Genomic DNA, 57,671 nt, shown 5'->3' on the forward strand with positions numbered 1-57,671 from the left:
ACAAAGTTAATTATATTCTCGATAAATTATATAACTTATACTAACTATTTTACTATGACTACAGCATTATGTATTAGCTTATAGACTATATCATATTTTACTAACAAATTTATTGGATACTTTCAACTGTTTCATTGTCTTGAACCTGTTCATCTGTTTCGTCATCTTGAATTTGCTCATCCGCATCACTATCTTGAACCTGTTCATCTGATTCGTCATCTTGAATCTGCTCATCTGTATCGCTATCTTGAACTTGTTCATCTGATTCGTCATCTTGAATTTGCTCATCTGCATCACTATCTTGAACCTGTTCATCTGTTTCATCATCTTGAATTTGCTCATCTGTATCGCTATCTTGATTTTCTTCATCTGCTTCATTTTCTTCTTCATCTATTTCAATAGTTTCATTTTCTTCATCCCAGTCAATTTTTAAACCCAAATTTTCTAGGATAAATCTTAATGGAACGTACATTCTATTATTAAGCATACCTGATTTAACATCTAATTCTATTTCTTCTCCATTTACTATTGCTATATTAGAATCTAATTGGAGAACTATTTCTGTTTCACCTTTTGTAACCACTGCTTCTTTAGTATCTGGTTTCCATTCAACGTTTGCTTTGAAACCTTCTGTTATAGCTCTAACTGGTATTAGAGTTCGTCCATATTTGATTACAGGAGGAGTGTCGAATTTAAATTTAGCTGATTTTGAAAATATACTATCTACAGGTAATATTTTCGCTTCTGGTTGATCTTCTATTATTTTTTCTTCAGCTTCTTTTAACTTTTGCATTTCTTCTTCAGTGTATTTTGACTTAATCATAGCTTTTCTTTCTAAAATTACTGAGTGCATATCATTTTTTAAACTTTTAAACTGTTCCTTAGATGCATCTAATTCAGATTTTAATTGAGTCGCTAATTCTAGATCTCCACTTTCCTTAGCTACTTCATATTTAGCTTCAAGTTCATCTTTTAATTTTTCTGCTTCATCTTTTTGAATTTCTAATTCATTTTTTGTTTTTTCCCATTCTTGTACATTGTTATTTTCATCAATTTCTTTTTCTTCTTCATTTTTCATGACTTTCTCTTTTTTTATATTTTTAACTTTACCTAGCTGTGAATCTTTAATTTTTTTTGTTTCTCGTACAACTTGCTTTCCATCTGCAGCAAATGAACATACTGCACTAGTTAATACAATTATTAAAATTAATGTAATGGAAAATATTTTTTTTGACATAACATGTCCTCCTTTTTTGTAATAAAATTTATTCTATTTAACCTTAATTATTCATATATCTGAATAATTTGGCTTTCTTATATAGTTTACGTATAATCTATATTTTTTAAGGACCTAAATTAATTTTTTTAAATAAAATTTTTTAACTGACCAATGTTATTTATTAATTATATTTAAAAATAAAAATAGAAGGTGTTAAATTGACAATATTAATTTTAGTGATAAAATCATTATCGATGATGATTTGAACACAATTTGAATGCATAAACGCAAAATAATATAAATTTATAAACTAAATATGAGCAGATAGCTGATATGATTATCATAGTTAAAAGGTAATTAATGTGGTTATTATAATTTAGAAGTAATTAGAATAGAAAGTTTTTAGAAAGGGGGCAATTTAATGCATAATTTGATACAAAAAAAAGTAGATAAAATTAAAGAGGAAATAATAATTGATAGAAGAGATTTTCATAAATATCCTGAAATTGGTTGGACAGAATTTAGAACTGCATCACTAGTTGCAAGACGATTAGAAGAACTTGGCTTTCAAGTTTTAGTAGGAAAGGAAGTAATGAATTCAGACAAGCGAATGGGTCTAATAGATAAAGAAATCTTAAAAGAACATTATATTAGAGCAAAAAAACAAGGTGCAGATACTTATTATTTAGAAAAAGTGAAATATGGGTTTACAGGAGTTGTAGGTATTCTTAAATGTGGTGATGGACCAGTTATAGGGCTTAGATTTGATATAGATGCACTAGAGGTACTCGAAAGTAAAGACACAGAACATTTTCCTAAAAAAGAGGGTTTTAGATCATTAAATGAAGGTATTATGCATGCTTGCGCACATGACGGTCATATTGCTATAGGAATAGGCATAGCGAAAATTTTGTCTGAAATGAAACAGTTTTTTAATGGAACAATAAAACTTATTTTTCAACCTGCTGAAGAAGGTGTTAGAGGTGCTAAATCAATGGCAGTCTCTGGGATATTAGATGATTTGGATTTTATATTATCTAGTCATATTGGTATGGTTAAAGATGGAAGTAATAAGATATATTCTAATGTACAAGAATTATTGGCTACATCAAAGTTTGATGCACATTTTACAGGGATTTCAACTCATGCTGGTGCTAGTCCTGAAAAAGGAAAGAATGTTATGTTAGCTGTAGCAACGGCTATTTTAAATTTAAATTCGATACCAAGGCATAGTAAAGGTCAAACACGAATTAATGTAGGTAAATTAACAGCAGGAAGTGGGAGAAATGTTATACCTTCAGATGCTGTTATGATGGTAGAGACAAGAGGTAGCACATCAGAGCTAAACAATTATATGAAAGAACATGCTATTAGGATTATTAAGAGCAGTGCTGATATGTATGATTTAAAGTTAAGTATTAAAGAAATGGGTGGAGCAGAAAGTGCTGTTAGTGATGAGTATTTAATAAACAAATTAAAAGATGCTGTTAATAAAATCAATAACGTAGAAGTAGATGATACTAACATTAATTTTGGAGGAAGTGAAGATTTTACTTATATGATGAAAAGAGTTCAAAATAATGGAGGAAAAGCTATCTATTTTATTATAGGCAGTGATATAAAAGCTGATCATCACAATGGTAAATTTGATTTTATTGAAGATGATTTAATAACAGCAGTAAAGGTTTATAGTATGCTAATAGCTGAGTTATTACATAAAAAATAGTTTAAGAAAAATAAGAATCTAAAAGGGATTCTTATTTTTTAGTTTTACATTTTTATTTGCAAACCATGTAATTAATAAAATCGTAAATGAATAATGATATTATATTCAACGGTAAAATATGACAATAGAAATGCCCCTTTGACAACTAGAAAAATAAAACGCAGCATAATTATAGGTGTTTGGGTTACTATATAACTAATATAGAATAAAATTTGGGACATAATAGATTATTTAGACAATCAATTTTTTAAAATTTTAAGGAGGTCAAAAGCATGGATGGTATTGAATTAATGGTTGAAGAGCAAAAATGTATCAAAAGAATATTATTAGTAATTAGAGAGGAATGTTATGGTATTTTAAAAGGTGATGATATAAATTATGATGATATTACTATGATGATAAGCTTTGTAAAACATTATGGAATGATATCTGAACTTGATTTTGGAAGACTGTACCTTAAAGAGCTTGAGAAAGCAGTAGTAAGAGTAAAAGCAGGTGATGATGAAAGTAAATTAGATGTTATTGCTAATGCTATATCTTATACTCATTTATTATACAGACATATAGGAAAAGAAGACAAAAATGGCTATACATTTGCTAAAAGAGAGTTTCCTAATCATATTATTGATATAATAAATTAATAAAAGAAAATACAACAATTCCACCTATTATGGAATTAGGTATTTCTGCCTGTAACGCCTTCGATGTTTACGCTTACATATACTTTCATTGTAAAGCCTTCTTTATAACAAGGCACAAGATGTCTACCATCTCTATAGGGTGGTGGAGACCGATTAAATTTAACAGGCGGTATGCAATCTTGCACCTCGTTGAAACGGTGTGTTGCAATTACTACGTAATTGCTTCCGTTGTTATAATGTTTTGATTAATACAGCAATTCTTCATCTGTTATGACGCCCTTACATACAATATTGGTATTTCCAATTAGATAAACCTTTTGCACATCAAGTTTATTTCTTTCTATATTTACAAATAACTCTCCACCAGGGACTATAATTTTTACATTATTGCTTTTTAATATGTTTTTTAAAATTAATGCAATTGCAACGGAGGCTGATCCCGTACCACATGCAAGGGTAAAATCTTCAACGCCTCTTTCATAAGTCTTTACGATTGCAGTTGTATCATCCACTATGTCATAAAAGTTAATATTTGCTCCTTTAGGGAACACATTATCGTATCTTAAAGCTTTACCTAAATCAAATATTTCATTCGTAGCAGTATTATTTAATCCAGTCATTTTAACTACTGCATGGGGAACACCAGGATTGCCCAGTTCTATATATGAACAGTTATATATATTATCATCAATAGTAACCGTCCTATCTAGGTCAAGTATATCTGGGTTATTAAGCTGTACTTTGACTAACCTACCTTCTTGTATCTGAGCGTGCACAATTCCTGCTGTAGTTTCAAAAGACATGTTATTACTTGTTATATTATTTACAAATGCATATCTTGCAATACATCTTGCCCCATTTCCGCACATCTCACCAATACTACCATCAGAGTTGTAGAATCTCATCTTGAAATCTGCATTACTAGTAGTAGCAGTATCTACAGCCATAAGACCATCTGCTCCTATTGATAATTTTCTGGTGCATAATCTTGATGCGAAAGTAGATAGTTTTTGAGTTGAAAAATTATATATTCTATTATCAATTACAATAAAATCATTGCCAAGTCCTTGCAGTTTAGTGAATTCAATATTCAAAATATTTCTCCTTTCTATTTAAGTATTTCGGAGCTATTTATATCCGTACTATATTATATGATATAGGCTTGATTATTTATAGCTATAAAATTCAAAATTATCTTAATCTTTCTGGCACAAGGTCATTTCGTAACATATCTTGATAAGACTGTCTTTTAACTATTAGTTCATCATTTCCATCATTAACTAAAACCACTGCTGGGATAACATTTCTATTATAATTATTTGACATAGAGTATCCATAGGCACCAGTGCTAAATACAGCTAATATATCATCCGCTTCAACATTAGGTGTATTAATGTCTTTGATTAATATATCTCCTGATTCACAACATTTGCCACAAATAGTTACTGTTTCAGTTTTTGGTTTGCTAGCTTTGTTAGCTATAACAGCATCATACTGTGCTTGGTATAGTGCAGGTCTAATATTATCTGTCATTCCTCCGTCTACAGCTACATATTTTCTTATATTTGGTATGTCTTTGATTGAGCCTATAGTATATAAAGTTATTCCTGCTTCGCCAATTACCCATCTACCAGGCTCAATTATTACTTGCATCATATCTAAATTTTTTTCAGTACAAAATCTTTCAATCCTATCCATAATAGGATCAATAAAATATGATAATGGTTTTGGATTATCATTTTCAGTATATTTAATACCAAAGCCACCTCCGATATTTAACTCTGATGGTGTGTAGCCGTATTTGTCTATAGTAAAATTAACAAGTGCTAAAGAAGTTTCAAGTGCTGCTAAATGTGATCTGTTATCATGAAGTTGAGAACCAACATGATAATGAAAACCTATGAATTCAATATGCTCTGATTTTATAGCTTTTTCTATAGCAGGATAAATAATATTCTCATTTAAAGGAATACCAAATTTAGAATCTTTATTCCCTGTAGTGATATATTTATGAGTATTTATTTTAACACCAGGTGTTATTCTAAATAATATTTTTGCAGTTTTATTTTCACTTTTACATATTTCTTCTAATAAGTCTAGTTCAAAAGTATTATCAACAATAATTCTACCTACTCCATAGCTTACAGCCATTCTTAATTCGCTTGCTGATTTATTATTTCCGTTAAACTCTAGTTTTTCAGCTGGGAACCCTGCTTCTATAGCTGTATACAATTCGCCGCCCGATACTACATCAAGTCCTAAACCTTCTCTTTCTATGATTTTACACATAGCAAGAGATAAAAATGCTTTAGAAGCATATACAGCTTTTGTGTTTGGATATTTATTCAAAAAAGATTCTCTAATTTCCTTACATCTATTAATTATTTCATTTTCCGAAATTACATAAAGGGGTGTATTGTATTTTTTAGCTAATTCTAATGTATTGCATCCATCAAAGTATAGTATTCCATTCTCAATTTTTTTAACCATATTCATCCTCCCTTGAAGTTACACTTCATATTTATGACAACAATCTTATTATTGCATTTTTTATCAAGTTTAATAAATATACAAAAATCATTTACTTTTAAACATAATTTTAAATTAAAAAAACTGAAATGTAAACAAGGTAAGAAAAATAAGTTTAATAAAGTAAAGAAATCTTTTGTTAAAGTTGTATAATTTAAATTATGAAGATACCAAATTTAATTTAGTTATTACTTAATGTTTTATTTAAAGTCCTAATTTTGTAATAAGAGTTCAAAAAATTGTTAAAATAGCTAGGGTAAACCTTTGAGGGAAGTGTTACTCAATGTTTTTGTGTTGAAGCCATACAAGACATTTTTTTTACTCGGAGATGCCTACATTTTTCTAGTTATATAAAGATGAAAAAATATAGGCATCAATGTCGTGGTCAAAAAATGTCATGTAGCTTCTATAAGATATAATGTTTAATTTCTTTAGGGACAGGCGTTGTGAGTACGAAGTTATTACATAATAGTGATTCATTACTAAATGGAGAGGGGCACGAATCTGAGAATCTTTGCTGTTCCTGTAAAGAAGTAATTTTTTTCATTAAATAAAAGCGTTGAAAAAATTACTTCTTAAAAGTCACCTACAAAGAAACCTCAGATTGAGCCCTAGAGGATTTAGTGGTTAGACTAGTTGTTATAGCAGTTATTTGCGGTTTGATTAGTTATTGTTTTGTAAGTTTTAAATATTGATATGTTTGAAACTTAACCCTAACTGATAGCTAAAAAAGATTATAACAAGGCACAAATTATTATAACCGATATGTAACTAGGAAATCTCTAAGGTTTCTTCGGAAGGTGACTTTCAAAAGCTTGTTTCTTCAACGCTTTTACTAATCATAAGAAACAAGTTTTTGTCGGAACCGTAGAAGATTCTTAGAGAGTTTCTATGTCAGTGAGTTGTGAAATATAACTATTTAGTTACATTGAAATTCCCACAACGCTTGACAATAAAGAAAATACCAAAAACTAAATAGAAGCGGGTAAGAGATTTTTTGTAAACGACATTGAAGGGTGTATTTTAACCTTATAAACAATTGAAAAAATACGCCCTTCTCCGAGTTAGAAAAATCTCTTATATCGCTGAACCAAAAAATAATAAGCCAAGTGACTCACAAAGCATGTCAATAGAAAATATATATGAGTAACCAGCATTAACGTGGCGTAAACCGCTTATTGTTCTATATCCTTTATTAATTCAAAGCTTGTTTCAATATGACCTACAATTTCCCCCTTATGGTTTTTGTATTGAATATTATAGTATTTATCGAGTTCTTTTAATTCTTCATTTGTAATGATATCTAATTGTCTAAGAGTTTCAAGTATGACTGCACTGATAATTTTGCTGTTACCATCTTCCATTTTAAAGGTTAAACCTATTCCTTTATCCTTTAAACCTATAGCATAATAAGCAGATGCTCCAGTTTTTGCAAACAGCTTTTTACCACATACTCTCATCAAGTCAGAGCATAGTCTGTCAGTGCCTCCTATCATTTCAGGATAGGAAGTCATAGCATTAGTAATTCTTTTAATGGCATTTTTTCGTTTTTCATTAAATAATTCAGGCTTTGAAAGTCTAGCATATCCTTGAGCAAATTTATAAAGAGGTAAAGCATGAACGGGTACGCCACATCCATCAATAGCAGTTATAATATCATTTTTATTATAGTCACAAATATCCGAAATTATTTCCATAATTCTTTTTTGTACAGGATGTTCTTCTTTAAAGTATGTATTTAGATCTTCGTTTAAAAATTTTGCTGTTATTAGCATACCAGAATGCTTGCCAGAACAATTACAATGTACACTTTGTGGTTCTTGATTATTAGCTATTAATTTGTCTGCTGCATATTTTGCTAAAGGGTAGTGCGTACCACACTGTAAATATTCTTCATTCAAGCCTGCTTTAGATAAAATACTTTTAACATAGTTTGTATGGAAGTATTCTCCACTATGAGAAGCACAAAACAGTGCTAATTCCTTATCGTTAATATTATAAGCATCTACAGCTCCACTTTCTATACAAGGTATTGCTTGTATAGGTTTAGCTGAAGAACGGGCAAAAGTTACCCTTTCAGGATTACCATAGTGATAAAGTATCTTTCCAGTATAGTCAACAACAGCGATGTGACCTATATGAGTTACATCAACTAAATTTCCTCTGTAGATTTTAGCAACAATTGACATAGTTTCTCCCTCCTGATTTAGTAATATAAATGATTATACCACATAAATATGGGAAAAAATAAAATATTTAGAAAAGTAATAAAATGTGCTTAAGTGACCAGTTACTGTTATAGTGAAAAAATACTATAACTTGTTGGTAAAACTATATATAAAAAGATATCAAAAGTGGAATTTATAAAGCTTAAGAGGAATAATACAATATAATAACATGAAAACGATTTCGACAAAAAAATTCAAAATATACAGAAAAATTCATTGAAATCTATTTTCATATATGATAACATTATAAAAACTTTATAACATTATTTTAATATCAATATTAAGAAGTTGTAATAATATTTTTTTCGTTTTATTAATTTAGCGCATTAAAAATTTAAATCGATAATTCTTAGTATTAATATTGATAATAAGGACAAAATTAATAAAATACAAAGGAGGATTATTTATGAAAAAAAGAATTTTAGCATTGATTATATCAATGGTTATGCTAAGTACTTTAATGCTTGCAGGTTGTGGCTCTGAAACAACTGGTAGTAAGGACAGTAGTGAAAAACCTAAAACATTAATATATGCAAGAGGTGCTGATTCTACAGCTCTTGACCCAGCATATGTATCAGATGGAGAATCTGCAAAGGTTATAGTAAATATATATGAAGGTTTGGTAAGATACAAAGATGGATCTACTGAAATCGAACCAGCATTAGCTACAGATTGGAAAGTTAGTGATGATGGTAAAGAATATGTATTTAATTTAAGAAAAGATGTTAAATTCCATGATGGAACTCCATTCAATGCTGATGCAGTAGTTTTTAGTGTTGAAAGACAGTTACCACCAAACAGAACAAGTGATATGCCTTATGCGTCATTTACATATGGTGAAGTGGAAAAGGTAGAAAAAGTTGATGAATATACAGTTAAATTTACTTTAAAAGATAAGTATACTCCATTCTTAGCTAATATGGCTATGGCTTTAGCAGCTCCGATAGCATGCCCTAACGGAAAAGATTTATCTTCAAATCCTATAGGAACAGGACCATTCAAATTTGTTAAATGGGATAAGGGACAAGCTATAACTTTAGAAAAAAATGAAGATTATTGGGGAGAAAAAGCAAAAGTAGATAAGGTTATATTTAAAATAACAAAAGAAAACTCTGTTAGAGCAAGTGAATTAATTGCAGGTTCAGTTGACATAATAGATGGAGTTGCTCCTAATGATGTTAAACAGCTAGAAGATAATAAATTGAATGTGTTAAAGCAGAATGGTATGAATATTAACTACATGGCGTTTAACTGTTCAAGAGAGCCCTTCAATGATCCAAAGTTAAGAGAAGCTTTATCTCATGCAATTGATCGTGAAGAATTAGTTAAATATTTGTATCAAGGATACTCTGAACTAGCAAGCAGTTATATGCCAAGCTTTATACCGGGCTATAATGATGCTGTAAAACCATATGAGTATGATACAGAAAAAGCTAAACAAATGTTAAAAGAATTAGGCAAAGAAGATTTAGAAGTCAAAATGATTTGTTATTCTAATCCAAGACCATATAATCCTGTTGGCCAAAAACTAGCAGAAGCTGTGCAAAACTATCTATCACAAGTAGGTGTTAAAGCTACTATAGATGTTTATCCTTGGAAAGAGTACAAGCAAAAAGCCACTCAAGGAGAAGGAGATATACTATTCTTTGGTTGGATAGGAGATAATGGAGATGCAGATAACTTCTTATCACTATTAGACTCAAAAGAAATTTCTTCATCACTAAATTCAGCAATGTATTCAAGTGAAGAAATAGATGAATTGTTAGCTGAGGCTAAGACAATGACAAATGGTGAAGAAAGAAATAAAGTATATGAAAAAGTGCAAGAAATTTTGACAAAAGACGCACCTTGGCTTCCTATTTCACATGCTACAGATATGGCAGCATATACAAATGACATAAAAGGTTTTAAACTTCATCCTACAGGAGTAGTTTTCCTAAATACAATAGACAAGGAATAATCATAGAAAATTCCGTCAAAATGGCGGAATTTTCTTACTTCAAAATCACATCATATGAAAGGAGAATCGTATGTTAAAGTATATTATTAAAAGGCTAATATTGCTTTTACCTGTGCTACTTGGAATATCAATCATGGTATTTGTAGTTATGCATGTTTTTACAACTGATCCAGCTAGTATAATACTAGGTCAACATGCTACTACTGAGCAGGTAGAAGAGTTAAGGGAAGAATTGGGATTTGATCAACCATTATATGTTCAATACTGGGATTTTCTAAAAGGAATACTGCATGGAGATTTTGGTAAATCATTAATAACAAAAACAGCTGTTACAGATGAGTTTTTTGCAAGATTTCCTGCTACAGTAGAATTAGCATTAGCAGCAATAATAATAGCTTCGATATTTGGTATAGGGATAGGAATTATTTCTGCTGTAAAACAAAATTCCATTATTGACTATATAAGTATGATAGCTGCGTTACTTGGTGTGTCTATGCCAATATTTTGGTTAGGATTAATGCTTATAGTAGTATTTGCAGTTAATTTACATTGGTTTCCTGTTGCGGGAAGAATCCAATTAGGATTAGAGCCTGTAAGAATAACAGGTTTGTATATTATTGACAGTATAGCCACGGGAGATATGGAGGCTCTTGTTAGTACTTTAAAACATCTTGTTTTACCTGCTATAGCACTTGGATCTTACTCAACAGCAATAATTGCTCGTATGACAAGGTCTACAATGCTTGAAATTATTAGAAATGACTACATAAGAACAGCTAGAGCAAAGGGGCTATTTGAAAGAATAGTAGTTTTATCACACGCTTTGAGAAATGCTTTGATTCCAATAGTAACAGTTATAGGATTACAGCTTGGTAGATTGTTAGGTGGAGCTGTACTTACAGAAACAGTTTTTGGCTGGCCAGGTGTGGGTAGTTATACAGTTGATGCGATTCTAAAATCGGATTTTCCTGTTGTTCAAGGTAGTGTAATTATGATGGCAGTAATATTTGTTGGCATGAATTTATTAGTAGACATACTATATGGATATTTAGATCCAAGGATAAAATATATGTAAAGAGAGGTGAATATGATGGGAAATACTAAAAAATCATCACAGTGGATTGAATTGTGGGAATCATTAAGGAGTAACAAGCTGGCAATGGTAGGACTTGTAATAATAATAATTTTAGTTTTAGTAGCTATATTTGGTAAATTTATAATGCAATACGATCCATGTGTAGGTGAATTGTCTGAAAGCTTACAACGTCCATCATCATCTCATCTGTTGGGAACTGATGAACAAGGTAGAGATATATTAAGTAGGATTATAGCTGGAACGAGGATTTCGCTAAAAGTAGGTGTTATAGCAGTAGCTATATCACTATCTATAGGAATATTAATAGGAGCACTATCAGGATATTATGGCGGTAAAGTAGATATGATATTAATGCGATTTATGGATATAATACTTGCATTTCCATCTTTGCTTCTTGCAATAGCATTTATGAGTGCTTTAGGAAAGGGTATTGAAAAAGCTATTATAGCAATAAGTATTGTTACTATACCTGAATATGCAAGAATAGTAAGAGGGTCAATACTTTCTATAAAAGAAAGTGAATTTGTACAAGCTGCAAAAGTCATTGGAAATAATGATTTTGCAATAATTTTTAGACATATATTACCCAATATCATGTCTCCAATAATTGTGCGTGCTACACTGGGAGTATCGACTGCTATACTAGAAACTGCAGCGTTAGGGTTCTTGGGTCTTGGAGTTCAGCCTCCTAATGCAGAATGGGGAACAATGCTTGGAGCAGGTAGAGGCTATTTCTATAATGCACCTCATCTGGTTTTCTTTCCGGGTATTGCCATAACTATTACAGTACTTGCATTTAATTTATTGGGAGATGGGCTTCGAGATGCTTTAGATCCTAAACTTCGAAAATAAGGTGGGATGAAATATGCTTTTACAAGTTAAAAATTTAAAAACACAATTCAAATTAAAAAAAGGATTAGTAAATGCAGTTGATGGAGTAGATTTTGATATAGATAAGGGAGAAGTGGTTGCTCTTGTAGGAGAATCGGGGAGCGGTAAGAGTGTTACTTCTTTGTCAGTGATGGGACTAGTGCCAAATCCACCAGGTAAAATAATAGATGGAGAGATTCTATTCAATGGTGAAAATTTATTAAAAAAATCTAAAAGACAGATGCAGGATATTAGAGGAAATAGGATATCTATGATTTTTCAAGAGCCTATGACGTCACTAAATCCTGTATTTTCAGTAGGAAAACAAATATCAGAAGCCTTGATAAGGCATAAAAATATGAAGAAAAAAGAAGCGCTAAAAAAATCTATAGAAATGCTAAAGCTGGTGGGTATACCATCACCAGAAGAAAGAGTTAATTCATACCCGCATCAACTTAGTGGTGGTATGCGTCAAAGAGTTATGATAGCAATAGCTCTTTCTTGTAGTCCTGAGCTGCTTATTGCAGATGAACCAACTACTGCATTAGACGTTACAATACAAGCACAAATATTAGATTTGATGGTGAAGTTAAAAAATGAATTAAATACTTCAATACTTTTAATAACACATGATCTAGGAGTTGTCGCGGAAACAGCTGATAGAGTTGTTGTTATGTATTGCGGTAAAGTAGTGGAGAAAGGTACTGTAAACGAAATATTTGAAAATCCGCTTCACCCATATACACAAGGATTGCTTTCTTCTATTCCAAAAATAGATGAAAAAGTAGATAAGTTATTTATTATCCCTGGAATGGTTCCAAATCCTTTAGAAATGCCTAAAGGGTGTGCGTTTAGTACAAGATGTAGTAAGTGTATGGATATTTGTAAGGAGAAAAGACCTCCTTTAAAAGAAGTTGATAACAGACAAGTAAGATGTTTTCTTTAAACTTAGGGAGTTAATTAGTAAAGGTAGGTGAAAAGCTTGGAAGCTTTATTAGAGATAAATAATTTAAAAAAATATTTTCCTATTAAATCAGGTTTATTTGGAAAAACTTCTGATTATGTAAAAGCAGTTGATGATATTTCTTTTAAAATATATAAAGGAGAAACTCTTGGCTTAGTAGGTGAATCAGGATGTGGTAAATCTACTACAGGTAAAATGATAGTAAATTTACTTGATCCAACTTCGGGAGAAATACTATTTGAAGGTAGAAATATATCAAATTTAAATAAAAAGGAAAAAAGGTCTCTTGCAAAAGAAATACAGATAATTTTTCAAGATCCTTATGCATCTCTTAACCCAAGGATGAATATAGGTGATATAATTGCAGAACCAATGAGAGTCAATAACATAGTAGGCAGGAGTGAGATTGATAAAGAGGTTTTGAAGCTGTTAAATTATGTAGGTCTTGCAAGTTTTCATAAAGATAGATTTCCTCATGAATTTAGTGGAGGACAGAGACAAAGAGTGGGTATTGCAAGAGCATTATCATTAAGACCTAAACTAATTGTTTGTGATGAACCTGTTTCGGCATTGGATGTATCAATCCAAGCGCAGGTATTAAATCTATTAAAGGAGTTACAAAAAGAATTTGATTTGACATATCTTTTTATAGCACATGGATTAAATGTAGTCAAACATATAAGTGACAGGGTGGGAGTAATGTATTTAGGTAAATTAGCTGAGGTAGCTAAAGGTGATGAGCTTTATTCCAACCCAAAACATCCGTATTCGGAGGCACTTCTTTCAGCTATACCAGTACCTGATCCAAATAAGAAAAAAGATAGAATACTTTTAACAGGAGATGTACCAAGTCCTATTAATCCTCCATCAGGATGTAGATTCCATACTCGCTGTAGATATGTAAAAGATGTTTGTCGTGAGAAAATACCGTCTTTAATAGATATCGGTGAAGATCATAAGGTAGCATGTCATTTGTGCAGAGAAGCTAAATGATTCATTTAATTTAAATTGTTTACGCAGAAGAAAAATGAGTTTCGTTTAATATTTTTATGAAGAAGAAGGATAAATTCTATGTGAATTTCCTTCTTTTTTTGTGTTGAAATTTGAATAAAGTTGGACAATAATATAAACTAAAAATGGGGTGTATATAATGAAAGATAAAATAAATATTAATATAATATTAGTTAGTATTATAATTGGTATTTCAATAGTAACATCAGCTTACATTATCTCTAATAATATATTGGGGCAAGATAATCAAGAAAGTAATGTTAACAACAGCTTAATGAATATTGATGAGCTTTCTGAGTATCTACGAGTACCTAAAGAAGATATATGTGACATCATGGATATGGAACGTATATATACTAAAAACAAACTATACGATGCTATACCACTTAAGTATTATGTTATTAACAGTAGAAGATATTTTGTTAGGGAATATGTTGATCAATGGATAATAGATAAAATATACAGAATGGAATCTTATAATACTCAGAATAAAAGAATAGAACGAATTAAAGGATATGACATTGGAACTGTTGATATAGAAAAATGGGTTGACTATTATTTGCAAAAATAAATACATGAATGATAGCCATTAATCTATCGAAGAATATCATATAATATATATATATTAGAGGTGATTTAATGAAAGTGCTAGTTTTAATTGGAAGTGCAAGAAAAGGAAATACATATAAACTAACTCAACTTGTATGTGATAGAATGAAACAATTAGGTGAAGTAGAATTTGAAGAAATCTTTTTGAATAATATTGATTTAAATTACTGTATTTCTTGTCATTCATGTATTATTAAAGGAGAACAATATTGTCCTGATAGGCATGTAGTAGACAATTTTGAAGAGAAAATGTTAAATGCAGATGCTATAATAATAGCTACGCCTGTTTATATGCTTAATGTACCTGCATCAGTAAAAAATTTTATAGACCATTATTCATATCTTCTTCACAGACCAAAGCTATTTAATAAGAATGTTTTAGTTATTGTTAATACAGCAGGTGGCGGAGATAAGAAAGTTACAAATTATTTAAAGTCGGTGTTTGAATACTGGGGAGTAAATAAAGTATTTACATTTAGATATAAAGTATTTGCATTACAATTAGAGGTTACTGATAAATTAAACAAAAAGCTAGATAATATTTCAAATAAATTTTACTCGGCAATAAAAAGTGAAAAAGTATATGGGCCTTCTTTAAAAAGAGTAGCATTTTTCAATTTATGGAGAGCAATAAATTCATTAGATAAAACAGGGGAAACAGCTGATTATAAATATTGGAAAAAAGAAGGATGGCTAGATAAAGTTTACCCGATAGATTCAATAAAAAACCCATTTAAGAACCTTGTAGGTAAATTCATTTACTTTTTTATGAAGAGAAATGCTCCTAAAAATAAATAAGTTTTAACTAAGACAGGAGAATCTCACGGATAGTAAAAGCCGTGAGATTTTTAATAATGCTGAATAAGTGTTTATAATCAGATTAATAAAATATTAGTAAATTTCTTGTAATAACAGTGTAAGATTTATTTACATTTTTAATAAAATCAACTATTATGCTATAGTATTAAGTAACATAGTTTTATAAATATTGAAGAACATAGATAAATATTTTTGGAGGTAATATTAAATGAATAAAAAGATTTTAATTGTTGAGGATGATGTTGAAATCAGTAACATGGTTAAAAAGTATCTTACAAAAGAAGGGTTTGATGTTAAAACTGCATTTGACGGAGAATCAGCACTTAAAGTTTTTTCTGAAGATAGTTTTGATATCATTCTCTTGGATTTAATGCTACCTAAAATTAATGGTATGGATTTTATGAGAGTGATAAGAGAGAAAAGCTTAATACCCATTTTAATTATGTCAGCTAAAGATTCTGATGTGGACAAAGCTTTGGGTTTAGGACTTGGAGCTGATGATTATATAGCTAAGCCATTTTCTATGATAGAGCTTTTAGCAAGGATTAAAGCTACTATAAGAAGAGCTACAGTTTATTCTAAAGAAAAATCAAAAGGTGATAATGATAAAATCATTATTGGTGACTTAGAAGTTGATATAGATAATTTTTCTGTAAATAAACATGGCAAAAAAGTAGAACTAACATTTAAAGAATTTGAAATTTTAAAGCTATTTATAAAAAATCCGAACAGAGTTTTTACTAAAGCACTAATTTATAATACTATTTGGCAGGACAATTATTATGGAGATGATAATATTATTAATGTTCATATGAGAAGATTAAGAGAAAAGATTGAAGACAATCCTTCAAAACCCAAATATATTAAAACCTTATGGGGTATTGGGTATAAGTTAGGAGAAGTGTAAGATGACTATAGTACTAGTTATTATAATTGTTATTTTATTAGTATTTGTATATATACAGCATTTAAGAATAAAAAATAGAAATAATAATCTAGCTTATATACATGAAAAATTAGAGGATATAATTTCAAAAGGAAGTAGTGAGAGAATCTACATAACAACACAAAATACTTATATTAGAAATGTGCTAGTTAGTATAAATGAGCTTATAAATTACAATCAAAAAACAACTGCAAATTATAAAAGAAATCAAATTTATATGAAAAAAATGCTTTCAAATATTTCACATGATTTAAAAACACCTCTTACAGTTATATTGGGTTATATAGAGACGCTGAATATTGATAATCAACTTGAGAATGATGAAATGAAGGAAGCACTATTAAAAGTTCAAAATAAAACAGAAGAATTAATTATATTAATCAATAAATTTTTCAATTTAGCAAAGCTTGAATCCGGAGACAAAGATATACCTATAACAAGAGTGAACATGAATGATATTTGCAGTCAAAATATTTTAGAATTTTATGATGTGTTAAATAACAAAGGAATTGATGTTAAAATTAATATGCCGGATAATAATGTCTATGCATTTGGAAATGAGGAGGCAATGGGGAGAGTTCTAAATAATTTGATATCAAATGCAATTAGGTATGGTTATGAAGGAAAGGTAGTAGGATTAGATGTAAGAGCTGACGATGAATTTGTATATGTAGATGTTTGGGATAAGGGCAGAGGAATTGATGAAATTCATCAAGATAAAGTATTTGAAAGGTTATATACAGTTGAAGACTCGAGAAATAAATCATTCCAAGGCAGCGGCTTAGGTTTAACTATTACAAAAAGGCTTATTGAAAGAATGGATGCAGAGATACACTTGTACAGTAAACCGTATGATAAAACAATTTTTACAATTAAATTGAAAAGGATTTTATATTAACGTGAAAACTGTATTAATTATGATGATATAATTAATACAGTTTTTACGTTATTTTTTCAACTTAAGAAATTTGTAAGAATTACTTAATGAAAAAGAGAGTTTCAAAAAATAAAATAAAACCATAGGATTTAAGTAGTATCAATTTAAGCTTAAAGAAGTTTGCTTTTCTAGAAGAGGGATGTTTGAATATATTAAGAGGAGAGTTGATAATATGGAGTATATTTTAAGAACTTATAATTTAACCAAGGCATATAAACAACAAGAAGTTGTATCAAATGTCAGTATGAATATAAAAAAAGGTGAGATATATGGTTTTTTAGGACCAAATGGAGCTGGTAAAACAACAGTAATGAAGATGATTACAAATTTAGTTATTCCAACAGCAGGTGATATAGAGATTTTTGGCGAAAAAAAATCTGCTAATCCTTATGAATGCATGAAAAGGATTGGAAGTCTTATAGAATATCCAATTTTTTATGAAAAATTAAATGGAAGAGAAAATATTGAATTACATTTAGAATACATGGGATGTTATGACAAAAAGGCTATAGATGATGCATTAAAGCTTGTAAATTTAAGAGGAATAGACAAAAAACCTGTAAAGAACTTTTCTATGGGAATGAAACAGAGATTAGGTATTGCAAGAGCAATTATTACAAAACCAGAATTATTGATTTTAGATGAACCTATTAATGGGCTTGATCCATCAGGTATAAAGGAGATAAGAGATATACTTAAAATGTTATCTAGAGAATATGGCATAACAATATTAATATCAAGTCATATATTAAGTGAAATAGAACAAATAGCTGATACTATTGGTGTTATAAGCAAAGGTAGATTAATAAAAGAAGTATCAATGAATTCAATACGTCAGAAAAGTATGGAATATATTGAGGTAGAAGTTGAGGATTGTAAGAGAGCAGGTTATATTTTAGATAATAAGTTACATGTTAATAACTTTAAAATAATGGATGAAAAAACAATTAGAATATATGATACAGAACTGTCATTAAATGAAGTTTCAAAAGCATTGGTTTTAAATGATATTATTATTAACACTATAAGTAAAAAACAAAGTTCTTTAGAAAATTATTTCTTGAAATTGGTAGATGGGGGTGTTGAAATTGATTAATTTGATAAGATTAGAAATAAAGAAATTTAAATTTAAAGGTTATATTAGATCTGCATTTATAACGGATTTAATAATATTAGCTTTTATGTTTTTTGTTATGATTATTTCAAAGGTTGAGAATACTTCAGATTTTAACAATTATAATAATCTTATTGCTTTTATTACAACTATAATAAATTCTACATATACTGTATTTGCTGGTGTACTGATATCAAAACTTATAATTGGTGAATACAAAAACAAGACTGTTAATGTGTTATTCAGCTATCCTGTAGATAGAAAAAAAATTATTTTGGCAAAGGTTGTTCTTATAACAGTATTCATTTTTATATCAATAGTATTTGCTTTTCTATTTGTTTTTTCTATTGTGTATATATCAGATGTGTTCACTCCTATAATATCAGATAGTCTAGAGATATCTATGTTATGTGATATTTTCTTAAATATTGTCATTTTAGCAGCTTTTAGTTCTATATTAAGTTTAATTCCATTATATTTTGGATTTAGAAAAAAATCTGTTTCAACAACAATTTTAACATCTTTATTAGTTATGGCTATTTTAAATTCAAGTAGTAATGGACAATCATTATCAGCAAACAATTATATAAATCTAGTATTTGCAGTTATAAGTATAATATTAACGTATATTACTATCAAAAAAATAGATTGTAGAGATGCAGCTGCATAAAAATAGATAAAATTATTATTGAAATATTAATGAAGTAGGTTTGATTTTTTTTAAAGTCTATATATAATATATATAGGCTTTAATAGTTTTGTTTAAAAAAGCATTATGCTTTAGATGAAAGGAATAAAATACAATGAAAGACATAAATAGTTGGTATAGACTCGATAATGCTGCAAAAATCTTTCCTGCTGCATCGTCTTCTAGTAATACATCTACATTTAGAGTAGCAATAACACTAAAAGAAAAGATAAAACCTGAATTTTTACAAAGAGCACTTGATATTGTTATTTTAAGGTTTCCTACATTAGGGGTTAGAATACGCAAAGGATTATTTTGGTATTTCTTTGAACCAAATGAGAAGAAACTTTTAATACAAAGGGAAATAGATTACCCGTGTCATAAAATAGACCTAAGAACAAATAATGGATATCTTTTAAAGGTTTTATATTTTAATTGCCGTATTTCTGTAGAAATTTTTCATTCCCTTACTGATGGTAATGGTGCTTTAGAGTTTTTAAAATCACTTACATATGAGTATTTGCGTATGCAAGATATTGATATACAACATGAAAATATGATATTAACTTCTGATGAAATACCTAGTAAATATGAAATAGAAGATAGTTTTCAAAAATACTATCAACCATGTGATTTGTCGAGTATTAAAGAGAAGAAAGCTTATCAAATTGAAGGTTCTTTTTTTGATCCTTTTGGTAACAATGTGATACATGGAGTAGTTAGTGCATCAAAAATTAATACTAAAGCCAAAGAATATGGAGTAACTATAACTGAATATATAATTGGTCTATTCATTTATTCAATATATAATGAAACAATGAGATATGGTATATATAACGAGCCAGTTAATATAGCTGTACCTGTAAATCTCAGAAAAATTTTTCCATCAAAAACATTAAGAAATTTTTTTTCTGTAGTTAATGTAGGTTTATCATTAGGTAAAGATGCAGCTTTAGACGAGATTTTAAAAGAAGTAAAAAGACAACTAAGAGATAAAATTAAAAGGGAAAACCTTTATCCCAAAATAGCTGAAAATATAAGATTCGAAAAGCTACTTATAGCAAGATTCATTCCTTTATGGATTAAGAATATTATAATGCGTTTAGCATTTTATAATTCAAATATAAGAAAGACAAGCACAGTGACAAATATGGGTAGAATAAAATTACCTGAATCTATGAGTAAACAAGTAGAGCGCGTTGATGCTATTTTATATTCTTCCAAAAAAAGTCCTATTAATTGTGGAGTATGTTCAGTGGATGATAAATTGACAATAACATTTTCAAGATCAATAGTAAAAACTGAAATAATAAGACACTTTTTTTCTTATATATCAAAACAAGAGGGAATCAGTGTTGATATATATTCAAATGAATGGGGGATCAAAACTAATGAAAAAATGTAATTATTGCAATGCTTATGTAGATGAATATTTAGCCATATGTCCACTTTGTTTGAAATCTTTAAAAGAATCTGAAGCTAAAAAAAATCCTGAATATCCTAAATATGATATTAATCAAATGAGACAAAATTTGAAGTTGAGATTTTTATTGTTTTTATCTATAATCATAATAAGTATTTGTACGCTTATCAATGTACTTAATTACAATGGTGTACCGTGGGTTTTATACATAATTTCTCCTATATTATACTTATGGTTATTAATTAGAAATACATTAATGTCTAAGACGCATTACGGGGTAAGAATTTTGCTGCAATTAATTGGTATATCATTTTTTTTATTTGTTATTGATACAACACAAGGTGGTTATAGTTGGTCTGTCAATATAGTTATACCATTTTTAATAATCGTAGCAATAATTTTGATAACAATAATAGTATATACAAAACAAATGTTGTGGAAAGATTATATAGGGTATTTATTTGTTATGACATTCATTGGATTCATTCCCATATTATTCTTTGCTATTGGTATAGTAGACACATTATGGCCAAGTGCAGTTTCAGCATTATATGCTATATTAACATTAGTTGGTATGTTTATTTTATCAAATAAAAAGTTTAAAACCGAATTTATAAGAAGATTTCATATATAAATGTAGCAGTATAAGGGGGCTTATAATGAAAAAAATTATCAAGATAAATAAAAATAATGATTATAGAATAGTAGTTATTAGTGATATCCACGGAGGATTAGATTTATTAAAAAGATTAATAAGCAAAGTTAGTTTAAAAAAAGAAGACTACCTTATTATACTAGGTGATACTTTACAAAGAGGTTCACAAAACATAGAAACATTAGAGTATATGAAAAAGTTATCTAATAGACAAAATACAATTATCTTATCTGGTAATCATGAAAGATACATATTGTCACTATTAGACGAAAAGAGATGTGAAAAACTTGATTATCATTTAAAGAATATCAAGTATCCATGTATTATAAAAGAATGGATGAAAGAACTGGCAGTTGAGTATAAAAGCATTGATGATGCTATAGAAATACAGAATAAAATAAAACATAGATATAAAGATGAATTAGATTTTATGAGGAGTTTACCAGTAGCATTGGAATTTGATGAGTTTATTTTTGTACATGCAGGCGTAGAAAATATAGATAACTGGAAAGAATCAAAGGTAGAATCGTTACTTGCAATTAAGAGATTTTTAGATTTAGAGCATAAATCAAGCAAATATGTTGTAGTTGGTCATTGGCCAACACAGAACTACAGACATAGAAGTCTCAGCGGAAATGTAATAATTGATAATAATAAAAAAATAATTTCAATAGATGGTGGATATGGAGTTAAATATGTTGGCCAGATGAATGCTTTAATAATTGAAAAGAAAGATAATCAAATAGCTTTTAAAAGTTTAGCAGAAGATAACTTTAAAACTGCCAAAATATCCAAAGACTTTCATATTAAAAATGATAATATAGTAAAACTTGATTGGCAGGATAATGAATTTGAGTTCATCAAGAAAGAAGAAGAATTTTCAATATGTAAAAAGGTAAGTACACAGGAAATATTTTTATTAAAGAATGAATTCATTAAAGATATATCGGGGAAATTAAGCATTAGTTATGATGTTGTATCATTATTTCTTGATGTTAAAAAAGGTGAGGATATTAAAGTTATAGGTTGTTTTGGTAAATATGTTTTTGGTAAATGTAAAAATGAAATAGGATGGGTAAAAGCGGATTGCGTGAATTTATAAAATGACAACAATATTTTGGTTGTCATTTTTAATATGCTTAAAGATTATGCTATAATGCAAAAACACTATAAAAATTAATTGGGATGAGTCTATGTTTGCTATTTTTCTATATAAATAATTAATTTAAATTCGTTTAATTCTATAGTATGTGGCGAAGGAGCCATGCAGGAATCTTTTTTTTACGCGGTGGTGTACATGTTTTGAATAGAGAACAGAAATCTATGATTTTTCGTGAATCACTTACTGCTAGGGATGAAATGAGTAGGAGTTACATCCTTATTAAAAGTGGAAGGAAAAAACATGCGCATCAATGTTCCTTAGAAAGAAACCTTGCATGTCTCCTAGTAACTGTATTGGTTGCTTGTTAATAATGCAATTCATGTTTGATATCCAGAAGGGTATTAATATATTTGAAATTGCAACTTTATGGTATAATAAACAGTGTAATAAAAAATTGAAAAAGGAGAAAAATATGGGGGATTATATAGGTGACCTTCGTAAATTAGTAGGAACTAGACCAATAATAATGTGTGGAGCTAATGTAATACTAATAAACAAAGAAGGAGCAATACTACTGCATCACAGAACTGATAGAGATTGGTGGGGATTACCTGGAGGAGCTATGGAATTAGGAGAATCCTTAGAAGAAACAGCTAAAAGAGAAGTAAAAGAAGAAGTCAATTTAGAATGTCATAAATTAATGCTTTTGAATGTGTTTTCAGGTAAAGAATTATATTATAAATATCCAGATGGCAATGAGGTTTACAATGTGACTGCTACATATGTATGCAAAGATTATAGGGGAGATATAAAGGTAGATATGGTAGAAGGAAGAGATGCTAAATTTTTTGCTATAGATGAAATACCAGAAAATTTAAGTGATCCTATAAGGGTTTGTTTGGATGAATTTATTGATAGGTATAGTGAATTTTATTAAGATTATATATGACGTATAGTTGTCATGTTACATATGGTAATATGAATTTTAATAGAATTACATCTATAAAATACTAGGAGGCATATTATGATTGAAATACCTGAAGCTGTTACAATTACAAGACAAATTAATGAAACACTGACAGGTAAAAAAATCACTAAAGTTATAGCAAATTCTTCACCTCATAAGTTTGCTTGGTTTTATGAAGACCCTAAGGATTATCCAAAAAGGTTAATGGGTAAAACTATAGAAAAAGCAAATGTTTATGGAAGTTTTGTAGAGGTTAAATTAGGGATTACTAAATTGCTATTAGGTGATGGAGTTAACTTTAAGTATATTAAAGCGGGTGAAAAACTACCTAAAAAGCATCAATTGTTATTAGAATTTGATGATAATACTGTCTTAACAGCAGGTGTTCAAATGTATGGTGGTTTATGGTGCTATGAAGATGGAGAATTTGATAATCAATATTTGGAGATAGCAAGGCAAAAACCTTCTCCACTTTCTGATAAGTTTGACTATGAATATTTTACAGCTTTAATATCAGATGAAGCTTTGCAGAAAAAAAGTATTAAAGCTGTATTAGCTACTGAGCAGCGTATACCCGGGTTTGGAAATGGTGTGCTTCAAGATATATTGTTTAACGCAAAAATTCATCCAAAAAGAAAGTTTGTTTCATTAGATGAGAAAGAAATAAAAATACTTTATAATTCTATAAAAACTACCTTACACGATATGACTATGAAAAATGGCAGAGATACTGAAAAAGATTTGTTTGGAAACTTAGGTAATTATAAAACTAAGCTCAGTAAGAAAACAGTAAAAGAACCATGTAAATTGTGCGGAGGTAAAATCATAAAAAAAGCCTATTTAGGCGGGAGTATATATTACTGTGAACAGTGTCAAAAGGAGCATTAATATACAAAATCTTTGGAGGAACAAGATTAGTGAATATGAATAAACATAATATTCTTAATGAAATATATGAGCCTTTACATAAAAAAGTGAAATCTATTTATAAAGAAGTAGTGGATAACGGATACAAAGCATCAATAGGTTGGTATAATATGCACTCTGTCAAATATAATGATGATTTTTTAACTGAATTTTTTCCTATCCCTATTATTACTATAGAATCAATAGGAGATATTGGGCTTAACATCGATTCAATATTTTTTGAAACGACTATATCAAGAGAAAAGGCACTTGAAGTTGATTATGCTTCATTGATAGAAAAGTATTCTATTGAAGTATACGGAGCAGATGATTATTTGACCGATTTTTATAATAAAAATATGCTACTTTCTGATATTAAAACAAGAATTCAAGGCAGTAAGGAAACTCAAATATGCATTGCATTATATTTTGATATGAATATTGAAACAAATATATTATTGGAAATAATATCGGTTTTTATATAAATAAAAAATTATTATATCAAACTATTCTATACCACCTACTATTATTAATTTGATATAATTATCCATGATTATTCGTATAACTTTGAATAGTATGGTGTATAATTTTGAATTAGAAGATTCCAATGAATTTGAAGGCATACCGAGTTGGTATGTCGAGAATTTAATGACATCTTCTAATCATGAGCAGAGAACTAAAATCTGTGATTTTATGTGAATCGCTTATTCATTCGAAGAATGAGGTTCATTTATAAAAGGTATTTAATTTTCTATGAGTAATCTGGGATTATAATAACAAATAATAATAGTGAGGATTAAATTATGACTTTGAAGAATAACTTAACAATTAGAGAATTAACACTTGATGATTTAGCTTATGATTTACTTAAGCATTTTAATCGTTTTCAAGAAGTAAAGCGTGCATGGAGAAAAGAAAACGATCAATATATCTTAAAAGATATTTGTTTTACTGAGCATTGGGATGAAAATGAAAAATTACACATAGTAAAAGACGTATTTTATGACTGCATTAAAAATGGTGGGACTATTTTAGGAGGATTTGATGACAATAAATTAATTGCTTTTGCATGTATTGTAAATGAGTTCTTTGGTAGTTACAATCAATATTTACAGCTATCAAAGCTCCACGTGTCCAATGAATATAGAAACTATGGATTGGGAAAAAAATTATTTGTATTATGTTGTGAAATAGCTAAAGAAAAAGATGCAAAAAAACTCTATATATCAGCAAACTCCTCAGAGGAAACACAAGCTTTTTATGTTAAAAGGGGCTGTGTAGAGGCAGCAGAAATTAATAAAGAATTAGCTGACAAAGAGCCATATGATTGTCAAATGGAGTATGTATTATAATTTTATTGGAGTGTATAAATGATGATATTTATGTTTTCGCTTGGTATTGTGTTAGCTGTGGTAGATATATATAAACCAACGACAACTTTATTAGGTAATGTAGTTAGAAGGATAATTAATCTAGCTATTGGATTAGTTTTGATAGCTATTATAGATAAATCGTATCTTTATATTGATTCATATTCGATAATTTTAGGAACAATAATAGGACTGGCTTTTTTATTGACTCATATAATTTTATCAAAGGGCGTTAAGGTAAAAAGAGAAGATTTTAATATGAGTATGCTGAAAACATGTGTTTTAATATACTTATTAGAACTGCCAGCTGAAGAGTTTCTATATAGAGGTATGGTTTTTTTGTCATTATACAAATTAACTAATCTTAAATTAGCAGTGGTTTTAAGTGGAATTATTTTCATGTTGTTACATGCAAAGACTTGGAAAGAAAACAAATTTGTTATTTTCGGCTCTTTAATCTTAGGTATAATCTGCTGTATAAGTGTCTATGTTACACATAGCATATGGACAGCTGTTATAATACATATATTAAACGATTTTGGTTTTTTAACATTAATATCAAGGAGAAATATATTTGAAGAAACACCGTAAAGCTTTTTATCTTGCAATTGTTATTTTTACAGCTAAAAAGCTTGCATAGTCTATAAAATAGGCTAGCAAGCTTTTGAAATTTCATAAATGTTTCAATTATTTCAATTAGTGATTTTTAAATATATGGTAATCCACAAAATACCCAATCGATATTCCTATACTATAAGAAACAAGATCACTCCATAAAAATCCTCTACCTAAAATTAATCCTCCTAGTTTAGTACATCTAATAGAATTAATCCATTCAGTACTATATAATTGGCTGAATTCTATACAAAAGCAGAATATCAAACTGATAATAGCAAGTTGTTTTGAAGTTATTTTATTTAACAGAAATCCAAAGAGCATAAAAATCATAAAAGCCCATAGTATATCACCAGCGTATATATTAATCCAGTTAGGGAGTACTTTATGTAGTTTTCTTATAGTTAATCCTGAAAAACTATCGTTAAAGACATGTATAATATATTTCTTAATACATTCATTTCTAATCTCCAATTGTATATAAATTATATTGATATTCTATATTTTTTGATGCTTAAAAAAGTTAATAGTATCCATGAGCTCTGCTTCATTCTCGTATATATCTAATAATTTACCTATTTCGATTGCAAAATCAATATAACCTACACCTTTACCAGTAATAATATTACCGTCTACTACTACATTTTGATTTACAAAGTGAGCATCTTCAAATTCTTTATACTCATCCACAGGCATTGATGTAGTAAACTTTTTACCTTTTAAGATACCCGCCCTTGCCAAATGTATAGGTGCATAACATATAGCTCCTATAAGCTTTTCTTTGTCATTAAGTTTTTGTATAAAATCATATAACTCTTGTTTTTTATTAATATTATCTGGATCTCCACCAGGAATAACAAATAAATCTACATCATCTACATTGATATCAGATAATATTTTGTGAGGTATCATTTTAAATTGTTCCATAGAAGTCACTACACTATCGTCAATACCTACTGTTATAACCTCACCAGCTGCTGATGCTAAATAGTTGGTTAAAATAACTTCAAATTGAGCAAAATTATCATACATAAATATATATGTTTTCATATTTTTCCCCCTTTCTGTGATTAAGGTAATTGTATAATTACATTTGTAAGAATGTCAAATTATTAATGTATTTATTAAATTTTCTTAAATTGTAAGTTTAGTATAAAAAAATAATAAAGTTGATACATTAGAGATATTCCATAATAAAGGCGTGAATGTTTATATACTACAGATTGATTATCAATATTTTCAAAAGCAAATAAATTTGATTAAAGGGAGAGATTACTCTCCCTTATTAATATTCATCAAAAGAATTTCAGATAAAAATCTGACTTCATGATTTGGTATGTTAATTTGATAATATGATTCTAATTCCTTTAATGATTTTTTTAGTATATTACAGTATTCCTTTAACTGAGATGTCATATTTACTAAATCCGTCTCCTTAGAAAAATCATCATGAATTATTATTTTTTCTATAAGACGTGCTAAGTGTGCTGCAAATATTAATACAGTATTATCAGAAAGAGTTTCGCCTAATGTTTTTTGAACCTTATCAATGCATTTATAGATTTGATTTGTTACTTCATCAATATCCAGATAGTCTATATAATAGCTTAAAAGCCTTGGCAATGTTAGATTCAAATCTAAAGGTATTGGGTTACTGTTTTCTGTTTTGCAAACTCTGTTAATTTGGCAGGAATCATGATATTTAAAGTCATCAATTATACTTGATGTTAATTTATCTAATTCATTAATAACAAAATGCTTATTTACAGCTTCAAGAACCATAGGAGTATTTACACAGTCTATAGTCGCTGTTTCAAGCCCTGTTAGATCAGAGACTTTCTTGCCAACGTTAACTAGTGAACCCATGTCAACTAAAAATAATATACCATTTTCTTGGTTTATTCTAATACAAAATCTAGCTACATTATTAAAAAACTCATTAAAATTTTCATCCAATAGTAGATTAAAACCGTAGGTTACTTTTTCACCAAATATATTATTTACAACATTTGAAATGCTGGTAGCCGAGTTTTCTCCATGTGCTAATATGATAATAGGAATACGATTGTTCGTTTTTTCTAAAATATTAACTGAATGAAATAAACTTGACAAAAAACTTGTCTCAGCTTTAGGAATTCTGAGTCCAGTAACTTTAGCAATTTCATCAGTAAGTCTCATAGCCAATAAATTTTCTTCCTTAGTTATATTATTTATATTATAGTTAAAGTCCAAATGTTTACTTTCGCTTTCAGAGTGATTTAATATCTGACCTATAAATAAGCTTAAAGCACTTATCATCTGAGGTGTAATTGTTATGTTGCTTTCTTCCTTAATGATTCTAAGAAGGCGTTCAATTATATTAATAACATCCTTTGGAACAATTGAATATAGTTTCTTAAATTGCTGTTTATATATCTGAGCCGAATTATAATTGAAGTTTAAGTCTAGTTTTTCTCCTAATGTCAAAATTGCTTGATCTTTTGTATAACCTAAGCTCATTAGTTCTCTAATATCATCATCTAATTTTTTATACCATTTAGAAGGTGTTAATTTTGTCTTAACAGAAGGAGCATTGATTTTATCAGGGAGAACATAGAGCTTGGCTGTTTTAATTTTATGATTTTGTTCAGTATATACAGTTAGTCGTATATCTTCAGGTAAACATTGCTGTGTAACCAGCAAATCTTTTTCGTTTAGTATAGTGTGATTTAAAAAAGCTTTTGCACATGAATATTGAATAATACTTTTTAATTTTCCAATGTTACCCTCTTTAATTCTAGTTAGTAATATTTTTATAACAGGAGCAGTGATTTGTATAGGAATATTTAATTTATTAGCTTCTATAGTAAATAAAACTTTAATTAATTCAATACGTTCCTTGATAGGTCTGTCATTCAAAGAAGGAACATTCAATATGATAGGTATTCTTCTTAAAAAGGTTGTTAATAAGTTTTTTTCAGGGTCTTCTGTAGTTGCTCCTATAATTAAAACATTGTGTATGTCTTCTTCATTTTCACTTCCAACTTTCCTGTATACTCCTTTATCAATAATAGAAAAGAGCATTTCTTGTCCAGCAGGAGGTAGCCTGTGTATTTCATCTAGAAATAAAATGCCATTTTCAGCTTGATTTATCAAGCCTTCTTTTGTAGTTTCTGCACCTGTAAATGCACCCTTTATATGACCAAATAATAGAGAAACTAATAAATGAGGATTATTAGAATAATCTGCACAATTCAAAACTACAAAAGGTGTGTTTGATGAATATTTTTTTGTAAAAATAGCGAATTTGTGCATTAAACTTGCTATAAGGCTTTTGCCTGTTCCAGATTCTCCTAAAATCAAAGTATGAAGACCGTTTGGAGGATAGAGTATAGCAGCCTTTGCCAGCTCACATAAACTTTTTAAGCTTCCACCAGAACCTACTAAAGTATCAAAAGGATCATTAGAAGCTGTTTTTTCATTAAGTATTTTGCTTTCATCAAGTTTAATATTTTTATTTTCATCATAATACCAACGAGAATCTAAAAATTTTACAGGACGACCTTGTATTTTGATTGCTTTGTTTTCTTTAAATAAGGTATTTAAATCATTACTTGCATTAGCTCTAGATATACCTAGTATTTCAGCTATCTCGTTTGCTGTGAAGCCGAAAGTATTGAAATTCTCTGTTTTTATGTTAACAAGTTTATCACATGCTTCTATAAGTGAATTTAAAACCTTGTCTTTTCTTAACATGATTTTCATCTTCTTTCTTCATTAGTATTTATGTATTATTATAAAACTGTTTGTTTAGTTTTACAATATAAAACACTAAAACTTTATAGTGTTTTATAAAAAGTATATAGTGTTTTGTTTTTTAAAATAACAACACAGGAAAACGTGTTTATTTAATCTAGTGTTTTGGCATAGGTTTTGCAATAATATATAGCATGAAAAAATAAAGGAGGTTCAATTAATGAAAGTAAAACTAATGAGAACAGATGATAGATTGATTCACGGTCAAGTAATGGTTAGATGGGTTAGCAGTCTTAATGTTAAAGCAATAGTTATTTTTGATGATGAAATTGCAAATGACCCAATGTTATCCAGTATATTTGAACTAGCATGTCCAGCTGGAGTAAAGCTGTATATTTCTAAACTAAGTGATGCAGATGGTATAAAGACTAAGGTTGAAGGTAAGCAGGACAATACATTAATACTTAGTCGCTCTCCAAGAGTTATGGAAAAGGTAATAGAAGCAGGATTTGTTTCAGATTTAGGATATAATATTGGACCAATGAGCAATAAACCTCATACAACTAAATTAGCTTCATTCTGTTATCTTTTAGATGATGAAATAGAAGCACTAAAGAGAATTAATGAAAAAGGTATTGATATTTTTGTCCAAACCGTTCCTGATGCTGAAAAGCTTACTTGGGACGATATTATAAAAATAATTTAAAAGAGAGGATGGTTTTATGTCTTTATGGCAAGCGGTACTTATAGGACTATTTGGTTATTTAGGTGCTAAAAGAACACCTTGGTTTTTTGGAGTTACAGGTGGATGGAATACTATTGGTAGACCATTAGTTGCAGGTCTTATAATCGGAATTATTTTAGGTGATGTAAAAGCTGGTATTTTAGCAGGAGCAGCTGTACAAGCAATGTATATAGGTCTTGTTACTCCAGGAGGTTCTTTACCAGCAGATATTAACTTTGCAGCGTATATAGGTATACCTTTAGCGCTTGTTAGTGGTGGAGGACCAGAATATGCTGTTACATTAGCTGTTCCACTAAGTTTCCTTGGAATAGTTGTATTTAACTTCCTTATGTCATTTAATGCATCATTTGTACATAAGGCAGATAAATATGCTGAGCAGGGAAATGGTGAAGCTATCATGCGTACCAATATACTAGGTACAGTTCCAACATTTTTAATTCGTTTTACAGTTATATTTTTAGCTTGTTACTTTGGAGCGCCAGCAGCTCAAAAACTAACTACTGCAATGCCTGAACTTATAGGTAATATATTTATAGTTCTTGGTAGAATGTTACCTGCAATAGGTTTTGCATTATTATTAAGACAAACATTAAACGATAAGAAGATGATTGTATTTTTCTTAGCAGGTTTTGTTGTTGTAGCATCTTTAAATATTACTATTCTATCTCTAGCGATTTTAGCAAGTTTCGTAGCAGTATTAGATGTTATGTATAGAAAGGAGGCTGCATAATATGGATAATGCAAAAAATAGCAGTAAAATCAAATTGCCAAAAAAAGAAGTACAAAAAGCTTGTTTTAGATTTATATTCTTCTCGCATTGTGCGCAGAACTTTGAACGTATGATGGGATTAGCATTTACTCATATGATGGTACCAATTCTTAAGTTGTTATATAAAGATCCAGAGGAATACCAAAAAGCATTAGTCAGACATATGCAGTTCTTTAATACAGAACCTAATTTAGGATCAATTATACCTGGTATTACAATAGCATTAGAGGAACAAAGGGCAAATGGACAGCCCATCTCTGAGGATTTAATAGTAAGTACTAAAAATGCTCTTATGGGACCTTTTGCAGGACTTGGTGATTCGATTATTATTGGTACTTATATGCCAATATTGTTGAGTATAGCTTTAGGTTTATCAGATGGTGGTTCGCCACTTGGTGCTATTTTCTACATTGTAGTTTGGTTAGGTTCAATGATTGCAATGCGTTATTGGTTATTTATGAAAGGTTATAAATTAGGTATCGGAGCTGCAAAGAGTATATTACAAGAAGGCTTAAGTTCTAAAGTAACACAAGCATTGAATATTGTTGGATTAATTACTATAGGTGGTGTTAGTGCAAGTTTCGTAAAAGTACCAGTACGTTTTATTTATGAATCAGGCGAAATGTCTATATCATTACAATCTATTTTTGATAAGATTATGCCTAAATTACTACCACTTGTACTAGTTCTTTTAGTTTATTACTTAATAGATAAAAAAGGTTGGTCAGTTAATAAAGTTATATTATCACTTCTAGCTTTTGTTTCTGTTATGGTAGCAGTAGGCATTATGTAATGTAATTAATGACTTAAAGGGACTAACTCAATATTGAAGCTTGGGATAGCCCCTTTAGTCTTTATAAATTTCAAGTAGGAGGACATGATTATTATGATTGGTATATTAATTGTAGCTCATAATGAATATGCAAAGGCTTTAATTGATACTTCAAAGATGATATATGGAGAAGTAGAAAACATTGAAGCTGTTTCATTTGTTCATGGAGAAGGGTTAGAAATTTTAAAAAATAAAATATTAGATAAAATCAAAACAATAAATACAAGTGATGGGTGTATTGTTTTACTTGATGTGTTTGGCGGAACACCTATGAATGCTTCTGTTATGGCACTTGGAGAAAGAGAAGATGTAAGTTTTGTATATGGTACAAATATTTCTATGCTTTTAGAAGTACTGTCAAGGAGAGAAAGTGTTGGTATAAGAGAATTAACTGAAATTGCTATAAATGCAGGAAAAGAAAGTATAGGAAGTGTTAAACCCAGATTATTCATAGAAAATTGTGAGTAGTGAACCCAAATCTTGATTTGGTGTAAATCACTTACTCCTATGAAGGAACGGAATAGGAGATACATTAATAAGGATCCTTCTGATTAGAAGATGTCCATTAAATTCTCGACATACCAACTCGGTATGCCTTCAAATTCACTGAAATCTTCTAATTCAGAAACCTACAACATATTATCGGGAGTTATACGAATAATCAGGGTTAAAAACTTAAAAAATAAGGTGATGTTATGAGTAAAAAAGATATTTTAATATTTTTGACAGATCAGCATACCCCAAATGTAATAGGTATTAACAATAAAGATGTTAATACTCCTAATTTAGACAGTTTAGCATCTGAAGGTACAAGTTTTAATAGAGCTTATACATCATGTCCATTATGTGTACCGGCGAGGATGTCATTTTTAACAGGGCAGTTACCTTCAAAGCTAAATGTTTTTAATAATGAAGAAACTATATACGACGATCAAGCAACATTCCTTCATTCATTAGCAGCTAGCGGCTATGAAACAGTACTTTGTGGTCGTATGCATTTTAAAGGAGTAAATCAAAGACATGGATTTACTAAACGAATTATGGGAGATATTACTACGCTTTATTGGGGTACAGGTGGAAAAAACAGAACAGATATGGGACCGTTTATTGGAACAACTAATATGAAGGGATGTTTAAACGTTATAGGAGGAGGTAATTCTCCAGTATTAGAATATGACAAAGCAGTTATTAAAGCTGCTGTAGATTATTTAAATGAAGAACATGAAAAACCACAGTGTATTGTTGTTGGTACTTATGCACCACACTTTTCTTATGTAGCACCAGAAAAATTATATAAAAAATATAAAGAAAAATTACCTTTACCAAAGACTTGGGAAATTGAAACAAATTCTAAGCACAGTGCATTTAAACACATGGAAAAAGATATCTCTATAGATGACTTAAAAGGAGTTAGAGCTTCATATTATGGAATGGTTGAAAACATGGACAGACAAGTTGGTATTGTAAAAAAAGCGTGGGACAATTATCTTAATTCAAATGATAGGAAAGGTGTTTATATATATATGTCTGATCATGGAGATCAGCTGGGAGAAAGAAATCTATTTGGAAAACAGACGTTTTACGAAGATTCATCAAGGATACCATTAATTATAGCAGGTGATGGGATAAATGAAAATATTATAAAACAAGGGGCAGTTAGTATAATGGATGTAGCTCCAACAGTTATAGAACTTGCAGGAGCAGAGTTTTTGCCTAATCCTGATGGAAAAAGTTTAGTTAAAGAATTGACTACATCAAAAGATGATATTGATAGAAATATTTTTTGTGAACATGTTTTATCTAAAGACGACAATACGCATTTTGTTGGAAGAATGATTTATCAAGATGCTTATAAATATATTCATTTTTCAGGTTATGATGATGAAGATTTATTATTTGACATCAATAATGATCCGTATGAATTGAGAAATATAATTTGTGAGAATGAAGATGTAGCAACAGAATTAAAATCAAAAATATTAAAAGGTTGGAACCCTGAATATATTTTAGAGAAACACATAAACAGATGTAAAAATCATAAGATAATGAAAAAATGGGGACAAGCTTTGATGCCTGATGAAGAAGAGAGATTTAAAATACCATTAGATGCTAGGATACTTCCAAAGATGAAGTAAAGAGACATATGAAAGGGAGTGAGGTTATATGAATAAATACAATATATATTGGACAGATATGCATTCAAATATTCATTCTAATCAAATGAAAGATTTAGAAAAGTGGTTTGAACATGCTAAAAAACTTCTTGATTTTTGGCCGATAGCCTATTATCCATATTATATGAGAAAAGATGAAACAGGTTTAGGAGTTGAAGATATTTACCCTGAAGAAGTTGTAAATAAAGATTGGGAACAACTTAGAGAGTTCGTTATAGAAAAGAATAAAGAGGGATATCCAATGTTTATGGGCTTTGAATGGCAAGGAAGTGGACTAGACGGAGATCATAATGTGTATTATCTCGACAACGACCAAAATACACACCGTCCTCTAAGGTACGAAGAGTTGATAAAATTGCTGCCTCTTGACAGAGCTATTGCAATACCGCATCATCTTGCCTATGAATTGGGTAAAAGGGGCAAGAATTGGAGTACACATAATGAAGCTTACTCACCGTTTGTAGAAATATATTCATCTCACGGTAGTTCAGAGAGTGATGTTACATCTGTTCATATGGCTAGACATATTCATATGGGACCAAGGACATCAGGATGCACAGTAGAAGATGGATTAAATAAAAACAATATATTTGGAATTATTGCATCAGGAGATAACCATAGTGCACCAGCAGTATATGGTCATGGATTAATGGCTTGCCTTAGTGAACAGTGTACAAAAGAAGCTATATGGGATGCATTCTTAAATCGTAGAGTTTATGGAGTAACAGGAGATAGAATTAAACTGGATTTCAAAATAAATGACTATGTAATGGGTAGTGTTATCGAAAATGTTGACAGCAGTGAAAAATTAGAAGCAGTAGTCAATGCAGAAGGCTCTCATGCTATTGATAGAATAGAGCTATTGAGAAATAATGTACTACTTCATGTATATACTCACTCAGGTAAATGGGAAGAAAAAGAGTTAAAAGAAAATGTAAGGTTTAAGTTTAAAGTTGAATTTGGATGGGGACCGGACAGAAGAGTTTATGAAGACATTGAAAAGAAAATCTGGCAGGCAAGTCTGAAAGTAGATGGTAAAATATTATCTATTGAAAAATGTTTTACTAATTTTGGACAAGAAATAAATAACGTAGAAGATGACAGATGTGATTTTACACTAACAACATATAAATCATCAGCTACAGGTAAATGGATGGGTCCATCCCCTGTTGAAAATGAAGCTTTAATCTTCGAGGTAGAAGCTCCTTTAGAGTCAATAATGAACTTAAAAGTTGATGGTAAAATATATGATTTAGTAGTTAGAGAAGTAATAGAAGGATCACAATTATTTCATTTAAGAGATGATATAGAGCAATTAACAAAAGAAAGATGGGGTTTTACATCATATTATCGTGATGATCCGTTTTGGCATAATGCTTATAAATTTAAAGTGTATCAAGGGATTGTAGAAGATGGCTATAGAGCTAGCTTTAAATATGAAATAGGAGCTAAAAAAACAGATTGTGATAATTATAGAGTTCGAGTTTATGAAAAAAATGGGCATATGGCATGGTCTTCGCCTATTTTTATAAGATAAAAGGAGCTACTTTAATGAGTAATGTATATGATGATCAAAAAGAGAAAATGATACTTAGAGATTTTTTAGCTACAGATAGAACTATACTGGCAAATGAAAGAACATTTTTAGCGTATGTAAGAACTTCAATAAGTATAATAGCAGCTGGAGTAGGTTTTATAAAGCTTTTTGACAATCCGATTATTTACAAAATGGGTTATGCTTTTATACCATTTGGCTTTATTGTATTAGTTTTTGGAGTTAAAAGATATATAAAAGTAAAAAACAAACTAAAAAATGTTAGGTTCTAGTGGATTGGAGGTACTTCTATGAAAAAAAAGCCACACATCTTAATATTTAACCCTGATCAAATGAGAGCGGATTCACTTCATCACTTAGGCAATGAGGCTTCATTAACTCCAAATATGGATGAATTAACAAATGAAGGAGTATCTTTTAATAATGCATTTTGCCAAAATCCTGTTTGTACACCAAGCAGATGTAGTTTTATGAGTGGTTGGTATCCACATGTAAGAGGACATCGTACAATGCATTATATGATGCAAAATGATGAACCAGTATTATTAAAAATATTAAAGGATAATGGATATCATGTTTGGTGGGGAGGAAAAAATGATTTAATATCAGCAGATAAAGATATAACACCATATTGTGATGAAAAATTCATACCGACTGATTTTGACCCTGCTAAAGTAGAATCAGACCATAGCTGGCAGGACAGCTTTAGAGGTGAGTATAAAGGTAAGAATTATTATTCATTTTATGCAGGTAAAAGTAATATAGATGACAGCTCATTTATAAAGCACGATTGGGCTTATGTCAATGCGTTAGTAGATAAGATAAAGAATTATAAAGAAGATAAACCGCTGTGCATGTATTTACCACTTCTTTATCCGCATCCACCTTATGCTGTAGAAGAGCCTTTTTACAGCATGATAGATAGAAGTAAGATGAATTTGGTAGAGAGTTTTGATGATTGGTCGTTAAAACCGAGTATATTAAAAGGTATATATGAAAGACAAAGGTTACATGAATTTACACCCGAAGATTTTAGGGAGCTAAAAGCTACTTATCTTGCTATGTGCTTGAGAGTTGATTATCAATTTGGTTTAATAGTTAATGCATTGAAAAATGCAGGCATTTATGATGATACAGCTATATTTATATTCAGTGATCACGGTGATTTTACTGGGGATTATGGATTAGTAGAAAAGACTCAAAATACATTTGAAGATTGCTTAACGAACGTACCCTTGATAATAAAACCGCCTAAAGGAATTGAGGTAAAACCAAGAATAACAGATGCTTTAGCTGAGCTTCTTGATATTCCTGCAACTGTAGCTGAAATAGCAGGTATTACTCTAGAATATAATCATTACGGCAAATCACTGCTACAAGTCTTAAGAGGAGAAGATAAACACAAGGACTATGTGTTTTGTGAAGGTGGAAGAATAGATGGTGAACCACAATGCATGGAATTAGGACACAAAGAAACATCACTTTATTGGCCTAGACTTAGTGTACAAGCAAGTAGTGGTCCTGAGCATAAAAAAGCAGTTATGATAAGAAATAAAAAGTATAAATATGTTTATAGATTAGAAGAACATGACGAATTTTATGATTTAGAAAAAGATCCATATGAACTAGAAAATATTATCTATGATAAAGCATATAAAGATATAATAAATACATTTAAAGAAAGAGTATTAAAGTTTATGGTAGAGACAGCAGATTATGTACCAGCCCAAAAAGAAAGACGCAGATAAATGAGAGAGGAAATATTATGCCGCCATTAAATTTGTTAATAAAACCTGCTTCAAGTAATTGCAATTTAAAATGTAAGTACTGCTTTTACAATTCAATTGCAGAGAATAGAGAAATTGCCTCCTATGGTATAATGAAAGAAGATATATTGGAAATTATAGTAAAGAAAGCATTAGAATATGCTGATGGAGCATGTAATTTTGCATTTCAAGGAGGAGAACCAACTTTAGCAGGGCTAGATTTTTATAAACATTTGATAAAACTTCAAAATCAGTATAACAATAAAAATATAAAAATAACAAATACAATACAAACTAATGGTACAATGATAGATAAACAATGGGCAGAATTTTTATCAAAGAATAACTTTCTAGTTGGAATATCTTTGGATGGACCTAGAGATATAAATGATTTGAATAGAATAGATAGGGAAGGAATAGGATCATTTAAAAAGGTTATAGAAGCTATAAATCTATTAAAAGAGTACAAAGTCGATTATAATATATTGTTTGTAGTTACAGCTAATTCATCTAGACATGTCAATAAAATATATAACTTCTTTAAGAAAAATAACATGAGATATCTTCAATTTATTCCATGCTTAGACCCATTATTTAAACAAACGGGAACGGAAGAATACTCTTTAACACCTGAAAAATACTTGAAATTTTTGAAAGAATTTTTTGATTTATGGTATAGTGACGCTGTGAAAGATGACTTCAAAAGTGTACGATACTTTGATAATATCTTAGGAATTTTATTAGGACATGAAACAGAGGCATGTGATATGAGAGGAATGTGTACTGTACAAAATGTTATAGAAGCAGATGGCAGTGTATATTCTTGTGATTTTTATGTTACAGATGATTATTGTTTGGGAAGTATTAGTGATAATAATTTTGAAGATTTTATAAATACTAATACTGCTAAATCCTTTATAGAAGCTTCATTTAGCATAAGCTCAGAATGTAAGGAATGTAAGTGGTTTAAGCTTTGTAGAGGTGGATGCCGAAGATACAGAAGTATTACAGGATATGATAGCTTGCCATTAAATTATTACTGCCAAACTTTTAAACAATTTTTTGAATACTCATATGATAGGTTTTATGAAATAGCAAGAATGATTACATTTCGAAATAATTCAAAATACTAAAAATATTAAATCCACATACTCTGAGAGATTAAGTATGTGGATTTATTCATTGGGCAATGGTTTATATAGTGTCGAAAATCAATTGTTTAGATGTTGCTTGTCTTTCTTATTAAATACATTAGACAAGACAAACAACGAGATTGTCAGCACAATATATACTACATAGATGAAATAGGTGATGTTTATACCCCATGAGAAAGAACTTTCTGGATGATTAAGTGCATACAAAATAAACAAAACTGCTATAATAACAGCTGTGATGCCTGTCCAAAATAAAATACGTGAAATTTTCTTTGTTTTTTTCATTGTTACCTCCTGTTTTTTTCACTATGGATATATATACTTAATTCTCATTAAATCCAGATTATTCATAGAAAATTGAATATCTTTTATTAATGAACCTCATTCTTCGAATGAATAAGCGATTCACATATAATCACAGATTTTAGTTCTCTGCTCATAATTCAAAATTATACAGACACTATGGGGAGTTATATGAATAATCAGGGTTAAATTAAGAATTATTATGATTAATATATTCTTCTTTCAAAATTCCCATTATAATTAAATCATGATAGTTTCCACCTTTATATAATTCACTTTTCAGAGTACCTTCTATTCTAAAACCGCATTTTTCATAACATTTAATAGCTCTAGTATTAAACGAAAATACTGTTAATTTTACTTTATGCAAATTCATTTCATTAAATATAAAACTGAGTAATACTTTCATAGCATCAGTTCCATAACCCTTTTCTACATAGTCTTTGCCTAGAAAAATATAAATTTCTGTCTTCCTATTTTTCCAATCTACTGATTTTATACCACATTCACCAATGTATTTTCCTTCATCAATGGATTCTATTGCAAAATCATAATAGTCTTTATTACCTGATATTTTTTTAAAATCTTCTTCTACATCACTAAATGTATTAGGATATGGTATTCTTGAAACTACGTATTTCTTGTATTCCTCTTCGTTCATAATTTTTAAAAGATACTCTAGGTCATCTTTTTTATATTCTCTCAAGATAATTCTATTACCTTTAAACATAAAAATTTCTCCTATATTGTTATTTGGATTTTATTTCATAATAGATTTATATATTCTACATATTTTTCTAATTTCCTTCAAAATTACAAGGTTGCAACTAACTAACAAGTTTTATAGAAATGAAATAAACCTATTGCTTCTTATGATCATACATATTAGAATTAATATGTTGAATAACATGGTTTGTTAACTAAAGTATAAAACAAAATTAACGAAAGAGAGGAATTCAATGTATAAATGCATAATTTTTGATGTGGACGGAACATTAGTAAATTCCGAGGAGAATATTATAGCTTCCTTTAAAAGGATAGTAAAAGAATATAAAAATGTAGATATGAAAGATGAAGAATTGTTTTTTTGTCTAGGGATAACATCTGAAAAAGCTTTGGAAAGAATGGATATAGAAGTAACTAAAGAGGTTTTAGATAGATGGATAAGATATTGTAAAGAGCTTAATCATTTGATAAAACCTTATAAAGATATAAAAGCTGTTTTATCTCAAATTAAAAATAAAGGTGTGTTAACAGGAGTGGTAACATCAAGATTGATAGAAGAATTCAACAATGACATTGAACCTTTAAATTTACATAATGATATTGATATAATAATATGTGCTGATGATACTATAAAGCATAAACCACATGGAGAACCATTGTTAGCTTTCTTAAATAAATCGGGTATAAAAAAAGATGATGCAATATATATTGGTGATTCAGTGTATGACTTTAAGTGTGCTAAGGATTCAGGAGTAGATTTTGCTTTAGCATTATGGGGAGCAAAAACAAAAGAAGGCATAAATGCTAAATATGAATTAAAAGAACCGAAAGATATTTTAGATTTAATATAAATGTATACATAGAAAGGCGATAGTAATTTGTTGTATAAATTCATAAAACTTTCCTATATTGCATGAAATTAATTGTGAATCAAAATTGTTGATAATATTAAGTATTTACTATTATAATTAAGATATAATGTTAGTATAAATCTATTAATCATAAAAAAGTTTAATCAGAAAGTTTAACTTGCAATTTTAACATAAAAAATATTAAAATTATAATGAATTAAAAGGAGGGAATTTTGTTTTATATCAGGTATTAGTACAACGTAATGAAATTATACGTAATGAAAAATTACATAAAGAGCATAAATATTAAAGGATTATTTAGATAGGAGAGATAAGATGAAAAACTGCCTTGTTGCACAATCAGGAGGCCCAACAGCTGTTATAAATTCAAGTATTGTTGGAGTTATAAAAGGAAATATGAAAGCACAATATTATGATAATGTTTATGGTGGCATTAATGGAATTGAAGGGATTTTAAATAATAAAATAATAAATCTATCAAAATTAGAAGAGTCAGATATAGAAAATTTAAAATACACACCTTCAGCAGGATTGGGTTCTTGCAGATTTAAGATGAAGGATTATAATACTTGTGAAGAAAATTATAAGGAATTATTTAATATTTTAGATGATTTAGATATTCAAACTTTTTTCTATATTGGTGGTAATGACTCTATGGATACGGTAAGTAAGCTTAGCGAGTATGCAAAGATAAAGGGTATTAATAAGCAAATAATCGGTATCCCTAAAACGATAGATAATGATCTATATTATACAGACCACACACCGGGTTTTGGAAGCGCCGCTAAATATATTGCTTCAACAGTATTAGAGACTTATTTAGATTCTAGTGTTTATATAAATAATGGTATTTTTATTACAGAAACTATGGGTAGAGATACAGGCTGGCTAGCTGCTAGCGCGGCACTTGCTAAAATAAATGGAAAAGCAGTAGCTGATTTCATTTATTTACCAGAGGTTGAATTTTCCCAAGAGCAATTCTTAAAAGATGTTACAAATAAATTTGAAACAAATAATAAAGTATATATAGTGGCATCAGAAGGTCTTAAAGATAAAGATGGAAATTATTTATCTTCTGTGAAATTAAGCAATAAACATGATACATTTTCTCATGCACAACTAGGAGGAGTTGGAAATTTCTTAAAGAGTTTGATAATTGAAAATAAAATAACTAACAGGGTAAAAGTCTTGGAATTGGGAGTATCTCAGCGTTGTGGTATGCACTGTGTATCAAATACTGATTTGCAAGAGGCTTGTTTAGTTGGAGAAAATGCTGTAAAATATTCTATAGAAGGTCATACAGGATTTATGGTAGGAATTAAAAGAGTTCAAAATAATCCTTATAAAATAGAAACTTTTAGAATAAACGCATCAGAAGTTGCAAATAAAATAAAGTATTTTCCAGATGAATGGATTACAGCAGATAAAAACAATGTTACAAAAGAAGCATATGAGTATATTACACCTTTGATAATTGGTAGTCCAAATATTAATATTGAGAATGGACTCCCTAGATATATTCAATTGCAATCTAAAGATATTATAAGTAAATAGTACTTAAACATGTTAAAATGCACTTACTGTATGGTGAGTGCTTTAATATTATTATTCTTACTAGGAGGTATAGCATGAAACATAAATTATTAGCACTAGATATGGATGGAACTTTATTAAATAGTGATTTAAAAATATCACAGGAAAATAAAATGGTTATTGAAGAATTGAAAGAAAAGGGAGTAGTAGTTACCATTGCTACAGGTAGAACTTATCCCGCTATTATAGCGTATGCTAGGGAGTTAAATATCGACGTACCTATTATAGCCTATAATGGAGGAATTATTAAATATTTGCATAATAACAGGATTATTTATTCTAATAATATTCCAGTAGAACAATGCATTAATACAATAGATATTTGTAAGGAATTTGATGTTGATTGTTATTTGTATAGTGAAAATAAGATTTTTATTGAAAAGCAAGGATTCCTTCTTGAGTTCTATGAAGAAATAAATAAAAATTTGAAAGAAAAAGAAAAAATTGAAATTGTAAATGTTAAGGATATGAAAAAAAGCCTTAAAGAAGACCCTAAAATATATAAGATAGTAGTTTTTTCTGATAATTCCAATGCAGTAAGTGAAGTTAGAAAAAAATTATTAAAAGAAGGTAATTTAGAAGTGTACAAGTCTTCAGATTGTTTTCTAGATGTAACAAATAAAGGTGCTAGCAAGGGATTTGGAGTAAAGAAATTAGCAGAATATCTTGGAATTGATAAAGAGAAAATTATAGCAGTTGGAGATAGTGACAATGATATCAGTATGATTAAATATGCAGGATTAGGAATTGCTATGGGTAATGCTATCGATGAAGCTAAGAAAGTTGCTGATTATGTGACTGAAGCAAACAATGATAATGGTGTAGCAAATGCAATCCGAAAACTGGTATTAAAAGAAAAAGAGAGTTATGGTTTAATATAACATAATAGCATATATGACAAGTTTGTTTCCTTATAATAATGGACGTAAAAACACTCCTTCTTGAAATAAGAGTGTTTTTTATCGTGTATATTTAAATTTATAAATGTCTTGGGCTATATTTATCACCATATTCTTCTTTTGCTTTTTTTGTGTATTTCAAAATGAAATCAGATTTAGCATCTGTATATCCATCTCGGTTATGCTCATACTTTTCTAGTAGTCTTAATTTAAGTTTACCATATTCGTTAGCGACTTCTTCATGCTGTATAAGATAGTCTCTAAAATATAATTCATTCCAGTCATCATAATATCGAACATGCAAGTGATATACTTTTTCTGCAAATCCTTCTTTTGTATAGCCTTTATTAAATGCCATACTCATATATGGTTTTTTTTGAGATGACATCAATAGCCAACCATTATTCAGTAGTGTATCTTTCAATTGTTCAATATTGCTCTTGTTATCTACTTCCAATAAAATATCAACTGTCGGCTTAGAAATCAATCCTTTAACAGCACTACTTCCTATATGATTAATGCGTATGATACTTTTTTTATCAATAAAACTCAAAAGTCTTTGTTTTTCAATTTCATACCAATTTTTATAATCAGTATTATGTTCTTTTAAGATGATGGGGAATAATTCCCATAATTCTTCAAGTGTCATTTCTGACAATTCTTTTCCCATATATACCTCCTCTCAAAAACTATACAGTTGTTCGTTGCTCCTATATTAATTATAAATAAATAATAGTCATTTGTATAATAATTTTTAATATTTTTGTTAGGTTATATAAATAGTTTTATCTAAAAGTTTTATATTAATGCTCTTTAACTGATTTAATATACTTTTTAGGTGTCATACCCGTATATTTTTTAAAAACAGTGGAGAAATAATTTTGATTTTTAAAGCCTTATGCAAATGTTGTTATAAAACAAATAGCAAGGTGGCTAAATAGATGTTAAACTTGTAAAAAGTATTGTCTTTAGATTTTTATAAACTTAGAAAATATAAATTATTAACTATAAGTAATTAAATAGATTTTAAAATTAAAAATAGTACAAATAAATGATATTTCTTTTATTTGTACTATTTTTATTATTTATGTTTGTTTAGATATCAGCAACATAATCTAGGTAAGTAAAATAATTAAAAAAAGTATTGCAATTTCATGTCTACAAGTGTAGACTATTTATAGAGTCAAAAACTACAAATGTAGTTATAGGAGGTGAAAAAATGAATCAATTACCGAAGATTACTGATTCTGAGTGGATAATTATGCAAATTGTTTGGAACGATCCACCACATACTTCTAGTGAAATTATGGATAACTTACCTGTAAATATTAATTGGAGACCAACTACAGTCAAGACATTATTAAGTAGATTGGTGAAAAAAAATATAGTAAGCTATGAGAAAAAGAATAGGACTTACTATTATTATCCATTATTATCAAAGGAAGAATGCATAAGAGCAGAGAGTAAATCATTTCTACAAAATAAATTTGGTGGAGCATTAAAGCTTATGATAGCTAATTTTCTAGAAATAGAGGATTTGTCTGACAAAGAAATAGACGAATTAAAAAACATACTAGATAATAGAAAAAATAAAGAGAGGGAGTAATATGGGTTATAATAGTATATTAAATTGGTTGTTAGATACATCTATCAAAGCAAGTGTAATAATTATAGTTATAATCTCTTTCAAATTCATATTAAAAGATAGAATCGGAGCTAATTTGAACTACAACATTTGGTTTCTACTTTTAGCAAAATTAATTATACCTTTTGCTCCAAAGACCTCATTTAGCATTTATAATTTACTGCATATTTTATATAGTAATATAAGTGCAATTGGTGATATAGTTCAAAATAATTCACATAATACTGTAGAGTTAATTAATAGCAATATAACTGAATTAGATATAAATAGGTTTGGATTTAATTTTAACGAAATTAATTCAATCAACTTAACTAATTTATGTTTTAAATTAGTATGTATTTGGGGATTAGTTGCTATTGGTATAGTATTATTTGCGATAGTTAATGATGTGATATTCAGAAAAAACTTAAACAAGTGTAGCATTTTGAAAGATAGAAATATAATAGCTACATATAATGCTTGTCTAGAAAAGATGCATATAAATAGAGATATACCTATTATTATGACAGATATGATAAGTACTCCTGCTATATATGGTGTGATACGACCGAAAATATTATTGCCATTAAATATTACTGAGTTACTTGATGAAAATGAGCTTAAATATGTTTTTTTACATGAGCTTTCTCACTATAAGAGAAAAGATGTGGTTGTATTCTGTTTAGTAACTATTTGCAAAGCACTAAATTGGTTTAACCCAATAGTGTGGTTTGGTTTAAATAGTATGAAATTTGATTGTGAGATAGCATGTGATGCTTTGGTGTTATCTTACATAAAAAATGATGAATTGATTGAATATGGAAACACTATACTTAATTTACTTAAAAAAGTTAATAACAAGGTTGTTAAGCCTTTAGGGGTTGTTGGAATGCTAGGATACAAATCTAATTTGAAAAGGAGGATAATAATGATTACGAAGTTTAAAAAAAGGACATTTAAAATAGTAACAATATCAATTGTAACAGTATGTTTAATGGGTGGGATGTTATTAACAAATGCAAAGGGTGAAACTAATTTTAGTATTAGTCAGTTAAAAGGAGAAAATGTAAAAAATGAAATGTTATGGCCGATTCCAAATAAATATATAGTAATAAATGATTATGGATTAAAAACTCATCCTGAGATCAAAAAGCAAAAATTTCATACCGGTATAGATATAAATGCAAAAAAAGGTGACTTAATCGTAGCTGTAAAAAGTGGGAGGGTACAATATTCTGGGGAATTGGATTCATATGGTCAAGCTATAATAGTTGCGCATGATAATGGATTAAGTACACTGTATGCTCATTGTGAAGAACTGCTTGTAAAAGAAGGTCAAAATATTAAGGCAGGTGAAGGAATTGCCAAAGTAGGTTCAACAGGATCTGCTACAGCACCACATTTACATTTTGAAGTAAGACAAAATGGTAAACATGTAAATCCACTACTAGAAGAGTATTTGGGAAATATATTAGAAAAAAATAATGGAAATTAATTAGAAATAAAGCTTTTATTGGGTACCCTTAGAGAAATATAATAAATAATTAACAAATCAAGTTATTGGATAAATTAATAAAAGATAGCTTACACTAATTCATATGAGTAAGCTATCTTTTATTACTAACTTATAAAAAAGAAATTAATTCTCAAAAGGATCAATAGTCTGTTTGTATTCTATAGGTTTGCCATCAGGTTCTTCACTGAAAATATTTTTTTCATTTCTTAGTGGTTTTTCATAGTGAAAATTTCTTTCTATACTAATTATTTTCCATTCATCATCTTCTTTAGCAAAATTATATTTTTTTACTACGGTATACGGTATTATGCTTTCATTATCACGTGGTGTTACTACCTTTTTAATATAAACATTTTTTAAAGATTTGAATTCATATACTCCTGAAATATGTACCTGTGCATCATATTGCTTAAAATTATTTTCAGCTGTAAAATTATATGCTTTTTCATATTCTGCTTTGTTCAAATTTTCAACAGGTATTATAAAATTTCTTTCAATATGCTTTTCTTCATTTATAATGCTGCTAAATAACGGTTTTATGCTGTTGAAATAATCATCATACTTAATTAGACAGCTAGCAAATTTATTATCTAGAATTTCAACTTTTTTTGCTGTTTCTACAATATTCTTGTCTACACTATTATTACATCCTGCTGTGCATAATACAATTAAAAAAATAAGAATAATTAAAACAAAAACATTATTTTTCATATAAATACCTCCTTTTAAAAGAATGTCATATTATTACCATTGTAAACAATATTAATACATATTGCAAATTATTATAAAACTTATTACTTTTTATTAATAAGTTATTTCTGAATTATTAACTAAACTACTCATAGTTTTGTAGTTTTGTGAATAAGCATGATTATATTAAAAATAAAATAATATTTACTCTTGATTTTTGAAACTGTTAGGTAAGGCAGTAAAACAGATTTACATGTAAAATTTGACAATAAATTGATTATTATATGTGTGAATTCAGACGATTATAAAGAAGGCGATATAATCAGATTTAATATTGATAGATATCATGTGTTAAATGAATAAAAATAAAAATATAATATGTTAAGCCTTAATATACTCATAAACTATTTTTGATATAATCTCTTTTTTAAGTTATTATAATTATATTATAATAATGTGAAAGCTAAAAAAGGAGATTTTTTAATGGGTAAATATGAACAGTTAGCAGATAAAGTTGAATTCTATTTAGATAATAATAGATTAAGTGAAATACAAGAATTTCTTATTGAAAATTCTAATTTGCCAGGAAGGAGAGCAAATTTAGAACTTGCAAAGGCTTTTGGAGATTATTTTGAAGGTAAAGTTATAGATGATGAATTATGGGATATGTTACATAGCTTTAGTAGTATAAACAATTGTGATGCGCCTACAAATGATCCAAAAGAGTTTCTGCCTTTTTGTGCTTTACAAGCATTTGGGAGTATTTATCTATACTTAGATAAGCAGAAACGTGCTATTATTTTTAGTCTACTAAAAAATTCAATGAATGACCCTAGATGGAGGATTAGAGAAGCAGTTGCAATGAGTTTTCAAAGAATTGCAGAAAAAGATTTTCAAGTAATCAGAGAACTAATAAGCTTCTCATACAAAGACTCTAATTTTTTAGAAAAACGCGCTTTTGCCTGCGCACTTGCACATCCTCCGATATTGAGTAAAAAAGAAAATGTATTGTTTTGTCTTCATATAAGTGAAGAAATATTAAAAGATATCAATAATCTAAATCCCACTGACTATAGAAATGAAAGTTTTAAAATTCTACAAAAAGGTATGGAATATGCGATTAGCGTATTTGTAGCAGAATTACCGACAGAAGGTTTTAACATGATGAAGAATTATGCTATGATTGACAATGAAATTATTAAAAAAATAATAAAATCAAATATAAACAAAAATAGATTAAGAAAAAAATATATAGAAAAAGTTGATGAAATCTCTGATATCTTGATAACTGATTAACATAAAATTACATAAGTTTATTTTCTTCAAAATGTGTTTGGACATCTATCGAATTGTAATATTAATGAAAACTCACGACTATTGGTAATAACTATATTATGTATAGCCGTGAGTTTTAAATGTTTTAGATTAATTTTTAGCTTCTAAGAATTATTAGATATATCAAATTTATAATAATTTCTACTTTCTTTTTTCCTTTTCTTTTCCAAATACATACAAGCATCTATATGTTTTATAAATTCTTCTGTTTTCATATTTGAGTTATATCTATATATTCCATATCCTGCACTAACACTTAAATTATATGGTTTAATATTAAGCATATTATAACTATGCAATTTATTTTTTATTTTAGTAATTATTTTTTTTAGATCATCTTCTTTTTTAAAATTTACAATAATAACAAATTCATCTCCAGCATATCTAGAAATAAAATCACATGGTTTAAAACATTCCTTTATTATCTTAACAATCGTTTTTAATGCTTCATCACCTTCAGTATGTCCATAACAATCATTTATAAGTTTGAAATTGTCTGCATCAATCATTATACCAGCAAAACTTTTTGATGGGTTTATATTTTTTATTTTACTTTCTAAATAGTAATCTAAATATTGTCTATTATAGGCATTTGTTAAATAGTCTAAATTTATGATTTGATTGCGTAATTGTAAAAAAATTAATATAGTAGAAATAGTCATCCCACACCAAATTAAAGATAGTTTGTAAAATATAATTTGTAGAATACAGCATATCATAGGAGGAAATAAAATAAGCAATAAAGATTGTAAGTTTCTTTTTTCAATTTTATTTCTATTAAAAGATATATTTACAAAAGATAGCAATAACATAATATAGCTTAGTGCTATAAATAAGGTATATAAATTACCTAATTTTAAATTATTACTATTGTCAAAATAAAAAAGAGCTTTATGAAAAGTATTTGTTAAAACAAGTATAGAATTAATCATAATTGGTATTAAATATGGTATAATTAATTTTTTCATTCTTATTTTGCTTTGATGTACCTGATAATCAATGTACAAACCCAAAAATGATGCAGGAAAGGCAAATAGCATATAATATATAGTATTTATAACAAAATGTGCTGTTTCATTAGCAAAAAAATTAGTATTTTCTATAATCCATTTAAAACTTCCTAAAAGTATTAACAAGCAATTAATTATAATAAGAAAAATAAAAAGTTTATTTTTACTAAAAAAGCAAGAATTATTTCTTTTAAGGTTTGTACAAATAATAATAAGTAGAATAAAAGCTAAAATATTTATGTCTAAATTTATTAATAATTCCATAAAATCACCTTTACCTTTTATTTCATTATAAACTTAAATTTATTATATCATAAAATACCTGGAATATGTCAAAAAAAACCTAATTTATTATAAATAATATTATATTAGATATATATTTACAATAAAATAATTAAATATGTAAAAAAGAAGAGATAATAAAATAAGTATTGACTTAGAACAAATGTTCGGATAAAATATTTATATTCCGTCTATTATTATTGAAGAGATATATCTATGTAAATGGAAAACAAAGAAAAAGAGTAATATAAAAATTTAATATAGTACAAATTATAATAAAATAAATAACTGGTAAGAGGTGGTAAATATAAAAAAAGGAGATATATTGTACGTTAGGATAGATCACAAAGTAGAAGGAGCTCAGGTTAATAGACAAGATTTTCTTGATCATATAAAATATCTTCAAGGAGTATCAAAAGAGAGATTTTTCATGGGTGGAGGATTTAAAAAGAAAGCAGGTGGAATGATTGTTTTTGCTGCAAGTGATTTAGATGAAGCAATTAAAATTTCAGAAGCAGATCCTTTAATTTCAAGAAATTTATATACATACGAAATAGTAGAGTGGGAAATGATTATTTTTTCGTAACATTATTCTGAAGTACAGGTTTTTAGTGAAAATATTAGATTAACTTATAATCAAAAAATGACATCTAGAATTTTTTAGTTTATAATAGTTATATTGGAAGAATTAAACCTTAATTTAGATGTCCATCTATATTATTCTAGTTAATGAAAGTTAAAAAATAATGTGTGAATTATCCATGATTATTCATGTTATTGTGAATGATATGATGAGGTTCATTTAATGGTGTTTTTTATAATCAGATGTAATCTTATTTATAAATCTCTTATTTAGTTTCTTCATAGGAGTAAGCGATTCACAGCTCGCAATTTTCTATGAATAATCTGGAATTATAATGGTTAGATAATTATTAAGGTAAATTCATAAAAGAAAGGGTGATGGAATGGTCGTAAAATGCATAAAACCATATATAAAGAAGTATTTTTTATTATACTTAATTGGAGTAGTAGGACTTTTCATTGTGGATTATTTTCAAGTTAAGATTCCTGCTATTATAGGTGCTACGACTGATGGTATTTCATTAGGTATTTATACTAATCAAGATATATATCAGTCCCTTTACAAATTAGTATCGATTGCAGTTATCATTATTATAGGTCGATTCATTTGGCGTTATTTTATTTTTGGAACTGCAAGAAAGATTGAGTATCATTTACGTAACGATTTTTTTAAACATTTAGAAAAACTATCCTTACGATATTTTAATCAAAATAAAACTGGTGACCTTATGGCTCATGCCACAAATGACTTGAATACAGTTAGAATGGCATTAGGTCAAGGTCTTTTGTTTGCTTTTGATTTTACTATACTTATTTCATTAGTTATCTATAGAATGATTAATGATATTTCAATTAGTCTTACTCTTGTAGCCGTAATACCATTACCATTTATAGCGGTATTTGGTGTTGGGTTTGGAAAAGTAATGATAAATCGATTTAGAGCAAAACAAGAAGCTTTCTCTAAAATGAGTGAACAAGTACAAGAAAATATTTCTGGCATACGTGTTATAAAAGCCTTTACTCAAGAGAGTAATGAAAGAAATGCATTTGATGAAGTAAATAAATATAACTTTACTAAAAATATTCAGGTTGTAAAACTATTTGCTTTTTTACATCCATTTATAACACTAATTAGTGGATTAAGTACAATGCTAACTATCGGGTATGGTGGTTATTTAACAATGATAGGTAGTATTTCATTAGGTCAATTTATTGCTTTCACACAGTATCTTGGAATGCTTGTATGGCCTATGATGGCATTTAGTATGACTATCAACATGTTTTCTCAAGGCTTTACATCAGCAAAAAGAATTCAAAATATCTTAGATGTTAAGCCCGAAATTGTGGATTCAAATACCATGGTTAAATTTGATAAACTTAAAGGAAATATAAAATTTGATAATCTTACTTTTGATTATCCAAATGGTCAAAAGGGAGCTTTAAAAGATATTAAAGTTGAAATAAAGCAAGGTCAAACAATTGGAATAATTGGACGTACAGGAAGTGGAAAAACAACATTTGTAAATTTATTACTTCGTCTTTATAATCCTAAAAAATCAACTTTATTTATTGATGGAGTGGATATTTTAGATATTCCATTGAAAACTTTACGTAGAGAGATAGGTTATGTGCCTCAAGATAATTATTTATTTTCAAATACTATTAAGAACAATATACTGTTTGGAGCAAGGGATAAAAATCAAAGTCAAGTGGAAAAAGCTGCAAACATGTCAGATGTTCATGACAATATAGTAGATTTCCCTGATAAATATGAAACTATAATAGGAGAAAGAGGAACTACTTTATCAGGTGGACAGAAGCAAAGAGTTTCCATTGCAAGAGCATTAATAAAGGATCCATCTATTTTGATTTTAGATGATGCGGTTTCGGCTGTAGATACAAAGACAGAAGAAAAAATATTGAGCGAACTAGAGCAGGTACGTATGGGCAAAACAACAATCATTATTGCTCATCGTATATCTACACTTAAGCAAGCTGATAAGATATTGGTAATAGATGAAGGGGATATTATTGAACAAGGAACAAATGATGAGTTAATTGCTTTGGATGGATTATATGCTGATATGGTTAGAAAGCAGCAGCTTGAAAAAGCTTTAGAAGATGAGGCGTAGGAGGTGTTGAAAATATGAATAATCATGATGAAATTGAATACAAATCCTATGACCCGGCAATTATGAAAAGGCTCATGGGTTATGCAAAGCCTTATAGACATATGATTGCATTTAGTGTTCTATTATTACTTTTAGCAACCGCAATGCAGCTTGTTCAACCTCTTTTATTAGGCGGAGCAATAGATACAATATTTCAAAAATATGATAAGACATTTGCTATAACTGAAGATGGAGATATAGATGTTTTAAATTATAGGCTTAAATACATTGATTTAAAAGATGATGAAAAGGATATAAAGCAGTTAAATAAAGATATTTCTTATGCTACAATTATTTATATAAATGATAAGTACTATTTAACTACTGAATTAACTCCTAAAGATTTAACACTTTTAAAAAGTGCTAAAAATTCAAAACAAGGATTAAATATATCAGGCAAGACTTTGGAATATAATGGTAATACATATAAGGCTGAGTTATTAAACAAGGAAGATATAAAAATTCTTAGAAAAATGGATTTTGATAAACTTAAAAATTTAGTATTAATATATTTATTATTATTAATTGTAGGTATGATTACAGCGTATTATCAGGCAATTTTGCTTCAAAGAACAGGGCAGAAAATCATCTACAATATACGTAATGAAATATTTGCACATATAGAAGGATTATCAATTAATTATTTTAACAATAATCCTGTTGGTAAATTAGTGACTAGAGTTACAAATGATACTGAAACACTCAATGAAATGTATACAAGTGTTATTGCAAACTCTATTAAAAATATTTTTATATTAGTAGGAATTATTGCAATGATGTTTAGTTTGAACGTTAAATTAACACTAATTGTTTTAGCTATCGTACCTGTGATTTTAGTAATTACAATTGTTTACAAAAAATATTCAAGAGAGAATTTCAGGATGGTACGTACACGTGTAGCAAAAATAAATACCTTCTTATCTGAACATATACAAGGAATGAAAATCATTCAGATATTTGGTATGGAAGAAAAAGTATATGAAGAATTTGATAAAATTAATAAAAATTTATTAAATTCAAATTTGAAAGCTATAATATTATTTGGCATATATAAACCATTGATGTATGCTATGTATATTACTGGAATATGTCTTGTATTAGGAATTGGAGGTAATATGGTTTTGAAAGGAACATTAACCATAGGTACTTTAGTTATTTTCTTCCAATACAATACAAGGTTTTTTCAACCTATTCAAGAGCTTGCGGAGCAATTTAATGTGTTACAGTCAGCTATGGCTTCCGCTGAAAAAATATTTAGAGTATTAGATACTAAAGATTCAATAAATAATCCTAAAGAATCAAAAAAATTCAATGAAGTAAAGGGTCAAATAGAATTTAAAAATGTATGGTTTGCTTATGATAATGATGACTATGTACTCAGAGACGTTTCATTTAAAGTGAATCCTGGAGAAACGGTTGCTTTCGTTGGAGCTACCGGGGCTGGTAAGACATCAATTCTAAACTTAATAAGTCGCTATTATGATATTCAAAAAGGTCAGATATTAGTGGATGGTGTAGATGTAAGAGATTATGACAAAGAAAGTATTAGACGCAATGTAGGACAAATGCTTCAAGATGTTTTTCTATTTTCAGGTGATATAAAGAGTAATATTCGTCTTCGTAATGATGAAATAACGATTGAGGAAATACAAAAGGCTGCAAAGTATGTTAATGCAGATTATTTTATTCAAAAGCTACCTAACAAATATGATGAAAAAGTTTATGAAAGAGGGGCTACTTTCTCAGCAGGACAAAGGCAACTTCTTTCCTTTGCGAGAACCTTAGTATTTAATCCAGCTATACTTATTTTAGATGAAGCAACAGCAAATATTGATACTGAGACAGAATTATTGATTCAAGATGCTATGCAAAAGCTCATGAAAGGACGTACAACACTAGTCGTAGCACATAGATTATCAACAATACAACACGCTGATAAAATAATAGTTCTGCATAAAGGGAAGATACGAGAAATGGGTAGTCACCAAGAGTTGCTTCTTAAAAAAGGTATGTATTATAAGTTGTATGAACTTCAATATAAGGATCAAGTTAAAAAAGAGGTTTAGCACATATAAAATTAGATAATAACAATACTGGATTGAAGAATTTATATGCTTTTGATTCGGTATTGTTTTATTTATAAAAATAGTGAGGTGTGAAGATTTTGATAATTCTGTTAAATGGAGCTTTTGGAGTTGGGAAGACTACAACAGCCTTTAAACTTTGTGAAAAAATAGATAATGCATTTATTTTTGATCCTGAAGAAGTTGGATATATGGTACGTAAAATTACAGAGGGAGTTAGGTTAAAAAAAGAAGAAACAGATGATTTTCAAGATATAGAAATATGGAAGATGCTTGTTGTAGAGACAGCAAAGAGATTAAAGATTCAATACAATAAAAATCTTATAATCCCAATGACAATATATAAGCAAGATAATTTTAACTTTATAATACAAGATTTAAAGAATTTAGATAAAGATTTTTATCATTTTTGTCTTACTGCGAAAAGAGATACTATAAAAAACAGACTCATAAAAAGAGAAAATGAGTCTAAAGGATGGGCATTTGATAGAATAGATGAGTGTGTTAGTGCTTTTGAAAATGATATTTTTAATGAGCATATATACACAGATTGTATAAATGAAGATGAAGTTGTAAAAAAAATATTGAAGAAGATTTTATAAAATAAGTCAATACAGCTTTATTACAACTTCTGTGCCTTCATTTTTAGTACTGTTAACTAAAATATCTCCATTATGAGACTGGATAATATCTTTAGCTATAGCCATTCCTAGCCCTGATCCTTCAATAGAAGAAGATGTATTTGTTCCTCGGTAGTATTTATTAAAGATATGTGTTAAGTCTTCTTTGTTTATGCCTTTACCGTTATCTTTTATGCTTATATTGAAGCATGTTGTTTTAGTAAGAGATATCTTAACTTTTACAGTGTTATCATTATGCTTTAATGCATTCACAATGAGATTAACTATTGCTCTTTTCATTAGGTCTTGATCTATGTCTAACAAAACATCAGCATCATATTTTATAAAAGAAATATCATACTTAGAGTAATTAGGATTATTTAAAATCTCTATAACTATTTCAACTAAAAAGTTGTTTAAATCTACCTTAGTTAATTTTAAAGGTATAAGCTTATTTTCCAGTTTATTGGTTAAATTCAAATCATCAATTAAAGTTTGAATGTACATGGATTTGCTGTATATGATATTGGAATAATTTATTATTTCTTTTTTTGTAAAGTTATAATCATTGTTTTTCATAATTTCAGCAAACCCTTTTATAGAAGATAGTGGTGTTTTCAAATCGTGTGATATTGAACTAATCCATTCATTTCTTATTTTTTCAACTTCTTTTCTTTTTTCAAGACTATTGTTTAAAACAGAACCTAAGCTGTTTAAATTAAAAAAAACGTGCTTAAAAATACCAGTTTCACCATATTTCTTACTGTAGTTTCCATGAGCTAAAGCATCTACTGCATTTATTATATTGTTTATAGGCGCTGCAAATTTTCTAGCAAGTACTATATAAGCTAAAAGTACAATGATTAATACATCAATAATAAATATGATTATTAAATTATTTTTTAACTTATAATATTCAGAGGGATTTACTATCAAAGTATGTTTTGCAGCTTTTTCTAAAGGAAAGCCTATAAGATACATTTTTTCTTCATTTTGATTTTTTACATTATAAATAAATATAGTATTCTTATTTACATCATATTTGTGATTATGCAGTAGTTCAAACATTGTATAATTTGAAGGTATATTTGATGGCTTGTATATAGAGTATTTTTCATTCAAATTTTCATCTAAAATTTGAAGCCATGCATCAGATTTTTTTAATAGTGTTTTACCTTCATTTGTTACAGCTAGAGTATTGTTATTAAGTATTATATGTTTTTCAAAATTTCTAGTAAATTTTTCAGGATTAAAATTAGAAGCATGTTGAAAGCTTATTAAACCTATTCCTGCTATGCTTATATTTATACCTATTATTAAAACAAGCATTATAAGATAAAGTATTAAAAATGTATTTGTAATTTTAATATTAGTTTTCCATATAGTATATTTTTTTTTCACGTTAATTCCCCAATTCTTGCGTTGAAAACTTATAACCCATTCCCTTAACCGTTTTTATTATTTTAGGATTAGAAGGGTCATTTTCTAGTTTTGTTCTTAGCTTTCTCATATGAACCATTATAGTATTATCATATCCTTCAAAATCTGTACCCCAAACATTAAGACATATTAGATTTTTACTTAAAATATAATCATGATTTTGAGCCATATAAACAAGTAATTTGTATTCTGTTGGGGTTAATCTTATTTCACTGTTATTCTTAGTTACTGTACCTCTGTTTATATCAATGGAAATTTCATCAAAGGATAATATATTATATTTGCTTTTTTCTTTTACATAAGTATTTCTTTTTAAATTAGCAACTACTCTTAGAGCAACTTCTTTAGGACTAAAAGGCTTAGTTACATAATCATCTGCTCCAATTCTAAAAGCAAAATATTTATCAAAGTCTTCAGACTTAGCTGATAAAAATATAATTGGAACATATGAAAAATCTCTTATCTTTTTACATACTTCAAAACCATCAATATCAGGAAGCATTATATCAAGAATAATTATATCTGGTGATACCTTTTTAGTCATTTCAACAGCTTTTTCTCCATTTGTGACTTTGTATATGTTGGTAAAGCCCTCCTTTTTAAGTACAGTTTCTAAAAGGAGTAATAATTCCAGTTCATCATCTACTAGAAGTATTTTTTTATCGTATATAGTATTTTGCACGGCACAATCACATCTCTTTCAATTTATATATTTTAAATATAGCAAATATTATAGTTAACATCAATACACATATAGCAAAAATAAGGTTCTGTTAAGGTTGTGATTAACAAGAGTTAA

At 28.5% G+C, this 57,671-nt stretch carries 55 protein-coding genes and 1 pseudogene; 40 read left to right on the forward strand and 16 right to left on the reverse strand.

Annotated features, from left to right (window positions below; all coding sequences use genetic code 11):
• Window positions 1-109: 109 nt before the first annotated feature.
• Entirely contained in the window at window positions 110-1,237 is a 1,128-nt protein-coding gene (locus AYC61_RS14830) for a copper amine oxidase N-terminal domain-containing protein (RefSeq protein ID WP_066504062.1), read from the reverse strand.
• A 403-nt stretch (window positions 1,238-1,640) separates the two neighbouring features.
• Here AYC61_RS14830 and AYC61_RS14835 point away from each other — a divergent pair, with 403 nt between their 5' ends.
• Window positions 1,641-2,945 (forward strand): amidohydrolase, encoded by a 1,305-nt coding sequence (locus AYC61_RS14835; protein WP_066504068.1) that lies wholly within the window; start codon window positions 1,641-1,643, stop codon window positions 2,943-2,945.
• A gap of 272 nt (window positions 2,946-3,217) precedes the next feature.
• Window positions 3,218-3,586: a hemerythrin domain-containing protein gene (locus AYC61_RS14840; RefSeq protein ID WP_066504069.1), complete on the forward strand. Its 369-nt coding sequence runs from the start codon at window positions 3,218-3,220 to the stop codon at window positions 3,584-3,586.
• A 35-nt stretch (window positions 3,587-3,621) separates the two neighbouring features.
• Here the strand turns inward: AYC61_RS14840 and AYC61_RS21600 are convergent, their stop codons facing one another.
• From AYC61_RS21600 to AYC61_RS14855, 4 genes are all read right to left on the reverse strand, one after another.
• Window positions 3,622-3,771, reverse strand: coding sequence for a M55 family metallopeptidase (locus AYC61_RS21600; RefSeq protein WP_162265474.1), 150 nt, complete (start codon window positions 3,769-3,771; stop codon window positions 3,622-3,624).
• A 60-nt stretch (window positions 3,772-3,831) separates the two neighbouring features.
• The gene (gene dapF, locus AYC61_RS14845) at window positions 3,832-4,680 is read right to left on the reverse strand and encodes a diaminopimelate epimerase (protein WP_066504071.1); all 849 of its coding nucleotides are present in this window, start codon (window positions 4,678-4,680) and stop codon (window positions 3,832-3,834) included.
• A gap of 97 nt (window positions 4,681-4,777) precedes the next feature.
• Entirely contained in the window at window positions 4,778-6,076 is a 1,299-nt protein-coding gene (gene lysA / locus AYC61_RS14850) for a diaminopimelate decarboxylase (protein ID WP_066504073.1), read from the reverse strand.
• 1,214 nt (window positions 6,077-7,290) lie between these two features.
• A complete protein-coding gene (locus AYC61_RS14855; protein WP_066504075.1) occupies window positions 7,291-8,304 on the reverse strand; it encodes an asparaginase in 1,014 nt (337 codons plus the stop codon).
• A 445-nt stretch (window positions 8,305-8,749) separates the two neighbouring features.
• On the opposite strand from AYC61_RS14855, the gene AYC61_RS14860 reads away from it, so the two are divergent.
• The 19 genes from AYC61_RS14860 to AYC61_RS14950 all read left to right on the forward strand — a co-directional run bounded on the left by AYC61_RS14860 (window position 8,750) and on the right by AYC61_RS14950 (window position 26,371).
• Window positions 8,750-10,303 (forward strand): ABC transporter substrate-binding protein, encoded by a 1,554-nt coding sequence (locus tag AYC61_RS14860; protein WP_066504077.1) that lies wholly within the window; start codon window positions 8,750-8,752, stop codon window positions 10,301-10,303.
• Between the two features lie 70 nt (window positions 10,304-10,373).
• The gene (locus AYC61_RS14865) at window positions 10,374-11,378 is read left to right on the forward strand and encodes an ABC transporter permease (RefSeq protein ID WP_066504079.1); all 1,005 of its coding nucleotides are present in this window, start codon (window positions 10,374-10,376) and stop codon (window positions 11,376-11,378) included.
• A gap of 12 nt (window positions 11,379-11,390) precedes the next feature.
• A complete protein-coding gene (gene nikC, locus AYC61_RS14870; protein ID WP_202906849.1) occupies window positions 11,391-12,251 on the forward strand; it encodes a nickel transporter permease in 861 nt (286 codons plus the stop codon).
• A 13-nt stretch (window positions 12,252-12,264) separates the two neighbouring features.
• Window positions 12,265-13,215 (forward strand): ABC transporter ATP-binding protein, encoded by a 951-nt coding sequence (locus tag AYC61_RS14875; protein ID WP_066504082.1) that lies wholly within the window; start codon window positions 12,265-12,267, stop codon window positions 13,213-13,215.
• Window positions 13,216-13,251: 36 nt separating this feature from the next.
• Window positions 13,252-14,226: an ABC transporter ATP-binding protein gene (locus AYC61_RS14880; RefSeq protein WP_066504084.1), complete on the forward strand. Its 975-nt coding sequence runs from the start codon at window positions 13,252-13,254 to the stop codon at window positions 14,224-14,226.
• A 157-nt stretch (window positions 14,227-14,383) separates the two neighbouring features.
• Window positions 14,384-14,815 carry a hypothetical protein gene (locus AYC61_RS14885; RefSeq protein ID WP_066504086.1) on the forward strand — a complete coding sequence of 144 codons (432 nt, stop codon included), beginning with the start codon at window positions 14,384-14,386 and terminating at the stop codon, window positions 14,813-14,815.
• Between the two features lie 68 nt (window positions 14,816-14,883).
• Entirely contained in the window at window positions 14,884-15,651 is a 768-nt protein-coding gene (locus AYC61_RS14890) for a flavodoxin family protein (RefSeq protein ID WP_066504087.1), read from the forward strand.
• Window positions 15,652-15,880: 229 nt separating this feature from the next.
• On the forward strand, window positions 15,881-16,579 hold the full coding sequence (locus tag AYC61_RS14895; protein WP_066504088.1) for a response regulator transcription factor: 699 nt from the start codon (window positions 15,881-15,883) through the stop codon (window positions 16,577-16,579).
• A 1-nt stretch (window position 16,580) separates the two neighbouring features.
• Entirely contained in the window at window positions 16,581-17,516 is a 936-nt protein-coding gene (locus tag AYC61_RS14900) for a sensor histidine kinase (RefSeq protein WP_066504089.1), read from the forward strand.
• A 211-nt stretch (window positions 17,517-17,727) separates the two neighbouring features.
• The gene (locus AYC61_RS14905; RefSeq protein ID WP_066504090.1) at window positions 17,728-18,651 is read left to right on the forward strand and encodes an ABC transporter ATP-binding protein; all 924 of its coding nucleotides are present in this window, start codon (window positions 17,728-17,730) and stop codon (window positions 18,649-18,651) included.
• A complete protein-coding gene (locus AYC61_RS14910; RefSeq protein ID WP_066504094.1) occupies window positions 18,644-19,339 on the forward strand; it encodes an ABC transporter permease in 696 nt (231 codons plus the stop codon). Before AYC61_RS14905 ends, AYC61_RS14910 begins: the two co-directional genes overlap by 8 nt.
• Before the next feature lie 133 nt (window positions 19,340-19,472).
• A complete protein-coding gene (locus AYC61_RS14915; RefSeq protein ID WP_242866808.1) occupies window positions 19,473-20,762 on the forward strand; it encodes an alcohol acetyltransferase in 1,290 nt (429 codons plus the stop codon).
• Window positions 20,749-21,414, forward strand: coding sequence for a DUF6320 domain-containing protein (locus AYC61_RS14920; protein WP_066504097.1), 666 nt, complete (start codon window positions 20,749-20,751; stop codon window positions 21,412-21,414). The genes AYC61_RS14915 and AYC61_RS14920 overlap by 14 nt, the downstream gene beginning before the upstream one ends.
• 25 nt (window positions 21,415-21,439) lie before the next feature.
• Window positions 21,440-22,537, forward strand: coding sequence for a metallophosphoesterase (locus tag AYC61_RS14925; protein ID WP_066504101.1), 1,098 nt, complete (start codon window positions 21,440-21,442; stop codon window positions 22,535-22,537).
• Between the two features lie 472 nt (window positions 22,538-23,009).
• The gene (locus AYC61_RS14930; RefSeq protein ID WP_066504217.1) at window positions 23,010-23,474 is read left to right on the forward strand and encodes an NUDIX hydrolase; all 465 of its coding nucleotides are present in this window, start codon (window positions 23,010-23,012) and stop codon (window positions 23,472-23,474) included.
• 87 nt (window positions 23,475-23,561) lie between these two features.
• Entirely contained in the window at window positions 23,562-24,392 is an 831-nt protein-coding gene (locus AYC61_RS14935; RefSeq protein WP_066504103.1) for a DNA-formamidopyrimidine glycosylase family protein, read from the forward strand.
• Window positions 24,393-24,427: 35 nt separating this feature from the next.
• On the forward strand, window positions 24,428-24,895 hold the full coding sequence (locus AYC61_RS14940; RefSeq protein WP_242866812.1) for a DUF3201 domain-containing protein: 468 nt from the start codon (window positions 24,428-24,430) through the stop codon (window positions 24,893-24,895).
• A 318-nt stretch (window positions 24,896-25,213) separates the two neighbouring features.
• Window positions 25,214-25,762: a GNAT family N-acetyltransferase gene (locus AYC61_RS14945; RefSeq protein ID WP_066504105.1), complete on the forward strand. Its 549-nt coding sequence runs from the start codon at window positions 25,214-25,216 to the stop codon at window positions 25,760-25,762.
• Between the two features lie 18 nt (window positions 25,763-25,780).
• Entirely contained in the window at window positions 25,781-26,371 is a 591-nt protein-coding gene (locus AYC61_RS14950; RefSeq protein ID WP_066504107.1) for a CPBP family intramembrane glutamic endopeptidase, read from the forward strand.
• 105 nt (window positions 26,372-26,476) lie between these two features.
• On the opposite strand, the gene AYC61_RS20760 is transcribed toward AYC61_RS14950, so the two are convergent.
• The 3 genes from AYC61_RS20760 to AYC61_RS14960 all read right to left on the reverse strand — a co-directional run bounded on the left by AYC61_RS20760 (window position 26,477) and on the right by AYC61_RS14960 (window position 30,130).
• Window positions 26,477-26,869 (reverse strand): ribosomal maturation YjgA family protein, encoded by a 393-nt coding sequence (locus AYC61_RS20760; protein WP_242866809.1) that lies wholly within the window; start codon window positions 26,867-26,869, stop codon window positions 26,477-26,479.
• 24 nt (window positions 26,870-26,893) lie between these two features.
• Window positions 26,894-27,445 carry a DJ-1/PfpI family protein gene (locus AYC61_RS14955; protein WP_066504108.1) on the reverse strand — a complete coding sequence of 184 codons (552 nt, stop codon included), beginning with the start codon at window positions 27,443-27,445 and terminating at the stop codon, window positions 26,894-26,896.
• 222 nt (window positions 27,446-27,667) lie between these two features.
• Window positions 27,668-30,130 (reverse strand): sigma 54-interacting transcriptional regulator, encoded by a 2,463-nt coding sequence (locus tag AYC61_RS14960; protein WP_066504109.1) that lies wholly within the window; start codon window positions 30,128-30,130, stop codon window positions 27,668-27,670.
• Window positions 30,131-30,350: 220 nt separating this feature from the next.
• On the opposite strand from AYC61_RS14960, the gene AYC61_RS14965 reads away from it, so the two are divergent.
• From AYC61_RS14965 to AYC61_RS15005, 9 genes are all read left to right on the forward strand, one after another.
• Entirely contained in the window at window positions 30,351-30,836 is a 486-nt protein-coding gene (locus tag AYC61_RS14965; protein ID WP_066504110.1) for a PTS sugar transporter subunit IIB, read from the forward strand.
• A gap of 16 nt (window positions 30,837-30,852) precedes the next feature.
• Window positions 30,853-31,605: a PTS mannose/fructose/sorbose/N-acetylgalactosamine transporter subunit IIC gene (locus AYC61_RS14970; protein WP_066504117.1), complete on the forward strand. Its 753-nt coding sequence runs from the start codon at window positions 30,853-30,855 to the stop codon at window positions 31,603-31,605.
• Between the two features lies 1 nt (window position 31,606).
• Entirely contained in the window at window positions 31,607-32,437 is an 831-nt protein-coding gene (locus AYC61_RS14975; RefSeq protein ID WP_066504120.1) for a PTS system mannose/fructose/sorbose family transporter subunit IID, read from the forward strand.
• A 93-nt stretch (window positions 32,438-32,530) separates the two neighbouring features.
• Window positions 32,531-32,944, forward strand: coding sequence for a PTS sugar transporter subunit IIA (locus tag AYC61_RS14980; protein WP_066504122.1), 414 nt, complete (start codon window positions 32,531-32,533; stop codon window positions 32,942-32,944).
• 227 nt (window positions 32,945-33,171) lie between these two features.
• Window positions 33,172-34,611 (forward strand): sulfatase-like hydrolase/transferase, encoded by a 1,440-nt coding sequence (locus tag AYC61_RS14985; RefSeq protein ID WP_066504126.1) that lies wholly within the window; start codon window positions 33,172-33,174, stop codon window positions 34,609-34,611.
• A 28-nt stretch (window positions 34,612-34,639) separates the two neighbouring features.
• On the forward strand, window positions 34,640-36,187 hold the full coding sequence (locus tag AYC61_RS14990) for a DUF3604 domain-containing protein (protein ID WP_202906850.1): 1,548 nt from the start codon (window positions 34,640-34,642) through the stop codon (window positions 36,185-36,187).
• Window positions 36,188-36,201: 14 nt separating this feature from the next.
• Window positions 36,202-36,477: a DUF202 domain-containing protein gene (locus tag AYC61_RS14995; RefSeq protein WP_066504128.1), complete on the forward strand. Its 276-nt coding sequence runs from the start codon at window positions 36,202-36,204 to the stop codon at window positions 36,475-36,477.
• A gap of 18 nt (window positions 36,478-36,495) precedes the next feature.
• The gene (locus AYC61_RS15000; RefSeq protein ID WP_066504131.1) at window positions 36,496-37,953 is read left to right on the forward strand and encodes a sulfatase family protein; all 1,458 of its coding nucleotides are present in this window, start codon (window positions 36,496-36,498) and stop codon (window positions 37,951-37,953) included.
• Window positions 37,954-37,970: 17 nt separating this feature from the next.
• Complete coding sequence (locus AYC61_RS15005) at window positions 37,971-39,104, forward strand: anaerobic sulfatase maturase (protein ID WP_066504134.1); 1,134 nt, start codon at window positions 37,971-37,973, stop codon at window positions 39,102-39,104.
• 78 nt (window positions 39,105-39,182) lie between these two features.
• On the opposite strand, the gene AYC61_RS15010 is transcribed toward AYC61_RS15005, so the two are convergent.
• Both AYC61_RS15010 and AYC61_RS15015 read right to left on the reverse strand, forming a co-directional pair.
• Complete coding sequence (locus AYC61_RS15010; RefSeq protein WP_066504135.1) at window positions 39,183-39,410, reverse strand: hypothetical protein; 228 nt, start codon at window positions 39,408-39,410, stop codon at window positions 39,183-39,185.
• A gap of 208 nt (window positions 39,411-39,618) precedes the next feature.
• On the reverse strand, window positions 39,619-40,158 hold the full coding sequence (locus AYC61_RS15015) for a GNAT family N-acetyltransferase (RefSeq protein ID WP_066504137.1): 540 nt from the start codon (window positions 40,156-40,158) through the stop codon (window positions 39,619-39,621).
• A gap of 229 nt (window positions 40,159-40,387) precedes the next feature.
• On the opposite strand from AYC61_RS15015, the gene AYC61_RS15020 reads away from it, so the two are divergent.
• From AYC61_RS15020 to AYC61_RS15030, 3 genes are all read left to right on the forward strand, one after another.
• Window positions 40,388-41,005, forward strand: a complete 618-nt coding sequence (locus AYC61_RS15020) for an HAD family hydrolase (RefSeq protein WP_066504140.1) — start codon at window positions 40,388-40,390, stop codon at window positions 41,003-41,005.
• A gap of 336 nt (window positions 41,006-41,341) precedes the next feature.
• Window positions 41,342-42,580: a 6-phosphofructokinase gene (locus AYC61_RS15025; protein WP_066504143.1), complete on the forward strand. Its 1,239-nt coding sequence runs from the start codon at window positions 41,342-41,344 to the stop codon at window positions 42,578-42,580.
• A 74-nt stretch (window positions 42,581-42,654) separates the two neighbouring features.
• Window positions 42,655-43,500 (forward strand): Cof-type HAD-IIB family hydrolase, encoded by an 846-nt coding sequence (locus tag AYC61_RS15030; RefSeq protein WP_066504144.1) that lies wholly within the window; start codon window positions 42,655-42,657, stop codon window positions 43,498-43,500.
• Between the two features lie 97 nt (window positions 43,501-43,597).
• On the opposite strand, the gene AYC61_RS15035 is transcribed toward AYC61_RS15030, so the two are convergent.
• Window positions 43,598-44,188 (reverse strand): GrpB family protein, encoded by a 591-nt coding sequence (locus AYC61_RS15035; protein WP_066504146.1) that lies wholly within the window; start codon window positions 44,186-44,188, stop codon window positions 43,598-43,600.
• Between the two features lie 133 nt (window positions 44,189-44,321).
• Window positions 44,322-44,405 (reverse strand): annotated as a pseudogene (locus AYC61_RS22300) (AraC family transcriptional regulator); the annotation flags it as partial.
• 332 nt (window positions 44,406-44,737) lie between these two features.
• On the opposite strand from AYC61_RS22300, the gene AYC61_RS15040 reads away from it, so the two are divergent.
• Together AYC61_RS15040 and AYC61_RS15045 are read left to right on the forward strand one after the other, a co-directional pair.
• Window positions 44,738-45,124, forward strand: coding sequence for a BlaI/MecI/CopY family transcriptional regulator (locus AYC61_RS15040; RefSeq protein ID WP_066504149.1), 387 nt, complete (start codon window positions 44,738-44,740; stop codon window positions 45,122-45,124).
• 1 nt (window position 45,125) lies between these two features.
• Complete coding sequence (locus tag AYC61_RS15045) at window positions 45,126-46,637, forward strand: M56 family metallopeptidase (protein ID WP_066504152.1); 1,512 nt, start codon at window positions 45,126-45,128, stop codon at window positions 46,635-46,637.
• 144 nt (window positions 46,638-46,781) lie between these two features.
• Here the strand turns inward: AYC61_RS15045 and AYC61_RS15050 are convergent, their stop codons facing one another.
• The gene (locus AYC61_RS15050) at window positions 46,782-47,369 is read right to left on the reverse strand and encodes a hypothetical protein (RefSeq protein ID WP_066504154.1); all 588 of its coding nucleotides are present in this window, start codon (window positions 47,367-47,369) and stop codon (window positions 46,782-46,784) included.
• Between the two features lie 462 nt (window positions 47,370-47,831).
• On the opposite strand from AYC61_RS15050, the gene AYC61_RS15055 reads away from it, so the two are divergent.
• Window positions 47,832-48,644, forward strand: coding sequence for a hypothetical protein (locus AYC61_RS15055; protein WP_066504157.1), 813 nt, complete (start codon window positions 47,832-47,834; stop codon window positions 48,642-48,644).
• 143 nt (window positions 48,645-48,787) lie between these two features.
• On the opposite strand, the gene AYC61_RS15060 is transcribed toward AYC61_RS15055, so the two are convergent.
• A complete protein-coding gene (locus tag AYC61_RS15060) occupies window positions 48,788-49,957 on the reverse strand; it encodes a GGDEF domain-containing protein (RefSeq protein ID WP_066504160.1) in 1,170 nt (389 codons plus the stop codon).
• A gap of 343 nt (window positions 49,958-50,300) precedes the next feature.
• Here AYC61_RS15060 and AYC61_RS15065 point away from each other — a divergent pair, with 343 nt between their 5' ends.
• The 4 genes from AYC61_RS15065 to AYC61_RS15080 all read left to right on the forward strand — a co-directional run bounded on the left by AYC61_RS15065 (window position 50,301) and on the right by AYC61_RS15080 (window position 55,414).
• Entirely contained in the window at window positions 50,301-50,561 is a 261-nt protein-coding gene (locus AYC61_RS15065) for a YciI family protein (protein ID WP_242866810.1), read from the forward strand.
• Window positions 50,562-50,940: 379 nt separating this feature from the next.
• Window positions 50,941-52,689 (forward strand): ABC transporter ATP-binding protein, encoded by a 1,749-nt coding sequence (locus AYC61_RS15070; protein WP_066504166.1) that lies wholly within the window; start codon window positions 50,941-50,943, stop codon window positions 52,687-52,689.
• 14 nt (window positions 52,690-52,703) lie between these two features.
• The gene (locus AYC61_RS15075) at window positions 52,704-54,794 is read left to right on the forward strand and encodes an ABC transporter ATP-binding protein (RefSeq protein WP_066504168.1); all 2,091 of its coding nucleotides are present in this window, start codon (window positions 52,704-52,706) and stop codon (window positions 54,792-54,794) included.
• 98 nt (window positions 54,795-54,892) lie between these two features.
• Window positions 54,893-55,414, forward strand: coding sequence for an AAA family ATPase (locus AYC61_RS15080; protein WP_066504173.1), 522 nt, complete (start codon window positions 54,893-54,895; stop codon window positions 55,412-55,414).
• Window positions 55,415-55,420: 6 nt separating this feature from the next.
• Here the strand turns inward: AYC61_RS15080 and AYC61_RS15085 are convergent, their stop codons facing one another.
• Together AYC61_RS15085 and AYC61_RS15090 are read right to left on the reverse strand one after the other, a co-directional pair.
• On the reverse strand, window positions 55,421-56,833 hold the full coding sequence (locus AYC61_RS15085) for a sensor histidine kinase (protein ID WP_066504177.1): 1,413 nt from the start codon (window positions 56,831-56,833) through the stop codon (window positions 55,421-55,423).
• A 1-nt stretch (window position 56,834) separates the two neighbouring features.
• A complete protein-coding gene (locus AYC61_RS15090) occupies window positions 56,835-57,554 on the reverse strand; it encodes a response regulator transcription factor (RefSeq protein WP_066504179.1) in 720 nt (239 codons plus the stop codon).
• Window positions 57,555-57,671: the final 117 nt, after the last annotated feature.

The organism is Abyssisolibacter fermentans (assembly GCF_001559865.1).
Lineage (GTDB): Bacteria > Bacillota > Clostridia > Tissierellales > MCWD3 > Abyssisolibacter > Abyssisolibacter fermentans.

What these genes read in the sequence shown, in the direction of transcription:
- AYC61_RS14830 (WP_066504062.1), bottom strand. Translation starts at nt 1,237, where the DNA reads ATGTCAAAAAAAATATTTTCCATTACATTAATTTTAATAATTGTATTA.
- AYC61_RS14835 (WP_066504068.1), top strand. Translation starts at nt 1,641, where the DNA reads ATGCATAATTTGATACAAAAAAAAGTAGATAAAATTAAAGAGGAAATA.
- AYC61_RS14840 (WP_066504069.1), top strand. Translation starts at nt 3,218, where the DNA reads ATGGATGGTATTGAATTAATGGTTGAAGAGCAAAAATGTATCAAAAGA.
- lysA (WP_066504073.1), bottom strand. Translation starts at nt 6,076, where the DNA reads ATGGTTAAAAAAATTGAGAATGGAATACTATACTTTGATGGATGCAAT.
- AYC61_RS14855 (WP_066504075.1), bottom strand. Translation starts at nt 8,304, where the DNA reads ATGTCAATTGTTGCTAAAATCTACAGAGGAAATTTAGTTGATGTAACT.
- AYC61_RS14860 (WP_066504077.1), top strand. Translation starts at nt 8,750, where the DNA reads ATGAAAAAAAGAATTTTAGCATTGATTATATCAATGGTTATGCTAAGT.
- AYC61_RS14865 (WP_066504079.1), top strand. Translation starts at nt 10,374, where the DNA reads ATGTTAAAGTATATTATTAAAAGGCTAATATTGCTTTTACCTGTGCTA.
- nikC (WP_202906849.1), top strand. Translation starts at nt 11,391, where the DNA reads ATGATGGGAAATACTAAAAAATCATCACAGTGGATTGAATTGTGGGAA.
- AYC61_RS14875 (WP_066504082.1), top strand. Translation starts at nt 12,265, where the DNA reads ATGCTTTTACAAGTTAAAAATTTAAAAACACAATTCAAATTAAAAAAA.
- AYC61_RS14885 (WP_066504086.1), top strand. Translation starts at nt 14,384, where the DNA reads ATGAAAGATAAAATAAATATTAATATAATATTAGTTAGTATTATAATT.
- AYC61_RS14890 (WP_066504087.1), top strand. Translation starts at nt 14,884, where the DNA reads ATGAAAGTGCTAGTTTTAATTGGAAGTGCAAGAAAAGGAAATACATAT.
- AYC61_RS14895 (WP_066504088.1), top strand. Translation starts at nt 15,881, where the DNA reads ATGAATAAAAAGATTTTAATTGTTGAGGATGATGTTGAAATCAGTAAC.
- AYC61_RS14900 (WP_066504089.1), top strand. Translation starts at nt 16,581, where the DNA reads ATGACTATAGTACTAGTTATTATAATTGTTATTTTATTAGTATTTGTA.
- AYC61_RS14905 (WP_066504090.1), top strand. Translation starts at nt 17,728, where the DNA reads ATGGAGTATATTTTAAGAACTTATAATTTAACCAAGGCATATAAACAA.
- AYC61_RS14915 (WP_242866808.1), top strand. Translation starts at nt 19,473, where the DNA reads ATGAAAGACATAAATAGTTGGTATAGACTCGATAATGCTGCAAAAATC.
- AYC61_RS14920 (WP_066504097.1), top strand. Translation starts at nt 20,749, where the DNA reads ATGAAAAAATGTAATTATTGCAATGCTTATGTAGATGAATATTTAGCC.
- AYC61_RS14925 (WP_066504101.1), top strand. Translation starts at nt 21,440, where the DNA reads ATGAAAAAAATTATCAAGATAAATAAAAATAATGATTATAGAATAGTA.
- AYC61_RS14930 (WP_066504217.1), top strand. Translation starts at nt 23,010, where the DNA reads ATGGGGGATTATATAGGTGACCTTCGTAAATTAGTAGGAACTAGACCA.
- AYC61_RS14935 (WP_066504103.1), top strand. Translation starts at nt 23,562, where the DNA reads ATGATTGAAATACCTGAAGCTGTTACAATTACAAGACAAATTAATGAA.
- AYC61_RS14940 (WP_242866812.1), top strand. Translation starts at nt 24,428, where the DNA reads ATGAATAAACATAATATTCTTAATGAAATATATGAGCCTTTACATAAA.
- AYC61_RS14945 (WP_066504105.1), top strand. Translation starts at nt 25,214, where the DNA reads ATGACTTTGAAGAATAACTTAACAATTAGAGAATTAACACTTGATGAT.
- AYC61_RS14950 (WP_066504107.1), top strand. Translation starts at nt 25,781, where the DNA reads ATGATGATATTTATGTTTTCGCTTGGTATTGTGTTAGCTGTGGTAGAT.
- AYC61_RS14955 (WP_066504108.1), bottom strand. Translation starts at nt 27,445, where the DNA reads ATGAAAACATATATATTTATGTATGATAATTTTGCTCAATTTGAAGTT.
- AYC61_RS14960 (WP_066504109.1), bottom strand. Translation starts at nt 30,130, where the DNA reads ATGTTAAGAAAAGACAAGGTTTTAAATTCACTTATAGAAGCATGTGAT.
- AYC61_RS14965 (WP_066504110.1), top strand. Translation starts at nt 30,351, where the DNA reads ATGAAAGTAAAACTAATGAGAACAGATGATAGATTGATTCACGGTCAA.
- AYC61_RS14970 (WP_066504117.1), top strand. Translation starts at nt 30,853, where the DNA reads ATGTCTTTATGGCAAGCGGTACTTATAGGACTATTTGGTTATTTAGGT.
- AYC61_RS14975 (WP_066504120.1), top strand. Translation starts at nt 31,607, where the DNA reads ATGGATAATGCAAAAAATAGCAGTAAAATCAAATTGCCAAAAAAAGAA.
- AYC61_RS14980 (WP_066504122.1), top strand. Translation starts at nt 32,531, where the DNA reads ATGATTGGTATATTAATTGTAGCTCATAATGAATATGCAAAGGCTTTA.
- AYC61_RS14985 (WP_066504126.1), top strand. Translation starts at nt 33,172, where the DNA reads ATGAGTAAAAAAGATATTTTAATATTTTTGACAGATCAGCATACCCCA.
- AYC61_RS14990 (WP_202906850.1), top strand. Translation starts at nt 34,640, where the DNA reads ATGAATAAATACAATATATATTGGACAGATATGCATTCAAATATTCAT.
- AYC61_RS14995 (WP_066504128.1), top strand. Translation starts at nt 36,202, where the DNA reads ATGAGTAATGTATATGATGATCAAAAAGAGAAAATGATACTTAGAGAT.
- AYC61_RS15000 (WP_066504131.1), top strand. Translation starts at nt 36,496, where the DNA reads ATGAAAAAAAAGCCACACATCTTAATATTTAACCCTGATCAAATGAGA.
- AYC61_RS15005 (WP_066504134.1), top strand. Translation starts at nt 37,971, where the DNA reads ATGCCGCCATTAAATTTGTTAATAAAACCTGCTTCAAGTAATTGCAAT.
- AYC61_RS15010 (WP_066504135.1), bottom strand. Translation starts at nt 39,410, where the DNA reads ATGAAAAAAACAAAGAAAATTTCACGTATTTTATTTTGGACAGGCATC.
- AYC61_RS15015 (WP_066504137.1), bottom strand. Translation starts at nt 40,158, where the DNA reads ATGTTTAAAGGTAATAGAATTATCTTGAGAGAATATAAAAAAGATGAC.
- AYC61_RS15020 (WP_066504140.1), top strand. Translation starts at nt 40,388, where the DNA reads ATGTATAAATGCATAATTTTTGATGTGGACGGAACATTAGTAAATTCC.
- AYC61_RS15025 (WP_066504143.1), top strand. Translation starts at nt 41,342, where the DNA reads ATGAAAAACTGCCTTGTTGCACAATCAGGAGGCCCAACAGCTGTTATA.
- AYC61_RS15030 (WP_066504144.1), top strand. Translation starts at nt 42,655, where the DNA reads ATGAAACATAAATTATTAGCACTAGATATGGATGGAACTTTATTAAAT.
- AYC61_RS15035 (WP_066504146.1), bottom strand. Translation starts at nt 44,188, where the DNA reads ATGGGAAAAGAATTGTCAGAAATGACACTTGAAGAATTATGGGAATTA.
- AYC61_RS15040 (WP_066504149.1), top strand. Translation starts at nt 44,738, where the DNA reads ATGAATCAATTACCGAAGATTACTGATTCTGAGTGGATAATTATGCAA.
- AYC61_RS15045 (WP_066504152.1), top strand. Translation starts at nt 45,126, where the DNA reads ATGGGTTATAATAGTATATTAAATTGGTTGTTAGATACATCTATCAAA.
- AYC61_RS15050 (WP_066504154.1), bottom strand. Translation starts at nt 47,369, where the DNA reads ATGAAAAATAATGTTTTTGTTTTAATTATTCTTATTTTTTTAATTGTA.
- AYC61_RS15055 (WP_066504157.1), top strand. Translation starts at nt 47,832, where the DNA reads ATGGGTAAATATGAACAGTTAGCAGATAAAGTTGAATTCTATTTAGAT.
- AYC61_RS15060 (WP_066504160.1), bottom strand. Translation starts at nt 49,957, where the DNA reads ATGGAATTATTAATAAATTTAGACATAAATATTTTAGCTTTTATTCTA.
- AYC61_RS15070 (WP_066504166.1), top strand. Translation starts at nt 50,941, where the DNA reads ATGGTCGTAAAATGCATAAAACCATATATAAAGAAGTATTTTTTATTA.
- AYC61_RS15075 (WP_066504168.1), top strand. Translation starts at nt 52,704, where the DNA reads ATGAATAATCATGATGAAATTGAATACAAATCCTATGACCCGGCAATT.